Genomic DNA, 57,671 nt, shown 5'->3' with positions numbered 1-57,671 from the left:
AAAATGGATTGTAATGTTGTTTGCACTGTTACCTTCATTAGCCATAGCTGCTGGAGTTAATGTCGTGTTGGATAAAGCGAACAATGATTTACGCGATAAAGCTTCACTGCAAAATGGTGCCAAGTTGTTTATGAATTACTGCTTTGGTTGCCATGCAACACAATATCAGCGTTATGAACGCGTGGCGGACGATCTTGGTATCCCGCATGATCTAATGAAAGAAAACTTGATTTTTGATCCACAAACAAAAATTGGTCAGTTGATGATTAATGCGATCCCTGAAAAGTCGGCCGCACAATGGTTTGGATCACCACCACCAGATTTAACCTTGGTTGCTCGAGTTCGAGGGGTAGATTGGCTGTACACTTACCTACGTTCTTTTTATGTCGATCCAAGTCGACCTTTTGGCGTGAATAATATTGTCTTTCCTAGTGTTGGAATGCCTCATGTGCTTGAAGAGCTGCAAGGAACGCCAGAACCCATTTTTGCTACTCATAGCGTAGATGACGAAGTAGTGAAAACGGTCGTTGGGATTAAGTCGAAAGGTAATGGTGAGTTGAATGCGGAAGAGTATGATAATGCGGTTCGTGATTTGGTGAATTTTTTGGAGTACTCCGGTGAGCCGGTCAAATTAGAAAGACAAACATTAGGTTGGTGGGTAATGGGGTTTCTGGTGTTATTCGCGATAGTTGTGATTGCCTTGAAGAAAGAGTATTGGCGTGATGTGCACTAATTGTGCTATTATGCCATGCTAATTTTTGATTCATCGAATCATCAATGGAGGCTAAGCCTCCATTGTTTTTTATATTTGTAAGTGTGTGCTGGAGGGCTCCATGGCTGTAGCTGCCAATAAACGTTCTGTGATGACTCTATTTTCAAGTGCGTCTGATATGTATAGCCATCAGGTACGTATTGTGCTGGCCGAAAAAGGTGTCAGTGTTGAAGTTGAACTGGTTGATGAAGATAACCTACCAGGTGAACTGATTGAACTGAATCCATACAAGTCGGTCCCTACTCTAGTTGACCGTGAGCTTGCGCTTTATGACTCAAAAATCATTATGGAATATTTGGATGAGCGTTTTCCTCATCCACCCCTGATGCCAGTTTATCCAGTGGCTCGTGGTAATAGCCGTCTTATGATCTATCGTGTAGAAAGAAACTGGTATTCACTGGCGGAAAAAATTGTTAATGGTAATGCGAGTGAAGCGGAAGCAGCACGTAACAAATTACGCAATGATCTTCTTACTCTAGCTCCCGTATTCGCCGAGTATGAGTATTTTATGAGTGAAGAATTTAGCCTTATTGACTGTTATTTAGCGCCGCTGCTATGGCGTTTACCTGTCTTAGGGATTGAATTAATTGGTCCGGGCTCAAAAGAGCTGAAAGTTTATATGAATCGCGTATTCGAACGTGACTCATTCCTTGCTTCGCTAACCGAAGCAGAGCGTGAGATGCGCCTGTCTCGTTAATAGGTGTGTGATGAATATTGAACAAATGACACCTCGTCGACCATTTATACTTCGTGCCTTTTACGATTGGTTACTCGAAAATGAATTAACCCCGCATTTGGTTGTCGATGCGACCTTAAATGGTGTTCGAGTGCCGATGGAATACGTGCAAGATGGGCAAATCATTTTGAATGTGGCTCCTCGTGCTGTAGGCAATTTGGAGTTGGGTAATGATGAGGTCACCTTCAGTGCTCGATTTGGTGGTCGACCTCAGTTGGTGATTGTGCCCTTGTATGCGGTACAAGCGATCTATGCACGTGAAAACGGCGCTGGAACAATGTTTGATCCTGAACCTGCTTACCAACAGGTGCTTGATGAGATCAATCATGATAATTCCGCTGAAGACGTTGACCGTTCTGAACACTCATCGATTGATGAATCTCCTAAGCCTCAAGGTAGGCCGAGTCTTCGGGTGATTAAGTGATTGAAATAAAAAAGCAGCAATGACGCTGCTTTTTTATTTGGTTGAGCTAATTATAACCTGATCGAAACGAGCACCCATTTAATCAGCATATTCAAACGCTTTAATGACCTGTTTAACTCCAGATACGTGGCGCGCAACATCGGTAGCAATCTCTGCATGCTCTCGAGTGATATAACCAAATAAGAATACTTCGCGATCTTCCGTGATAACGGAAACTTTTACCCCATTGAGTTCGGATTTTGCTAATAAAGCGGATTTGACTTTGGTTGTTACCCAGCTGTCGTTACTGATTTTAGCAAAAGAAAGAGGCTCTGTTATTCTGACTTGATCGTGTAATTTATTCACCCCTTTTATTTGCTTGGCTTGCTGGATAAATTGATTGAGTAATTCAGTATTGAGCGATTGGCCGATTAGCACGACTGATCCTCGAAATGCATAAGCCGTAATACGCATTTCTCCTCGATATGGTGGTTTGTTACTTAGCCCGGTGATCTCGAGCGCGAGATCCTGATCTTGCCAGATTTCAGTTGTTGTACGAGGATCGGTTGCGATATTAACGGTGGTCGCTGCTCCTGCGACAAAGAGTCCGGCACAGCCAGACAGGATCGGAAGGATTAATAGTATTGGCAATAGATATAAGTGGAAAAACCGTAAATTTTTCATGATTTACTCTTCATGAGCTGGAAATAAAACTTGGTCAATGAGATCACATAAACAGTGTAATGTGACCATATGTACTTCATGGATACGCGCTGTTCGATGGGACGGAATCCGAATTTCGACGTCATTTTCGCCTAACAACCCTGCCATTTCGCCTCCATCTTTACCGGTTAACGCGATAATCGTCATGTCACGCGTAACGGCTGCTTCCATCGCTTTGATGATATTCTTGCTGTTACCGCTAGTCGATATCGCGAGTAGAATGTCACCAGTTTGTCCAAATGCTCTCACTTGTTTAGAAAATATTTCTTGATAGTGATAGTCATTGGCTACTGCAGTTAAGGTGGTGTTGTCTGCGGTGAGTGCCATTGCTGGAAGGCTAGGACGCTCTGTTTCAAAACGATTAAGCAGGCAAGAGGCAAATTGTTGGGCATTTGCTGCTGAGCCGCCATTGCCACAGCACAGAATTTTTTGGCCATTAAGCAAGCTAGCAACCATAATTTGGGCGGCATGCATAATGGCATCCGGGAGAGCTTCTGCTGCGGCGATTTGAATTTGAATACTTTCGGTAAAACTATCTTTTATGCTGTCGAGCATGGATTATCCTTGGGTAATTGCGTTTTTTATCCACTCAATGTGTTGGCCATGTTGATGGATGGCAACCACATCAAATCGAAAGTCAGTGTTTTCGATGTGGCAACCACGCTTGAGCATCCACCAATTTGCGGTTTTAATCAAGCGAGCTTGTTTGCGGGGAGTGACGGTTTCTGCAGCATGGCCATGATGTTGATTTTTACGATATTTGACTTCAATAAAGACCAAACAGGCTCCATCTTGCATGATCAAATCCAATTCACCGCCTCGTGCATGGAAATTTTGTTCTAAAACCTTTAGCCCTTGGCGGCTTAAATATTCTGCCGCCAATTGCTCGTAATGTTGTCCGGTTTCTCGGTGGCTAAAGAGCCCCATGTTCAGCCCAACTAATTTCTCGTTGTACAACACACTGCTCATCGATACCAAGTAGGCCGGTTTGGCCTTGAATCGTGTAACCTTCGACTACTTTCATCTGTGGGAGTTCCACCATTAATCGATAGGCATCCATACCCAGGGCTTGTAAGCGGCGATCCGCATTCGACGATTTGGGCCATAACTGTTCAACCTGCTTGGCGATGCTTTGTGTGGGCTGGATCAGTAATGGAATATCACTGTAAGTGATGCCAGAAAGGTCTTCAAACTGACGACCGCTAGCATGACTGGTTGAATTAGAAAATAGTTTCGGTGGCCGAGTATCTGGGTTTATAGCGACCTCAATAAAAGGTTTAATTAGAATAAGATCTGAACTACTGGCGGCAATATATACGGCATCAATGTCTCTACGACTACGCGGTTGGCTCTCAAAACTCATGCCTAATAATGCATTCATTTGTGCTATATTTTGCTGGCTGTCCTGTAGACCAAAAACACGGTTAATATTGCGTTGTAACTGCCGTTTGTCTCCGAATAGGTTACTGGTTACGGCATTTTTGCTGAACTTACGCCACTCTTGTGTAAATGCATCAACCACACGTTCGCCATAGCTGCCTTGTGGCGCGAGAACTAATGGATATTGGTAGCCTTGACTAAATAAGTATTTCGCAGCTTGCGCAACTTCTTGCTCGGGAGATAGCGTTAAATAACAAGTGTTGGCTTGTTCATCCATTTGTTCTGGAATATTTAAGGCTAAGGTTGGAATGCTTTGCCCGCGTTGTTTCTGGAATGATTGCAATTTTTCTATATTATCTTTGACCAATGGCCCGACAATAAAGTCTATTTTCTTTTGTGTCAGGATAGTATCAATCGATTCTAATGTTTCTGCATTGGTATCTAAAATGGTCAATGTGGCATCAGGCTGACGTTGTGAGTCATTCATCATTGCCATAATAAACCCGTCACGAATTAATTGAGCTTGCTTAGCAAAGCGGCCTGTTAACGGTAATAAAAGAGCGGTATGAGTTGGTTGAACCAGATCAAGCGCTAAAATATCTTGGATGGCCTGAGGCGTATATTGTGCTGCGGGATGCTGAGGGTTTTCGTTTAACCACTTTTCTAAGGTATTTTTTAGTTGAGGTAAATCGTTAGCCAATGTTTTGACATAAATAGTGAGTTGTAACCAGCCGTCTAAGATCTCTTCATCAGGTTGTGCTGAAAATTTAGTAATGGCGTAACTAGAATAATGATTGAGGTTTAGCCAAATTTGATCCGCAATCGCTTCTTGCTGCTCGACGGGAGTAAGATCATAAAGGGCCACCAGTTCTCGGCTAGAGTCAAACGCTCGATTAAGCGTAGTAAAAATATCGGCTCTTAATTGATGGTAAGTTTGCCACTGTTGAGGGGCCACTGACCAGTTTGCTTTGAAATTCAGCTGAGCTAAGGCTTGCTGATACTGCTCATGGTTAACCAATAACTGGGCTCTGGCCAATTGCCACTCGGCTTGCTGTGATGTGGTTAAGTGCTGTTTAGAGAGCCGACGAATCAGTAATTCTGCTTGTGTGCTTTCTCCTTCAGCAACCGCAGATTTTAATGCCATGATTAACCAGTCATTTTGCAATTGACCTTGGCTGCTATCCGCCCGCATGAGATACGTTTGTGTTGCCAGTTCAGGTTGGCTGGTAATATCGACCGATTCAGGAATCGAAGAGGTCGTTGAACAAGCTGCAAGCATGATCGCCAATGCAACAGGAGTAAGTAAGCGTGTTACACTGCGTCTCTGATGGTTCTTCATAGCCATGAGTTCTTTCATTATTCCGTGTAAGATGGTCTCTATATTAATCGTTGAAGTGATGGTAAACAAATGACAGATAACAAAACCTTGCTTGCTGAGGTCCCAACGCTCTATATCGTTCCCACGCCGATTGGCAATTTAGGCGATATAACTCAGCGAGCACTCGATGTACTTTCCCGTGTTGATGTTATCGCAGCGGAAGATACGCGTCATACTGGTAAATTATTGGCTCACTTCAATATTCAAACGAAGACGTTTGCCTTGCATGATCACAACGAACAGCAAAAAGCTCAAGTGTTAGTTGATAAATTATTGTCAGGTTTTTCTATTGCGCTCGTTTCCGATGCAGGGACGCCTCTGATTAGTGATCCAGGTTATCATTTAGTCACGCAATGTCGTCAAGCGGGTGTAAAAGTTGTCCCTCTTCCTGGCGCTTGTGCCGTGATTACCGCATTAAGTGCCTCTGGTTTACCTTCTGATAGGTTTAGCTTTGAAGGTTTTCTTCCGGCTAAAAGCAAAGGTCGTAAAGATAAATTGTTAGAGATCGCTAAAGCAGAGCGAACCTGTATTTTTTATGAGTCGCCACATCGTATTAGTGAATCTTTGCGAGATATGTTAGAAATCCTTGGGCCAGATCGTCAGGTGGTGCTCGCTCGTGAACTGACTAAAACCTTTGAAACGATTCAAGGCTTACCACTTGGTGAATTGATCACCTGGATAGAAGAAGATGAAAATCGTAAACGTGGCGAGATGGTATTGCTTATTCATGGTCATCGAGAAGAAAAAAATGACGCATTGCCGGATCAAGCCTTAAGAGCATTAGCCATCTTAACGAAAGAGTTACCACTGAAAAAAGCAGCAGCCTTAGCGGCAGAAATTTATAATTTGAAAAAAAACGCCTTATATAAATGGGGGCTGGATTATTTATCATCGTGATGTTTTTTTGAACGGTTAATCTGATTTCTGTCTGATGTTTGGATTGTTGCTAGACAGCCTCTGTGGTTATCTATAGAATCCGTGCTCGGAGTTGACTGGGTAGTCGCTGCCTTATTGACGTCCCTTAACCGTGTGTTAGGGAGACTGATAAGGGGGAGGAAAGTCCGGGCTCCATAGAGCAGGGTGCCAGGTAACGCCTGGGGGGCGCAAGCCTACGACAAGTGCAGCAGAGAGAAGACCGCCGATGGCCCTTCGGGGATCAGGTAAGGGTGAAAGGGTGCGGTAAGAGCGCACCGTGCGGCTGGCAACAGTTCGTAGCAAGGTAAACTCCACCCGGAGCAAGACCAAATAGGCTTCCACATAGCGTTGCTCGCGTTAGGAGGCGGGTAGGTTGCTTGAGCCAGTGAGTGATTGCTGGCCTAGAGGAATGGCTACTACCGCGCAAGCGGAACAGAACCCGGCTTATACGTCGACTCCACCTATTCAGACCCATTATAGCCCTCGGTTATAATGGGTTTTTTGCTTTTTATTGACTTAGTCGATGGTAAAACCATTAAACTTAGCGCAATGTCACGTCCTATCTATGTTTATGGGTAGCGATGAAGTGGAAAATCGGTACACTAACTTAATCACCAAGGCCGCTTAACTGAGCGAAACGAGAATCTTATGACTGAATCTTTCCAACATATTTCGGTGCTGCTTCATGAATCTATCGAAGGGCTTGCTATTAAACCGGATGGAATTTATATCGATGGAACTTTTGGCCGGGGAGGGCATAGCCGGACTATTTTATCTCAACTTGGTGAAAATGGGCGCTTATATAGTATTGACCGCGATCCACAGGCGATTGCAGAAGCAAAAAAAATAGACGATCCGCGTTTTACCATTATTCATGGTCCTTTTTCAGGCATTGCTCAATATGCGATCCAATATGGGTTACAAGGCAAAGTGGATGGTGTGCTGTTTGATTTGGGGGTTTCCTCACCACAGCTTGATGATGCTGAGCGTGGATTTAGCTTTATGAAGGATGGTCCACTGGATATGCGCATGGATCCCAGTTCAGGTATTCCTGTTTCGCAATGGTTATTGGAAGCTGATCTTGATGATATCACTTGGGTTATTCGGGAATTTGGTGAAGATAAACATGCTAGGCGCATTGCCAAAGCCATCATCGCCTATCAAGAAAATCCAGAGAATGCACCACTGACCCGAACCAGTCAGTTAGCGAAGTTGATTTCAGAAGCTGCGCCTAAGAGTTTTAAAGAGAAAAAACATCCCGCGACTCGCGCATTTCAAGCATTCCGAATTTATATCAATAGTGAATTGGAAGAGATTGATACCGCTTTACAAGGTGCAGCCAATATTCTGGCTCCCGAAGGGCGGCTTTCTGTTATTAGCTTTCACTCATTGGAAGATAGAATGGTCAAACGCTTTATCCGTAAAGAGAGTAAAGGCCCTGAAGTTCCACATGGTATTCCACTGACTGAAGCTCAAATTAGCGCACTTGGGCGAGCGAAATTGAAAACGATCGGCAAAGCGATTAAACCTTCTGAGCATGAAGTATCACTGAATCCACGTTCACGAAGTTCAGTGTTACGTGTGGCCGAAAAACTTTAACGTTGCTATGTCGTCATCTCAACCGAATCTCACTAAATTAATTGCCTTCGACCTATTGACGGTAGGTCGACTACCGCTTCTGCTCATGATGACTATCTTTATGAGCGCCATGGCCATTGTTTTTACCACACATCATACTCGTCAATCGGTCACCGAGAAAAACACTGCGTTGCAACAGCGAGATCATCTAGACAATGAATGGCGAAATTTAATTTTAGAAGAAACCGCTTTATCTGAGCACAGCCGAGTACAGGACTTAGCAAGCAAGGAACTAATGATGAAGCGACCGGATGCTGATAAAGAGGTTGTGATTGAGTTGAAATGAGTAAAACGCCATCAAAGAAAAAAGCCCAATCAAATTTGAAGGCGAAGACAACAGAAAAATCGTCTCCGGTATTTATCCGCTGGCGATTTTTTCTCATTATTTTTTTTGTGTTGTTGGCCTTTGGTGCTCTGGTAAGTCGACTTGCGTTTATTCAAATCATTGAGCCGGATAACTTGATTCGTGAAGGTGATCTACGTTCTGTTCGAGCGGAAACTTTACATTCAGCTCGCGGCATTATTTCTGATCGGAATGGTGAAGCCTTAGCCGTTAGTGTTCCTGTTGAAGCTGTGTGGGCTGATCCGGTAACAATCTTTAAACAAGGCGGTTTGGTTGAGAAAGATAGGTGGCATGCCTTAGCGGATGTACTTGGGCTGGATCGACAAGAAATGCTAAAAAAAATCGAAACCAACCAAACTCGTCGCTTTGTTTATTTACAGCGTCAAGTCAGTCCCGCGATGGCGAAATACATTCGTGAGCTTAAGCTCACGGGCGTTGGGCTAAAATCAGAATCTCGTCGCTATTATCCTGCTGGAGAAGTTAGTGCTCACTTGATCGGTGTGACTGGTATTGATGGTCATGGTTTAGAAGGGGTAGAGCGCAGTTATGACAAATGGCTTACTGGAGAAGCTGGCAAGAGCATTATTCGCAAAGATCGTTATGGTCGTGTGGTTGAAAATATTGCCTTAGAAGAACGAGAAGAAGGTAAACCATTACCATTAACCATTGATCAACGCTTACAAGCGATTGCTTTTCGTGCGGTAAAGCAAGCTATGGCCGATTATCGGGCGACCTCTGCCTCTGCGGTGATGCTTGATGTCAAAACGGGCGCGGTGTTAGCTATGGTCAATGCGCCTTCCTATAACCCGAATAATCGTAGTGATTGGCAAAGTTTTAAAATGCGTAACCGAGTGATTACCGATGCATTTGAACCTGGATCAACCGTCAAACCGTTTGTGGTTTTGACGGCATTAGCCAACGGTACGGCTGATGAGACCACGATTATTGATACTGGTGATGGGGTTATGCAGGTCGGTGGGAGTCGAGTCAGAGACACATCTAAGGTTGGCAAAGCAAACTTACAGCTGATCTTGAAAAAATCGAGCAATGTAGGCGTTGCGAAATTAGCGTTAGGTATGCCACTTGAGGACTTACTCGCAATGTACAGTGCGGTTGGGCTTGGTGAAGTGTCAGGGTTAAATCTCGTCGGTGAAAGCAGCGGTATTTTTCCTAATCGTCGGCGTTGGTCTCCCTTTGAAATTGCCACGTTAGCATTTGGTTATGGCATTTCCATTACCCCCATTCAACTTGCTCATGCTTATGCTACATTAGGTAATTTAGGTGTTTATCAGCCGGTGCATATTATTGATAGTAATCAACAAAATTTGGCGCAGCGAGTGGTTGAAGAGCAATATGCCAAGCAGGTGCTCACCATGTTAGAAACCGTCACTCAACCGGGAGGGACAGCCACTCAAGCTGCTGTTCCTGGTTATCGTATTGCCGCTAAGTCTGGCACATCACGGAAAGCCGTTGCTGGTGGTTATAGTGACGAATATTTTGCTTATACCGCAGGGGTTGCTCCGGTGAGTGACCCTCGCATTTCGTTAGTGGTGATGGTGAATGAACCGCAAGGGGATTCTTATTATGGTGGTGCAGTGGCTGGCCCTGTATTTTCTGAAATCATGCAAGGAGCGTTACAAATTTTAAATATCGCCCCTGATGAAAACCGCTTTCAATCATCAAATTAGCCAGTCAATTATGCGCACGATATGGAATAACGGATGAATACTTCCCTCTCTTTAGCTCAATTACTTGCTCCTTGGCTTTGCGTCAATGATTCACGTTTAGATGCTTTGCGTATCCAGCACTTAAAGTTGGACAGCCGTCATATCAGGTTAGGTGATACTTTTATTGCGATTCAAGGACACTCTGTTGATGGGCGGCAATTTATCGATAAAGCGATTGCGCAAGGCGCACAGTTAGTTTTAGCCCAAGCGAGTGAAGAGGCTGCGCATGGCTTATTACAATTGAGAGATTCGGTGCCCGTTCTTTTTCTTGAGGCATTACCTGATATGTTATCTGAACTGGCTGGGCGAGTGTATGGCGGCCATCACAATCAAGTCATTGCAGTGACAGGCACCAATGGTAAAACGACTATTAGCCAGTTAATCGCTCAATGGCTTGAGGCGATTGGACAAAAATCGGCCGTGATGGGTACGACTGGCAATGGTTTTTTATCATCATTACAAGCGAGCCAAAATACCACGGGCAATGCTATAGACGTACAAGCGACATTACGTGAATTCGCTGATGCCGGCGCAACTTATACTGCGATGGAGGTATCATCTCATGGTTTAATCCAGGGACGGGTAAGGGCTGTTCCTTTTGTGGCTGGTGTCTTTTCTAACCTAAGCCGTGATCACCTTGATTACCACGGTACAATGGAGGCTTATGCCGAAGCCAAGCGCTCGCTATTTACTGAACATCATTGCCAACAAGCGATTATTAATGTTGATGATCCGGTAGGAGCAAGTTGGGTAGAGATGCTACCTCATGCGATTGGTGTGTCACTACACACAGAACCAACTACGCAACAAGGGGTGTGGGCAACCGCGGTTCATTATACCTCAAATGGTATTTCGCTCGACTTTTCAGGCAGCTGGGGAGAAGGGCATTTGAAGGTACCGTTAATCGGCGAATTTAATGCAGAAAATGTGTTACTGGCATTTACCACCTTACTAAGCTTAGGGATCGAAAAACAGAAATTGATTGAGACCGCCGCTCAACTTCGCCCCGTTGTTGGACGAATGGAGTTGTTTCATGCTGCGGGGAAAGCTCAAGTTGTGGTTGATTATGCACATACGCCGGATGCACTAGAAAAAGCGTTACGGGCATTACGAATTCATTGCCAAGGAACACTGTGGGTGATTTTCGGCTGTGGTGGCGACCGAGATAAAGGCAAGCGTCCGATGATGGTAGCGATTGCTGAGCAGTTTGCAGATCGAATGATTTTGACTGATGACAACCCCCGTAGTGAGTCTCCCGATGCGATCATACAAGATATGCTGGTCGGGCTAAGCCATCAACAGGCTCATGTAGAGCACAACCGCTTTAACGCATTGGCTTTTGCTCTGCATCATGCCAAAGAGAATGACATTATTTTACTCGCGGGGAAAGGGCATGAAGAGTACCAAATCCTCGCCGACCAAACGGTTCACTACTCCGATCGAGAATCGGCGCAAATTTTATTAGGGCTCTTAGCATGATAACCACCAACCTTGAGACGCTTCGTGAGGTATTAAAAGCTCAACTCATTGGCGAAAACTGCGTCATCACTTCAGTTTCTACGGATACCCGTCAGATGGGTCAGCAAGCGTTATTCGTCGCATTAGTTGGCGAGCGATTTGATGCCCATCAGTTTGCTCAACAAGCGGTAGATGCGGGGGCTTGTGCGCTGCTTGTGGAGCGTCAGTTATCCGTCAATATTCCTCAACTCGTGGTGAATAATAGCAAACAAGCACTTGGGCAGCTGGCTGCTTGGGTACATCAACAGTGTCAGACAGCAACCATCGCCATTACCGGAAGTTGTGGTAAAACGACAGTCAAAGAGATGACCGCCAGTATTTTATCGATAAAAGGACAGGTTCTTTTTACCTCTGGTAACTTTAATAACGACGTCGGTGTGCCATTAACCTTACTGCGTTCTACACCGCAAGATGATTTTGCCGTGATAGAGTTGGGCGCGAATCATCGAGGCGAAATCGCCTATACAGTGGGATTGGTCAACCCCGATGTTGCCTTAGTGAATAATGTGGCAGCCGCACACTTAGAAGGTTTCGGTTCGCTTGATGGGGTTAAACAGGCGAAAGGCGAAATTTACCAAGGGTTAGCGTCAGGGAAAACGGCACTTGTTAATTTAGAGAGTCATGGCGGGGAACTCTGGACGCCAGTGTTAGCCGACAAAAGGGTTAAAACTTTTTCGGTTAACCAACCTTCCGCTGACTTTTCTGCTCGGGATATCGTATTAAATGACGAGGGAAAAGCGCATTTTATTTTAGTGACTCCGCAGGGGGAAACCAGCGTTTCTTTAACCATCGTTGGTCAGCATAACGTAGCTAATGCGTTAGCAGCAAGCGCCTTGGCGATGGAGCTGGGGGCAAATCTTGCTGACGTAAAATATGGGCTTGAACATCTTTTAGCCATTAAAGGTCGAGTTGATGTTACCCCATTGACTTCGAATATTCGCCTGATTGACGACAGTTACAATGCCAGTGTACCGGCGATGAAAGCCGCCATCGATTTATTAGGCTCTTTTTCTGGAGTGCGTTGGTTAATTTTAGGCAATATGGCTGAGTTAGGTGAGGAAAGTCTTGCACTTCATCAGCAAGTCGGTAAACATGCTGCCCCATTCCAATTTGATTATATTTTGACGTATGGAGAAGATGCGCGAGTGATCAGCGAATGTTGTCACGGCCAGCACTTCGAGACGCATCAAGATATGTTTGTGTTTATTGAGCAGCAACTCAAAAAGCAATCAGAATGTGCTCATGTTCTGCTCGTCAAAGGGGCGAACAGTTCAGGAATGAGCCAAATTGTTACTGCTCTCAAGGAGAAATACTCATGATTATTTGGCTTGCCGAGTTACTCCAGCCATATTTTTCGTTTTTTCGATTGTTCGAATATTTATCGTTTCGCGCGATAGTCAGCATCCTGACGGCATTAGGCTTGTCATTGTGGATGGGGCCTCGGTTGATTAAGCGCTTGCAATTGCTACAAATTGGTCAGGTTGTCCGTAACGATGGGCCTGAATCTCATTTCAGTAAACGAGGTACGCCAACGATGGGAGGGGTGATGATTTTAGCCTCGATCATCATTACGGTACTCTTGTGGACTGATCTCACTAACCCCTATGTTTGGGCGGTATTAGCAGTATTGACTGGTTATGGCGTGATCGGTTTTGTCGATGATTATCGTAAAGTGGTCCGTAAAAATACCGATGGGCTCATTGCGCGTTGGAAATATTTTTGGCAGTCCGCGATTGCGTTAGTCGTCGCATTTGTTTTGTATACACATGGGCAAGATACTGCCGCAACACAATTAGTTGTCCCCTTTTTTAAAGATGTGATGCCTCAACTGGGGGTACTGTATATTGTATTGACCTATTTTGTCATTGTTGGTACCAGCAACGCGGTGAACTTAACCGATGGGCTGGATGGGCTTGCTATTATGCCGACTGTCTTAGTCTCTGCTGCGTTTGGTGCGATTGCTTGGGCTACAGGGAATGTCCAATTTGCCAATTATTTGCATATTCCTTATATCCCTTATACCTCGGAGCTAGTCGTGGTTTGTACCGCGATGGTCGGGGCTGGCTTGGGCTTTTTGTGGTTTAATACCTATCCAGCGCAAGTATTTATGGGCGATGTTGGGTCTCTTGCCTTAGGTGGAGCATTAGGCACGATTGCCGTGCTGGTGCGGCAAGAGTTTGTGTTGGTGATCATGGGGGGCGTTTTCGTTATGGAAACCGTATCTGTGATTTTACAGGTAGGCTCTTATAAATTACGTGGTCAACGTATTTTCCGTATGGCCCCGATTCATCATCACTATGAATTGAAAGGATGGCCAGAACCACGAGTGATCGTGCGTTTTTGGATTATTTCGATTGTATTGGTTTTGATCGGTCTAGCAACGCTTAAAGTGCGTTAAGTCAATTGGGATACAAAATGAAAATGGATCGTTGGCAAGGTATTCAGCATGTTGTGGTTGTCGGTCTTGGTATTACCGGGCTCTCTGTCGTTAAGTATCTGCGTCATTATCACCCCTCGATCGTGGTGAAAGTCATTGATACTCGCGAGTTACCGCCGGGGCAAGATCAGCTCGAAGAGTCGATCCCTTTTCATTGTGGCAGTTGGCACTTACCATGGTTGCTTACAGCCGATCTGATTGTCACAAATCCTGGTATTGCATTGGCAACGCCAGAGATACAGCAAGCGATCCAACAAGGTATTCCTGTTGTTGGAGACATTGAGTTGTTTGCTTGGCATGTGGATAAACCAGTGATTGCGATTACCGGCTCAAACGGTAAAAGTACTGTGACTGATCTAACTGGTGAGTTGGCAAAAGCGGCTGGTATTGTGACGGCTGTCGGTGGCAATATTGGAGTACCTGCACTGGATTTACTTGCTCAGGAGGCCGACTTGTATGTGTTGGAATTGTCGAGTTTTCAATTAGAAACCACAGAGCATTTGGCGCTAGTGGCAGGGGCTTTTTTGAACTTGTCTGAAGATCATATGGACCGTTACTCAGACATGGCTGCCTATCGTCGAGCTAAGTTACGCATTTTTCAACACGCAGAAACGGCAATCGTCAATGCCGATGACCCGCAGACGGTTCCTGAATCCTTTCTAGGGACGCAAATGACCTTCGGGTTAGCCAGTCATTTGGCTGATTATCGAGTCGCCGTTTATCAAGGGCAAGAGTGGTTATTGGCGAAGGGCACACCCGTATTACCGGTGGCAGAGTTGAGTTTGGTTGGGCGACATAACGTTGCTAATGTACTAACAGTGTTGGCTTTATTGGAAGCCGCGCAAGTGGATTATTTGAGCGCATTGCCAACGTTGAAGTCTTATACAGGCTTGACACATCGCTGCCAACTGATTGCCGATAATGACGGCATTCGTTGGGTCAATGATTCGAAAGCAACCAATGTGGCTAGCACGCTTGCTGCATTGTCTGGCTTAGCAATTTCTGGCCGCCTATTTTTACTTGTTGGCGGTGTTGGAAAGGGGGCAGATTTTAGCGCCCTGAAACCTGCATTAGCCAAGTTGCCGGTAAAGTTATGTTGTTTTGGGCGAGATGGTGAGCAATTTATGTCGTTGCATCCTTCTGCCCAGCTTTTTACTACCATGGATCAAGCGATCGAACGCATCCATCTTGAGCTGAAACCTGGCGATATGGTGCTACTTTCTCCTGCGTGTGCAAGTTTCGACCAATTTAAACATTTTATGGCTCGAGGCGATGCGTTTGCTGCACTAGCTAAGCAGTATGCATTTGTGAAAAGGTAATGGTTTTGGCTTTCTCAACCTCATATCATGCGGTGGTGCGTTGGTTAAAAACACCTTCACCTCAAGCATTATTTGATCGCCAATTGGTCTGGTTAGCTTTGGGGTTGATGTTAATTGGTTTAGTGATGGTCACTTCGGCATCTTTTCCAATTAGCTCTAGGCTGACGGATCAACCATTTCACTTTATGTTTCGCCATGGCATTTTTTTACTGTTGGCTTTATTAACGGCTTCCATTGTTCTGCAAGTCCCAGTCGAACGTTGGATGCGCCATAGCTCGGTGTTGTTAGCCATATCCTTCTTATTACTAATTGTTGTATTGTTTGCTGGTAAATCAGTCAATGGTGCTTCTCGTTGGATCCCTTTAGGGCTTTTTAACTTGCAGCCAGCAGAGGTGGCCAAGCTCTCGCTGTTTATTTTTATGTCGAGCTATTTGGTTCGCAAACAAGATGAGGTAAGAGAAACCTTCTTTGGTGGGTTCATGAAGCCTATCATGGTGTTTGGTGCGTTGGCTGGCTTACTGTTAGGACAACCTGATTTAGGTACTGTGATTGTCATGTTAGTCACCTTATTTGGCATGTTGTTTATTGCTGGCGCTAAATTATCCCAGTTTTTAGCCTTGATGGTTGCGGGTATTTTAGCGGTGTTGGCTTTGATTGCAGCAGAACCATACCGGATTCGGCGTGTGACCTCTTTTCTTGATCCATGGGAAGATCCTTTTGGCAGCGGTTATCAATTAACGCAGTCTTTAATGGCCTTTGGGCGAGGTGAATGGTTTGGGCAAGGATTAGGGAACTCGATTCAAAAGCTTGAGTATTTACCTGAAGCACATACCGACTTTGTTTTTGCCGTGATGGCTGAAGAGTTAGGCTTTGTTGGTGTGGTACTGGTACTTATTTTGATTTTTAGTTTGGTGCTTAAAGCGCTATTTATTGGTAAAAAAGCATTTGAACATCATATGCAGTTTGGCGGCTATCTCGCGTTTGGAATCGGGATTTGGTTTGCGTTTCAAACGTTAGTTAATGTTGGTGCGGCAGCCGGAATCGTACCGACGAAAGGGTTAACCTTACCGTTGATCAGTTATGGTGGATCTAGTCTTATTGTCATGTCCGTTGCGGTTGCCATTTTGCTACGGATTGATTTCGAATGTCGTCTCATCCAGATAAGAAAAGAAAAAAAGAATGATGAAAAACAGTAAACGATTAATGGTGATGGCGGGCGGAACTGGTGGACATGTTTTTCCCGGACTTGCGGTAGCGAAACGCTTACAGCAGCAAGGCTGGGAAATCCGCTGGTTAGGGACCGCAGATCGTATGGAGGCCGATCTGGTACCCAAACATGGTATCGAGATTGATTTTATCCAAGTGAAAGGTTTACGCGGACAAGGTCTGTTACGTTTACTTAAAGCCCCTTGGCAAATAGTTAACGCGGTGTTGCAAGCGCGTCGCCATTTGAAAGCTTGGCAACCAGATGCAGTGCTTGGTATGGGCGGTTATGTCAGCGGCCCTGGTGGTATCGCTGCCTGGTTGCAAGGTATCCCCGTTATTTTACACGAACAAAATGCGGTGGCAGGATTGACCAACCGCTGGTTAGCTAAAATTGCGACCCAAGTCTTTCAAGCCTTTGATGGTGCTTTTACTGGTGTACCGGTTGTCGGTAATCCAGTACGTTCAGATGTTGCACAACTGGTCGAACCCGTGCAACGCTTATCCATGCGACAAGGCCCTATCCGTATTTTAGTGATGGGCGGTAGCCAAGGCGCGAGAATTTTAAACCAAACTATGCCCCAAGTGATGGCTCGTTTAGGTGAGGGCTATCAAATTCGTCATCAGGCCGGCAAGCATAATCTGCAAGATGTGGCATCTACTTATGCTCAGCATGGGCTGGCTCAAGCCGATATTGTTGAATTTATCGATGATGTCGCCGAAGCCTATGCATGGGCCGATTTAGTTGTTTGTCGATCCGGTGCTTTAACCGTTTCAGAAATATCGGCAGCTGGCGTTGCGGCGATTTTTGTCCCTTTTATGCATAAAGATCGCCAACAAGCACTTAATGCCGATCACTTGGTTGCTTGTCACGCCGCATTGATGATTGAACAGCCACAACTGACGGTTGAAAGCATGGTCAATATGATTAAGTCGATCGATCGCCCACAACTACAATTGATGGCACAAAGAGCAAGAGAGGCGGCCAAATTAAATGCCGATCAAGCTGTGGCCGACGCCATTATAAGCATAACCGCTAACAAACAATGAGAAACGATAAATGACAGTTAAACATACCCAAAACTTAGCCCAAATCCGCGCTTTGATTCCGGAAATGCGCCGAGTAAAAAGTATTCACTTTATCGGTATTGGTGGTGCTGGTATGAGTGGCATCGCAGAAGTGTTACTCAATGAGGGTTATCGTATTACTGGGTCTGATTTAACCGTCAATGCGGTGACTGAGCGGTTGACCCTTAAAGGGGCGCAGATCTACATTGGGCATCAGGCTGATAATGTTCAGCATGCCAGTGTGGTGGTGGTATCCACGGCCATCAATGAACACAACCCAGAAATTATCGCCGCCCGTGAAAAACGAATTCCTATCGTACGTCGAGCAGAAATGCTGGCAGAACTGATGCGTTTTCGTCATGGTATCGCGGTTGCTGGAACGCACGGTAAAACAACCACGACGGCATTAGTTACTCAAATTTATTCAGAAGCCGGGTTGGATCCTACTTTTGTAAATGGCGGTTTAGTAAAAAGTGCAGGAACCAATGCTCGCTTGGGTTCAAGCCGAATCTTAATCGCTGAAGCGGATGAAAGTGATGCCTCGTTTCTTTATTTACAACCGATGGTAACCATAGTGACCAATATTGAAGCGGATCATATGGATACTTATGGCGGTGATTTTGAAACGCTAAAGCAGACATTCATTGATTTTTTACATAACCTCCCTTTTTATGGTCAAGCAGTATTGTGTGTTGATGATCCTGTGGTTCATGAAATTATTCCTCGAATTAGTCGACAAGTCATCACCTATGGTTTTTCTGAACAAGCAGATGTCCGGGTTGAAAATTATCATCAACAAGGTCAGCAAGGTCGGTTTACTATCGTGCGTAAAGGGAAAGAAAAGTTAAACATTACCCTCAATATACCGGGCCGTCATAATGCACTCAATGCTGCGGCGGCGATTGCTGTTGCTACGGAAGATGACATTACCGATGAAGCCATTTTACGTGCCATGATTAACACCCAAGGAACCGGTCGCCGGTTTGACCACTTGGGAGAATTTGAATCTGGGAAAGGCAAGGTCATGCTGGTCGATGACTATGGTCATCATCCAACGGAAGTGGACGTCACTATCAAAGCTGCGCGCAGTGGCTGGTCTGAAAAACGATTGGTGATGATTTTCCAACCCCATCGCTATACTCGAACTCGGGATCTATATGATGATTTCGCTCATGTTTTGGAACAAGTGGATGTTTTAGTGATGTTGGAGGTTTATTCGGCAGGAGAGAAACCTATCGCTGGAGCCGATGGACGTTCTCTGTGCCGTGCCATTCGTAGCCGGGGTAAAATTGACCCCATTTTCGTTCCAGAAACGAAAGCTTTGCCATCCGTGTTAGCCAATATTCTGCAAGATGGTGACTTAGTGTTGACGCAAGGCGCTGGGGATATTGGTAAGGTTGCTCGTCAGTTAGCTGAATTAAAATTGGATATTGAACAGATGCAAGCGCATAAATAAGTTGCATAACTGAAGCAATATAGCAATTTAAGCACGATTTATGGTTAATTTCTGTATTTGACTATTTGATACTTTGCATCACCTCAGTATAATTCAGGGGTTAAAGCCTGTGCTTTTGCCTCTATTGTAAAAATAAATAGGGAATGATATTGCCAATCGACATCAGGATCATCGGACTTTGATTAACGATATGTTAACTGCAGGTCGTCGTTTATCCGTTTCATATAGAATAAAACAACATCTCGCTGGTGGTTGTTTTTTCTTAATGGTGCTGCTGTTGCTTGGCGCTTTGTTGTACTCCACGATCAGTTGGATGTGGGATGAACATCGTCTTCCGCTGTCTAAACTTGTGTTACAAGGCGATCGTCAATATGTATCAGCCCTTGATGTACAGCGAGCATTTGGGCAATTAGAGCATATTGGGACATTTATGTCTCAAGACATTGATGCTTTACAAAATCGAGTACAAGCGATTCCGTGGGTGGCTCATGCCTCTATCAGAAAGCAATGGCCCGATACAATAAAAGTCTTTTTAACCGAGCATCAAGTGGCGGCGATTTGGAATGGCAATACGCTATTGGATGATAAAGGCATTATTTTCAATGGAGATATTGGCCTAGTTAAGCAAGAGTATGTCAAGCTCTATGGGCCTGATGATAGCGAAAAAGAAGTGTTGGCGACATGGAGAAAATATAACCCTGAGTTCCAAAATGTAGGGCTAAATATCTCCTCATTAGTGCTTAATGAGCGACGGGCTTGGCAAATTATATTAGATAACGGTATCCGGCTAGAGATAGGAAAAGAATCCTTAAATGAGCGCATTGCGCGCTTTTTTCTGCTCTATAGGCAATTGGGGCATGATACTGAACGAGTGAGTTATATCGATCTTAGGTATGACACTGGTGCGGCGGTTGGTTGGTTCTCAGAGTAAGAATGGCAAAGAGAGTACACATGACGAAAATGACCAATGACAGTCTTGTTGTCGGGTTAGATATAGGAACCGCTACCGTATCTGCGTTAGTGGGAGAAATTCTTCCCGATGGTCAAATCAATATTATCGGTGCAGGCAGTAGCCCTTCTCGCGGCATGGATAAAGGTGGCGTCAATGATCTCGAGTCGGTCGTTAAATCGGTTCAACGCGCCATTGACCAAGCTGAGCTGATGGCCGAATGTCAAATTAATAATGTTTATTTATCTATTTCTGGCAGGCATATTGCAAGCCGAATTGAGAAGGGAATGGGAACCATATCCGATGAGGAAGTTTCTCAAGATGATATGGATCGTGCAATCCATACTGCCAAGTCGATTAAAATTGGTGACGAACAGCGGATTTTGCATGTTATCCCGCAAGAATTTACCATTGATTACCAAGAAGGTATCAAAAATCCATTAGGATTATCAGGGGTGCGAATGGAAGTCAGTGTGCACCTGATTACTTGCCATAATGATATGGCCCGGAACATTATTAAAGCGGTTGAACGTTGCGGACTTAAAGTTGAACAACTGGTGTATTCAGGTTTAGCGGCAAGCCATGCCGTCATTACTGAAGATGAGCGAGAGCTTGGCGTCTGCGTGATCGATATCGGTGCCGGAACTATGGATATAGCCATTTGGACTGGTGGCGCACTTCGACATACAGAAGTTCTCTCTTATGCGGGCAATGCGGTAACCAGTGATATAGCATTCGCATTTGGTACGCCGGTTAGCGATGCAGAAGAAATCAAAGTGAAATACGGTTGTGCGCTAAGTGAGTTAGTGAGCAAGGACGACACGGTTAATGTGCCGAGTGTAGGCGGACGGCCATCACGCAGTTTACAACGACAAACCTTGTCGGAAGTGATTGAGCCCCGCTACACTGAACTCATGGGGTTAGTTAACCAGACAATTGACACGGTTCAGGAAAAACTGCGCAAAGAAGGTATTAAACATCATCTCGCTGCAGGTATTGTTTTAACTGGTGGTGCTGCGCAGATTGAAGGCGTTGTTGATTGTGCGGAACGAGTGTTTCGCAACCAAGTTAGGGTTGGTAAGCCACTTGAAGTCAGTGGGCTTACTGATTATGTAAAAGAGCCGTATCATTCTACGGCAGTGGGTTTACTTCATTACGCAAGAGATAGTCAAATTAACGACGATACTGAATATCAAGAGCCTAAGCGCCAATCAATGTCGAGCTTATTGAGTCGTTTGCGTAACTGGATACAAAAAGAGTTTTAACCTGACAGCAGGAAAAACGGAGATAACACATGTTTGAACCGATGATGGAAATGTCTGACGATGCGGTAATTAAAGTCGTTGGGGTTGGTGGTGGCGGCGGAAACGCCGTAGAACACATGGTGCGTGAGTCCATCGAAGGCGTGGAATTCATCAGTATCAATACAGATGCACAAGCACTTCGTAAAGCAACCGTGAGTAGCGTTATTCAAATTGGTGGTGATATTACCAAAGGGTTAGGTGCCGGTGCTAATCCACAAGTTGGGCGTGACGCAGCTCTCGAAGATCGAGATAGAATTAAAGAAGTTTTGTCAGGTGCCGATATGGTATTTGTCGCTGCTGGAATGGGCGGTGGTACAGGAACAGGTGCCGCACCAGTAATTGCTGAAGTCGCTAAAGAGTTAGGGATTTTAACGGTTGCTGTTGTAACTAAACCATTTAGCTTTGAAGGTAAAAAGCGTTTGGCTTTTGCTGAACAAGGAATTGAAGAGCTATCTAAGCACGTTGATTCGTTGATCACCATTCCGAACGAAAAACTACTCAAAGTATTGGGACGAGGCATTACGTTACTTGAAGCCTTTGCTAGCGCGAACGACGTACTAAAGAATGCAGTGCAAGGTATTGCTGAGCTAATTACCCGCCCAGGTATGATTAACGTTGACTTCGCAGACGTAAGAACGGTGATGTCTGAAATGGGTCATGCCATGATGGGGAGTGGTGTAGCTAAAGGTGAAGACCGAGCGGAAGAAGCAGCAGAAATGGCTATTTCTAGTCCGTTATTAGAAGATATCGACCTCGCAGGAGCTCGCGGCGTACTCGTTAATATCACCGCAGGGTTAGATATGCGTCTGGATGAGTTTGAAACGGTAGGTAATACAGTAAAAGCGTTTGCTTCCGACAATGCGACAGTCGTTATCGGCACTTCTCTTGACCCTGATATGGCAGATGAAATTCGTGTCACTGTGGTTGCAACCGGGATCGGTAATGAGAAAAAGCCTGATATCACTTTGGTTGCTGGTGGAAAAAGCAAAACTGCAGCGGTAGCACAACCTCAAACAGTCGCTTCGGCAGCTAAAATGGATGAAAGAGTGGCACAACCTTTGCAAGAAAAAGAAGTGCAAGCTCAGCCATCATCGGCCGCTAACCGTACTTCTTCGGCAAGCCAAAGTACTGCGCCTAAGCCAGAAAAGGAAAGTGGGTATTTAGATATTCCAGCTTTTTTACGTCGTCAGGCTGATTAACATAGCGCCACAATTTGACACGGTTCAACATTCTGGTAGAATTCCGGTCGATTTTTATCGGTCGAGCTTTGTGGCATCGAAATAGAGGCAAGTAGATGATCAGACAACGTACTCTGAAAGAAATAGTGAAAACAACTGGGGTGGGGCTTCACTCTGGTCGTAAAGTCACGCTCACACTTCGCCCAGCTGCTGCAAATACAGGTATTATTTATCGTCGTACCGATGTGAATCCTCCGGTCGATTTTCCGGCAGATCCTCAATCAGTACGAGATACCATGCTTTGTACAGCATTGGTCAATGATGAAGGTATTCGTATCTCAACCGTCGAGCACTTAAATGCAGCGCTCGCTGGTATGGGAATTGACAATGTGATTGTTGAAGTGGATGCGCCTGAAATCCCGATTATGGATGGCAGCGCAAGCCCATTCGTTTATCTATTGCAACAAGCTGGTATTGAAAACCTAAACGCACCTAAGCGTTTCATTCGCATCAAAAAAACTGTGCGTTTTGAAGACGACGATAAGTGGGCTGAACTTCGTCCACATAACGGCTTTAAAATGGACTTTGAAATCGAATTTAACCACCCAGCCATTGATGGTGACGAACAGCATTTAGTGTTTGACTTTTCTTCTCAAGGGTTTGTGAAAGAAATCTCTCGTGCACGGACTTTTGGTTTTATGCGCGATATTGAGTTCTTACAATCACAAAACTTATGCTTAGGTGGTAGTTTTGATTGCGCAATAGTATTGGATGATTACCGCATTCTGAATGAGGAAGGTTTGCGCTTTGCTAATGAATTTGTAACACACAAAGTACTGGACGCGATCGGTGACTTGTACATGTCTGGTCACGCTATCGTTGGTGAGTTCAGAGCGTATAAATCAGGTCATGGCTTAAACAATCAATTGTTACGAGCCGTATTGGCTGATCAAGAAGCATGGGAATGGGCAACTTTTGAAGAAGAAGTCGGTTCTCCAGTGACTTTTGCTGAACCTAATGTCGTGATTGCTTAGCTGCTAACGGATTAAAAAAGCCAGACTATTTAGTCTGGCTTTTTTATGTTTAGTGTAAAGCTACCGTCTTAATTGGTGGTAATGTTCGGGACAAAGCGGTAATAATTTGCCGCCTTGACTGGCAAGCTGATGGTTTTGCACCCGATTAATCACACAAAATGTTAAGTTGAGTGCAAACGGGCCTGATTACCGTTGGTTCTTAACAATAAAATTTCTTACACTAAAGGCCACATAATTTATTTAGTGTCTTGAAAATAAAGAAAACCATCACAATATCCAAGATATATGATTTATCTCAGTACCCTTAGTTGCAGATAGGTAGAGAGTAGAGATATTAAAAATAGATCAAGCAGATCTAAGTTAAAGAGAGATCCACAACAGATGATAACTAAGTTACTGACAAAGGTGGTTGGGAGTCGTAATGACCGAACCCTGCGCCGTCTAAGAAAAATTGTAAAAGAGATCAATAACTTTGAGCCTGCATTTGCAGCACTTTCGGACGATGAACTTCAAGCAAAAACGATCGAGTTTCGTCAACGTATCGAGCAAGGTGAAACATTAGATCAATTACTTCCTGAAGCATTTGCTACTGTGCGTGAAGCCTCTAAACGCGTATTTGGCATGCGTCATTTCGATGTCCAGCTGATTGGTGGTATGGTACTTAATGCGGGACAAATTGCAGAAATGCGTACTGGGGAAGGGAAAACCTTAACAGCCACATTACCCGCTTACCTCAATGCATTGGCGGGTAAAGGGGTACACATTGTTACCGTCAACGATTATCTAGCTAAGCGTGATGCCGAAACAAACCGTCCTTTATTTGAATTTTTAGGCATGACGGTTGGTGTTAACGTACCTAATATGCCTCCTCACGAGAAAAAGCAAGCTTATCAAGCCGATGTTCTTTATGGTACAAACAATGAGTTTGGGTTTGATTATTTACGCGACAACATGGCTTTCCGAATGGAAGATCGTGTCCAGCGTGAACGTTTTTTTGCAGTTGTCGATGAGGTGGACTCGATCTTAATTGATGAAGCGCGTACGCCGTTGATTATTTCAGGCCCCGCGGAAGATAGCTCAGAGCTTTATACTCGTATCAACACCCTGATTCCCAATCTTAAGCGGCAAGATAAAGAAGATTCAGAGGAATACCGTGGTGATGGGCATTATACGGTTGATGAAAAATCAAAACAGGTTTATCTCACCGAAACGGGTCAAGAATATGTGGAAGAACTTCTTGTCAATAACGGCATGATGCAAGAAGGGGATACCCTTTACTCTCCAACGAATATCAGCTTACTGCATCATGTTAATGCAGCATTGCGTGCTCACGTCTTATTTGAGAAAAACGTAGATTATATTGTGACGGACGAAGGCGAAGTGGTTATCGTTGATGAACACACAGGACGAACCATGCCTGGCCGTCGTTGGTCTGATGGCTTACACCAAGCAGTAGAAGCTAAAGAAGGTGTGAAAATTCAGAATGAAAACCAAACATTGGCTTCGATCACCTTCCAAAATTATTTCCGCCTTTATGAAAAACTATCGGGTATGACCGGTACAGCTGATACGGAAGCATTTGAATTCCAATCTATTTATGGTTTAGAAACGGTAGTAATTCCAACGAATAAACCAATGGTTCGTGATGATATGCCCGACGTGGTATACCGTACTGAAGCTGAGAAATTTGCCGCGATTATTGAAGATATAAAAGAGCGTGTTGCGAAAGGTCAGCCAGTCCTAGTGGGGACAATCTCGATTGAAAAATCAGAGCTGTTAGCGGATGCCCTTAAGAAAGCAAAGATTAAGCATAACGTCCTTAATGCTAAGTTCCATGAAAAAGAGGCTGAAATTGTCGCTCAAGCCGGTACTCCTGGTGCGGTAACGATTGCGACAAACATGGCCGGACGTGGTACAGATATTGTTTTGGGCGGAAGTTGGCAAGCCAAAGTGGAAAGCTTAAGTAATCCGACTCCTGAACAGATTGAGCAAATCAAAACGGAATGGAAAAAAGTTCACGATCAGGTATTAGAAGCCGGAGGCTTACATATCATTGGTACTGAGCGCCATGAATCACGCCGGATTGATAACCAGCTACGTGGTCGTTCTGGTCGCCAAGGCGATGCCGGTTCTTCGCGCTTTTACTTGTCGATGGAAGATAGCCTCCTTCGGATCTTCACCTCAGATCGGATGGCGAGCCTAATTCAAAGTGGTATGGAAGAAGGCGAAGCAATTGAAAGTAAAATGCTTTCTCGCTCGATTGAAAAGGCCCAGCGGAAAGTCGAAGGGCGTAACTTTGATATCCGTAAACAATTGCTTGAGTATGACGATGTAGCAAACGATCAACGTAAAGTGGTCTATGAACTACGTGATGAGTTGATGCGCGTCGATGATATCAGTGACATGATTGAGCAAAATCGAGTGGATGTGCTAACGGCTGTGATTGATGAATATATTCCCCCCCAATCTTTGGAAGATATGTGGAATATTAGTGGGTTAGAAGAGCGTTTAAAAAATGATTTTGATCTTTCTCTTCCCATTCAAGCGTGGTTAGATGAAGACGATAAATTGTATGAAGAAGCGTTACGTGAACGCATTCTTGAGCAAGCGGTGAGCGTTTACCAACAAAAAGAGCAAGCCGTCGGTGCCTCTGTCATGCGCAACTTCGAAAAATCGGTTATGTTGCAAACCCTTGATACCTTATGGAAAGAACATTTGGCAGCAATGGATCATCTTCGTCAAGGTATCCATTTACGTGGCTATGCGCAAAAAAATCCGAAACAAGAGTATAAGCGAGAATCGTTTGAACTGTTCCAAGATCTGCTTGAGTCATTAAAATCAGATGTTATCGCTATCTTGTCTAAAGTTAGAGTACAACAGCAAGAAGAAGTTGAGCGAATGGAAGCACAGCGTCAAGCTCAAGCTGAACAAGTGGCTAAACGGGTACAAGCTCAGCATGCTCAACTGGATAATGAATCCGATGAAAAAGCTCATCAGCCTATCGTTCGAGATGAACGAAAGGTCGGCCGTAATGAACCTTGCCCATGCGGTAGTGGTAAAAAATATAAGCAATGTCACGGTAAAATAGCGTAGTGTGTCGCCCTGCTTAATTTTCACATAAAAGAGTCGCATTGGCGGCTCTTTTTTCTATGGGTTAATGCATCCTCTCTTTAATGGTCAGCGAGTGTGATGTATTGATCTCGTTATCTATTGTATAAAGGAACCAATAATGAAGCGTATTCATATTGTGGCTGGAATTATCCTTAACGCTGAACGCTCACAGGTATTTATTACTAAGCGGCCAGATGAGAAACACCAAGGTGGGTTGTGGGAATTTCCTGGTGGTAAAGTTGAAGCTGGAGAAACGATTGAGCAGGCCATGTCTCGGGAGCTGGAAGAGGAAGTGGGAATCGAAGTGATAGCGCAGTCTTTGTTTCAGCATCTTGAGTTCGATTATCCTGATAAATCGCTCAAGTTTGATTTCATGCTGATCGATGCTTTTAATCAACAGCCGTTTGGTAAAGAAGGTCAGCAAGGTCAATGGGTGTCAATCGGCGAGCTTGCTGACTATTCCTTTCCTGAAGCCAATATCCCGATTGTTGAAAGAGTGATCAAAGAGTTTTGTTAAGCTAGCCACCATCAACGATAGTTGGTAGTTTAGAGCTAACGTTTGGATAGAGCATGTGTATCGTACACATGACATAAAAATGGAGAGAATGCAATGGTAAGAATTGCGATTGCAGGTGCAGCAGGCCGAATGGGCCGTAATTTAGTTAAAGCCAGTCATTATCATCCAGAAACAACGGTAGGGGCCGGATCGGAGCGTCCTGAGTCTTCACTTATTGGTGTTGATATTGGTGAGCTATGTGGTGAGGGGCGCTTTGATGTCGCCTTGGTGGATAACCTAGAGCTTGCGATTGATGACTTTGATGTGATGATTGATTTTACCGCCCCAGCAAGTACCTTAGCCAATATCGAACTATGCCAGCAATATGGTAAAAAACTGGTCATCGGTACGACTGGATTTAACGAATCAGAGCGAGCAATAATTGATGAAGCAGCCACTATGATTCCAATCGTCATGGCCCCGAATTACAGTGTAGGTGTAAACTTAGTGTTTAAGTTGCTTGAAAAAGCAGCAAAAGTGATGGGAGACTATTGCGATATCGAGATTATCGAGGCTCACCACCGATATAAACTAGATGCACCATCCGGCACTGCGATTGGTATGGGAGAGGCAATTGCTGAAGCGATGGGTAATCAGTTGAGTGATGTGGCCGTTTATGCACGTGAAGGCATTACCGGTGAGCGACAACGGAATGAAATTGGCTTTGCCACCATTCGTGCAGGAGATATTGTTGGCGAACATACAGCGATGTTTGCTGATATTGGTGAGCGAGTTGAAATTACCCATAAAGCGACCGATCGAATGACATTTGCCAACGGTGCAGTGAAAGCAGCCGTTTGGCTAGCAGATAAACAGCCAGGTTTTTATTCAATGACCGATGTGCTTGCTTTAAATGAACTGTAATTACATAATTATGCGCCAACAAAGTTTGGCGCTTCTTTTTTTCTCTCTTTTTTTTCATTAATTTATCTTTTCTTTATTGGCCTTTTTTTGTCACGTTTTGTGTGATTTTTTTGGTTATTCTTATTGTTTTTACATCAGGGTTGTATTTTTCCATATCTCTCCATTGGTTTATCGTTTGCTTTTTGTGTTGTTGTTTTTTTTATTTTTTTTTGCTCTTTTATGCGATGTTTTTTATTCACTTTAAGAATTATGGATAAAAAACGAGCTTAAAACGTATTTTTTTGCTGGGTTTAATGTGTTTTTACTTTGTAGTGCGCTGAATTGAAATTTTATTTATCTGTGAATATTGACAGGAATCAGGGTGAACTTTAGAATACCGCCAATTTGTCTAAAACTCCCTCGAGCAAAGTATCTAAGCGAAAAGGATGGCAAGTTTGCAAATTAATTTATATTTTATGCATCTTTATTCTGGAGGTTATCTTGAGTAAATCCGCACTGTTAGTCCTGGAAGATGGGACAGTGTTCCACGGAGTGTCCATTGGCGCTGAGGGTATTTCCGTTGGTGAAGTTGTTTTTAATACCTCGATGACGGGGTACCAAGAAATCCTCACTGACCCTTCCTATTCTCAGCAAATTGTTACTCTCACTTATCCCCACATTGGCAATACCGGAACCAATTCCGAAGACGAAGAATCCTCTTCCATCCATGCTCAAGGTTTAGTTATCCGCGATCTCCCTCTGATTGCTTCCAATTTCCGCAGCGAACGTTCTCTCTCTGATTATCTCAAGTCACAAAATATTGTTGGTATTGCTGAGATCGATACACGTAAACTGACACGTCATTTACGTGAACATGGAACGCAAAACGGCTGTTTAATGGCCGGTGATCATCTTGACCAAGCGCTTGCGCTCGGCAAAGCTCAAGAGTTTCCTGGATTAAAAGGGATGGATCTGGCAAAGGTAGTTTCAACTAAAGAAGCCTACTCTTGGAAGCAAGGATCATGGACGCTAGAAGGCGGTCTACCTGAAGCCAAAGATGACAACGAATTGCCATACCATGTTGTGGCTTATGACTTTGGTGCCAAGCGCAATATCTTACGTATGCTGGTGGATCGTGGCTGCCGGTTAACGGTCGTTCCAGCTGAAACCTCTGCACAAGACGTGTTAGCACTTAACCCTGACGGTATTTTTCTTTCTAATGGCCCGGGTGATCCAGAACCCTGTACTTATGCCATTGAAGCGACCAAAACTTTTTTAGATAAGGGCTTACCTATATTTGGTATTTGTTTAGGTCACCAAATTCTAGCGCTTGCATCCGGTGCTAAAACGGTAAAAATGAAATTTGGTCACCATGGAGCTAACCATCCAGTCAAAGATTTAGCGACTAATGTCGTTATGATTACTTCACAAAACCACGGTTTTGCGGCCGATGAAGCTACCTTACCGGACAATGTTCGAGCAACTCATAAATCTTTATTTGATGGCACCTTGCAAGGGATTTGTCGTACGGATAAACCGGCCTTTAGCTTCCAAGGTCACCCTGAAGCAAGTCCAGGTCCGCATGATGCAGCTCCGCTTTTTGATCACTTCATCGAACTCATTAAACAATACCGCGCTTAATTTGGAGTAGTAAATAATGCCAAAACGTACAGACATTCAGAGCATTCTTATTTTAGGTGCAGGTCCGATTGTTATTGGTCAGGCTTGTGAGTTTGACTACTCAGGTGCACAAGCTTGTAAAGCGCTGCGCGAGGAAGGGTATCGAGTTATTTTAGTTAACTCTAACCCAGCAACCATCATGACAGACCCAGAAATGGCGGATGCAACCTATATTGAACCGATCCACTGGGAAGTGGTACGTAAGATCATCGAAAAGGAACGTCCAGATGCTATTTTGCCAACCATGGGCGGTCAGACAGCGCTGAACTGTGCGCTGGCACTAGAAAAGCACGGTGTATTGGCTGAGTTCGGAGTCGAAATGATCGGGGCAACCGCTGATGCGATTGATAAAGCAGAAGATCGCTCACGTTTTGATAAGGCCATGAAATCCATTGGGCTTGAATGCCCTCGTGCGGATACGGCAAAAACGATGGAAGAAGCTTACCAAGTTTTGGAGATGGTGGGTTTTCCTTGCATTATTCGTCCTTCCTTTACGATGGGCGGTACGGGCGGCGGTATTGCTTACAATAAAGAAGAGTTTGATGAAATTTGTCGCCGAGGGCTGGATCTTTCCCCGACCAACGAACTGTTGATTGATGAATCACTGATCGGCTGGAAAGAATATGAAATGGAAGTGGTGCGAGATAAAAACGACAACTGCATTATTGTCTGTGCGATTGAAAACTTCGATCCAATGGGAATTCACACGGGGGACTCAATCACAGTTGCACCAGCACAAACCCTCACTGATAAAGAATATCAGCTCATGCGTAACGCATCGCTAGCCGTGTTACGTGAAATTGGAGTTGAAACGGGTGGCTCGAACGTGCAGTTTGGTATTAATCCGAAAGATGGCCGTATGGTGATCATCGAGATGAACCCTCGGGTCTCTCGTTCTTCAGCTTTAGCCTCAAAAGCGACGGGCTTCCCTATTGCTAAAGTGGCAGCGAAGCTGGCGGTTGGCTTTACCTTAGATGAGTTGATGAATGACATTACGGGTGGTGCAACACCGGCGTCATTTGAGCCTACCATTGACTACGTTGTGACTAAAATTCCCCGTTTTAATTTCGAAAAATTTGCAGGGGCTAATAGCCGCTTAACCACTCAGATGAAATCGGTTGGAGAAGTGATGGCCATCGGCCGTAACCAACAAGAGTCACTGCAAAAAGCATTGCGTGGCCTTGAAGTGGGCGTTAATGGTTTTGATGAAATGGTGGATCTTGATGCCCCCGATGCATTGACGAAAATTCGTCAAGAGTTAAAAGAAGCGGGTGCGGAGCGAATTTGGTATATCGCAGATGCTTTCCGTGCTGGTCTTTCTGTTGATGGCATCTTTAACTTGACCAATATTGATCGTTGGTTCTTAGTGCAAATTGAAGAACTGGTCAAAATGGAGCAAGAGATCAAAGCGGGTGGTTTCGCTGGCTTAAATGCTGATGTCTTGCGCAAAATGAAACGTAAAGGTTTTTCTGATGCGCGTCTATCGACCTTGTTAGGTGTTGCTGAAACTGAAATCCGTCGTCTGCGTGATCAGTTTGGCATTCACCCGGTTTACAAACGTGTCGATACCTGTGCGGCAGAGTTTTCTTCAGATACGGCTTACATGTATTCAACGTATGATGAAGAGTGTGAAGCGAATCCAACCGATCGTGAAAAAATCATGGTTCTCGGTGGGGGGCCAAACCGTATAGGACAAGGGATTGAATTCGACTACTGCTGTGTTCATGCTTCACTTGCACTGCGTGAAGATGGTTATGAAACCATCATGGTCAACTGTAATCCAGAAACGGTTTCAACCGATTACGACACCTCAGATCGTTTATATTTCGAACCTGTGACTTTAGAAGATGTATTGGCGATTGCTCGCGTTGAAAAACCGAAAGGCGTGATTGTTCAGTATGGTGGACAAACACCATTGAAACTTGCGCGCGCTTTAGAAGCCGCTGGCGTACCGATTATTGGTACCAGCCCAGATGCGATTGACCGTGCGGAAGACCGTGAGCGTTTCCAGCAGGCAGTTGAGCGTTTAGGGCTTAAACAGCCAGAAAACGCCACTGTGACCGCACTTGATCAAGCGGTGGATAAAGCCAAAGAAATCGGTTTTCCTCTGGTGGTTCGCCCTTCTTATGTCTTAGGTGGCCGGGCTATGGAAATTGTTTATGACGAACAAGATCTGCGTCGCTACTTTAATGAAGCCGTCAGTGTTTCTAATGAGTCTCCGGTTCTGCTTGACCGTTTCCTCGACGATGCAACGGAAGTCGATATCGATGCGATTTGTGATGGTGAACGCGTCGTCATCGGTGGCATTATGGAGCATATTGAGCAAGCGGGTGTTCACTCGGGAGACTCAGCTTGTTCACTACCAGCTTACACATTAAGCCAAGCTATCCAAGATAAAATGCGTGAGCAAGTGGAAAAACTCGCATTTGAACTTGGTGTGCGTGGCTTAATGAATACTCAATTTGCGGTAAAAGATAACGAAGTCTATCTGATTGAAGTCAACCCACGAGCTGCGCGTACTGTGCCGTTTGTTTCCAAAGCGACCGGAGCACCATTGGCCAAGATTGCAGCTCGGGTTATGGCAGGGCAATCTCTAGAGCAACAAGGGTTTACCAAAGAAATTATTCCGCCATACTACTCGGTCAAAGAAGTGGTACTTCCCTTTAATAAATTCCCAGGCGTTGACCCATTGCTTGGCCCTGAAATGCGTTCAACTGGTGAAGTGATGGGGGTTGGTGCTACTTTTGCGGAAGCGTTTGCTAAAGCTGAGCTTGGTTGTGGCAATGTGTATCCTGAGAGTGGCCGAGCATTATTATCCGTTCGTGAAGAAGATAAAGAGCGAGTGGTCGATTTAGCCTCTAAGTTGATTAAGTTAGGTTATAAACTGGATGCGACACATGGTACTGCGGTCATTTTGGGTGAAGCTGGGATTAACCCTCGTTTGGTAAATAAAGTTCATGAAGGGCGTCCACATATTCTTGATCGGATCAAAAACAATGAGTACACCTACATTGTGAATACGGCAGCAGGTCGTCAAGCAATTGAAGACTCAAAAGTGTTACGTCGTGGTGCATTAGCCGAAAAAGTAAACTATACCACCACTTTGAATGCAGCGTTTGCAACCTGTATGTCTCATACTGCAGATGCCAAAGCATCGGTGACTTCCGTACAGGAGTTGCATGAAAAAGTAAAAGCCAGCTTAGCCTAACCCGTAGTTAAAATAACGTGTTCAGGCTTTATTGCTGACCTAATTGCCCGCTGAATTAAGCGGGCTTTTTGTTTGCCTAGGGTCTGTTTATCTTTCGCGCATATCGTGTACCTACATCTATTTAATCTCAGCCATTTGCTGTCTACCTATCATGCTCAGTGGTTTAGGTTTATTTTTCAATTGATGAAAAATAAGAATAGGTTCTCGTCTTGTGTTTCGCTGTTTTGAACCTTGCAGCAGTGCTATGGTTGGTCTTTATTATTTAATGCGTTGATAAGAAATGGAATTTTCACTAGAGATATTGGGCCTGCTGTTTTTAGTAGCAGGCATTGCGGGATTTATTGATGCAATGGCCGGTGGTGGTGGTTTATTGACATTGCCAGCTTTACTTGCTGCTGGGGTGCCACCAACCCAAGCCTTGGCCACCAATAAACTGCAAAGCTCATTTGGTAGCTTTTCGGCGACTTTCTATTTTGTGCGCCAAGGCCTCGTGAGTTTAAAAGCGATGCGTTTAGCCATTGCCTGTTCTTTTGTCGGCGCGGCGCTTGGTGCAGAAGCTGTGCAGTATATTGATGCATCGTTGTTGACCAGCCTTATTCCCTTATTGTTGATTGCTATTTCACTGTATTTTTTGTTGGCCCCACAAACACAACCTCATCGGCGTAAAGCTCTTTCTGAAGCCGTATTTGCCTTGATGATTGGTGGGGGTATCGGTTTTTATGATGGTTTCTTTGGGCCAGGTACCGGATCGATTTTTACGGTTTGTTTTGTCGTTTTGGGGCAATTAGGATTAGTTGAAGCGACTGCACGTACTAAGGTGCTCAATTTTACCTCGAATATTGCGGCGCTGATCTTTTTCTTAATCGCCGGTCTGCCGATTTGGCAGATTGGCTTAACCATGGCTGTTGGCGGATTTATCGGTGCTCGTATGGGAGCAAAAGTGGTGATCACCAAAGGCCAGCGTTGGATCCGGCCTTTGGTCATTACTATGTCGATGATGATGGCGCTAAAACTGCTTTGGGAACAGCATCATATAGCGCTTTTATCAATGTTTGGACTCTAGTGTTTCGATACCGGTTGGCACGTAAACAAATATGGATGGGGCGAGTTAGCTCGGTTAATTCTTGAAAATGAAAGCAGTATTGAGGGGCAATCTTCAGTATTCTTACCATGGAGTGTGGCACTAAGGCGGGTAACATACCACCGAGTGCCAGTTGTGCAGCGGCGGTGTAAGAGTCCATCTCCATCGCTGAGCGAATGCCTTGCTTATGTAAGATAGCGGCTTGGTAAGTGTTAGCCGGATTATTTAAATCATTGGTGATAAGTTTGCTAGGCAGTGAATGCAATGCTTCTTTGCTGACGATGGTAAAAGGTTCTTCGCCTAAATGAAAGGTTAGTAAACCGTGATGAGCAGGCAGATAACCTGCGCAGAAGCCTAAGGTCGCTTTACCCGATTGAACATGTTCGACAATCCTTGGAGTATGGTTAGTGGTAATGACAAGGTGTGGATCTTGTTTCTGATAGCGTCCCATTATTTCAGCGAGATAGCCCGCGACTAAGGTTTCTGAGCAATCCATGCGAAGCGGCGTGCTATCTTCTAGAGCTTGCTGATCGAAAATTAAGCCATGCAATGCATTAAAAGTTGGGCCGATATTGGCAATCAACTGCTCTGCATCAGCGGTAAGTTTGATATAGCGTCCGGCAGGCATAATCAGCTTTTTACCTAGCTTATTTTCTAGGTTAGCAATACGTTTACTGACCGCAGATTGGCTGATGTAGAGCTGGCTTCCTGTGCGGCTCATGGTTTTCTCTTTACTGAGAACCAGTAATGTTTCGATTCCTTCGAGTAGCATCATCTCATGAAAAGTAGGAATGGGTTGCCCATAATACTCGATTATATAATGAACGGAAACCCGCTTATCCGTCGTCGTTAATCACTTTTTCTATCCGAAATTATTTACCAATAGCAAAGGTTGGCAACGAAAGGTGCCAACGAATAGCCCCTAAGCGGATGGCTAGAGTTGAGGTTACTCCGCAGAGAAAGGCGGTGGAGCTGTCATAGTTTAAGTTTAAGGCACAAGTATGTACCAAACCGCCGATGATACAGGCGGTGGCGTAAACTTCACTTCTAAGAATCATGGGAATTTCACGAGCAAGTACATCACGGATAATGCCACCACCACAACCAGTAATTACGCCCATAATGATGGCGATCAATGCTGAATCTTGGTAGATCAATGCTTTTTCGACACCTATACCGACAAATACGGCTAATCCTATTGCATCACACACAGGAAGTATCCACCAAGATAATCGTTTAGGGCGACGAACGACCAACATAGTCAATAAACAGGTGATGAATACTACCCACAAGTACGTGGTATCGGTAATCCAAAAGACAGGGGTAGCCCCTAAAGCCATATCGCGTATGGTACCACCGCCAATTGCAGTTACACTGGCCAGAACCACCACACCAAATGGATCCATCTTGAGTCGTCCTGCCAGTAGTACGCCAGAAATGGCAAACACTGCGGTGCCAAACATATCAATAAGGTAGAGCAGTGAAGTATCCAATTTATAATCGCTCGCTTTACATTCCTGGTTTATTGTTCAGGAGAGATGAGTTGGTCGCCGAGTTTAGCAAATACTTTGGCGATATCAAGGGGCCTGTTTTTGTTCAAAGTATCCACAAACCTGTTCGATAGCCATGAGCGTCCTTGGGGTAGGACGGTTAAGCCAGTCGGGGTTGAGTGGCCAAATGTACGACGGTTTGCCCACCATCAGTTGTTCACGCCACTTGTTCCACATGGTGCCATCACGCATAGCATGTTGAGAGGTGAAAATAACCTCAGGTTGTGCAAGTAATACTTGCTCGATACTGACCTGTGGATAAGGCGAGGGACTGTTTTGAAAGACATTTTCTCCGCCACAAATACGAAAAATCTCGCTGGGCCAGTTGTTCTGTGCCAAGGTGATGATGGGTTTTTCGCTGAGTTGATAAAAATAGCGAGTTGGAGCGAGATGAGCATACCGTTGATGTAACTGGTCAAGCTGTTGGCGAAAGTCTTTCGCGGCTTGCAGACCCACGGCAGGATTTTTTGCATAATGACTTAACTGCTCGATTTCATCCGCAATATCAAGTAATTGCTTGGGGTGCGAGTAAAAGATCGGAATACCTAACCTTGTCAGTTTTTCTAGCTCGCGGAGGGCATTACCTTCAGGCCAAGCAATAACGAGATCCGGTTGTAAACGGACAATGCGTTCAATGTTGATTGCTTGAAAATTGGCAACGGTTGGAAGCATTTTGGCCTGCTCGGGATAGTCGCTGAATTCACTAACCGCAATCAGTTTGTCACCAAGACCTGCAGCAAATGCTAATTCGGTTGCATGAGGGGCTAAGCTGATAATGCGCTCAGCGGCGGATGCTATGCAAGGATAAGTCAGTAATAGTGAACAAAACAGTAAGAGGCGTTTCATTTAGAAGCCTTGATGAATGATCAATAAGAGGAGGCTTTGTAGTGCAATCCAGATCCAAACTCTGTGGCTAAGTAGACGGTAAACCTGTTGCAGATGAAGGCTGGCTGGAGCAATACGTCCGCCGATTTTAGCCCGAATGGCTTTTTGTTGACCATAAATGGCGGGGCCACCAAGCGATAATTGTAATTTATTTCCTACGGCGCACAGCAGCCAACCCGGGCCAGGTAATGGCCAAGAGCGGCTTTGCATTAACGTCACTTGAAGTATTGGTTTTGCCTGTTTACCCATGAGAATTAACAGCGCGAAGCCTCGTAGCGGAATAAAATCGAGGACAGCAACCATCCGAATAATAGGTAATCCAAAGGGATGAAATTGTGATCGTGAAGGGGACCAACAGCGAGCTAACTCTACCATTAATCGATAGATAAAGGCTCCCGTACCTCCCAAAATGGCATACCAAAAAAGCACGCCGATTAGATGACGCCCTAACCTCATGATCAAGGTTTCGACACTGGCTTTACCAAGACCCAATAACGATAGGGTGTCAGTTTCTCGATTAACAAAAGGAATGAGTAAACGGCGGGCGAGTTTTTTATCTTCATTTGATAGAGCCTCGCTCATCTGTTGGGTGAATTTTTCACAACTTCGCCAATCTAAGGCTAACAGTAGTAATGCGAGTTCAAATAAATGAGGGTGCCAAACCAATGGTTTTAAGGCGATACACAGTAGAATAGTTGGAATAACCATCAACAGCCAAGCTAAGGTGCCAGAAATTAAATTCTGTTGATAGCTGCTGGGCGTATTGACCTTTTGGGCAAGTAGCTCGGCAAATTTATGCCATAGCGTCACTGGATGAGCCGTATGAGGTATGGGTAATACCCAGTGAAATAACAATGCGCCCCACATGATCAGTAGCGCGCTATTGGCATTGAAAAAAGTGGAAAGTTCGTCCATGAGAGCTGGGTTACTTGTTCAGCATTTCAACCATTTTTACCACCATTTCAGATGAGCTTTGTGCAGCAAGGGGTAAAAATTCATCGAATGACAGGGGCGAGGCTTTATCCGCAACATCAGAAATAGCGCGCACCACAACAAAAGGAACCTGAAATTGATGGCAGGTTTGGGCAATTGCCGATGCTTCCATTTCCACCGCAACTACAGAAGGAAAGTGCTGACGAATATAGTTTTGACGCTCTTCAGTGCATACAAAAGCATCACCTGTACAGATCAATCCGCGAACCGCGTGTTTGCCCGGTATGAATGCTAATGCTTGTTCGGCCACGGTGATTAATTTTTCATCGGCTATGAATGCTGCGGGTTGGCCTGCCATTTGGCCCATTTCATAGCCAAAAGCGGTAACATCGGCATCATGGTGACGAACTTCGCTGGAAATCACGACATCACCCATCGTCAGGCTGGAGTCAAATCCACCGGCTGATCCTGTATTGATGATCACATCGGGCTGGTAGTCATTCAGCAACAGCGCCGTACCAATGGCAGCGGAAACTTTACCAATGCCTGATTGTAGAACAATGACATCGGCTCCATGTAGTTCGCCTACGTAATAGGTACAACCCGCTTTATTGACCTCTTGGCTATGTTCGAGAGTGTCTTTTAAAATCGCGACTTCTTGTTGCATCGCACCGATGATGCCAATTTTCATACAATATCTCTTAATCAGTAAATAAAACGGCCAAAGTTTACCATGTTGTCTGTGGTTTGAGCGAGAATGGTTAGATATATTACTCAATTAAAGGTTTACAGTAACATACCGGCAGCGTTTAGCTTTTCTCTCAATGCTTCCACTCTTCTACGATTCACGCCAAAATCACTGTATCCTACTCGAGATTCAGAACGGACGATCAGTTGATCGCCGTTTAATTTCAGTTCTAAATCATCCACAAAACGTAGAATACGAGTTGTGCACTCGATACGTAAATAATAGTCTGTTTTTACTGCGGTTTCTGAACCGGGGAGAGCTAAAGCAATACGTTCGATCTGATCAAGTGTCACACCCGGACGTAAAATAAAAGGAGCGATAGCAAATTTGCTTCGTTGTTCTTCAGTTGATACGCAATTGGGTTTATTGCCACAAGGGGTTGAGGTTCGGTCAATCATATTGGCTGAAATTCCTTGGCTACAGGCGGTCAGTAGTATCGGCAAACCGATCATGATCCATGGTTTCACGATCTTTTCCTATCCAGAACAAAGAGTAATCATAGCGGATATTTATCGTAGCGGGTAACCGGTGATGCATATCCTCAACTTAGCTCACACTTGTTAAACGTATGTCAACAGACCCTAGGTGATGAGACGTAAGCAAATAAAAAAGGCTAACGTTAACGTTAGCCAAGCTAGAAAGGATGAACAGGAAAGCGACGAACCCACTGCGATATTAAGTGCAGTGGGAAGGCTTGATTAAGCAGAGAGCATTAATGAATCGGCTTTTGCTTCAAGGTGAGTATTTCCCATCAGAAAGGCGTCCACTGCTCTAGCAGACTCTCGCCCCTCATTAATACAACGAACCACTAACGATTGCCCGGTACGCATATCTCCGGCGGCAAATACGCCTTTTTGGTTCGTTGCAAAATCTTGAGTGGCGACGTTTCCGCGCTCATCAAGCTTGATATCAAGTTGAGCAAGCACACCTTGCGGTTCTGGGTGAAGAAAGCCCATGGCAAGGAAAGCCATATCACAAGGAATGACCCGTTCACTTCCCGCCACCTCACTAAACTCTGGGCGTTGACCGGAAGCGGCGTCTTGCCAAACAATATCTGCAATGCGTAAGGCAGTCACTTCACCTTTATCGTTACCGATAAACTCTTTAGTGAGAATATTCCAATGACGCTCACACCCTTCTTCATGCGAAGTGGAGGTGCGAAGAATCATCGGATATTGCGGCCAAGGCATATTAGCAGGACGCTTTTCTGGTGGCATCGGCATGATTTCTACTTGGGTAATGCTTGCAGCCCCATGACGATTAGAGGTACCAACACAGTCAGAGCCAGTATCACCGCCACCAATCACCACCACATGTTTCCCTTTAGCATGAATCTCTTCACCTTTTAGATCCATGTTGTTTGCTCGACGGTTATTTTGCGCGAGAAATTGCATTGCAAAATAAACGCCCTTTAGTTCACGGCCAGGGATTGGAAGATCACGAGGAACGGTTGAACCTCCAGTCAGTAAGATAGCATCAAACTCTTGACGTAATTGCTGAGCATTGATGTCGATACCGACGTGAGTATTGACGACAAATTGAACGCCAGCCTCCGCCATGAGATCAATTTTTCGATCGATGACCGCCATACTTAGCTTAAAGTCAGGAATACCAAAACGCAGTAACCCACCGACTTTTTCATCTCGTTCATAAACCGTAACTTGGTGGCCCGCACTATTGAGTTGCTCTGCAGCAGCCAGTCCAGCAGGACCAGAACCAATAATGGCGACTTTTTTCCCCGTTCGTGAACGTGGTGTTTTCGGTTTGGCATAGCCTGCTTGATACGCTCGTTCAACGATGGTTTTTTCGATATTACAAATGGTGATCGGATCTTGGTTAATACCGAGTACGCACGAAGTTTCACAAGGAGCGGGGCAAACTCGCCCGGTAAATTCGGGAAAGTTATTGGTTGAACTTAAGATTTGCCAAGCCTCTTCCCAACTATCTCGATAAACCGCATCATTGAATTCAGGAATGATGTTACCAATCGGGCATCCGCTATGGCAAAATGGTACCCCACAATCCATGCAGCGTGCTGCTTGCTGATTAATTTTATTTCCAAATTCTTGATTCAGAACGAATTCATGGTTGTTTTTGATCCGCTCTGCCGGGTCGATTTTTTTTGGCAGTTCACGACCAAACTCTAAAAATCCAGTTGCTTTTCCCATTTACATAGCCTCCGCTTCTTCCGTTGTCGCTGCGGCTTCCTGACGTTTTTGAAGGACGGCCTTATAGTCTCTTGGCATTACTTTAGCGATTGAGGCTAAGTGGTGTTCAAAATCGTTTAGGAACGTTTTTGCCACTTCACTTCCTGTGAATTGGACATGTTTAGTGAGCATATCTTTTAATAACGCTTTGTCTTCTGGTTCAATCGGATCGAGATCCACCAACTCTGAGTTGAGTTTTTGATGGAAATCCCCCGTTTTATCCCAGACGTAGGCGATACCACCACTCATTCCCGCGGCAAAGTTCCGACCGGTTGAGCCTAAGATAATCGCAATCCCTCCCGTCATGTATTCACAACCGTGATCACCAACGCCTTCGACAACAACTCTTGCACCAGAATTTCGGACACAGAAGCGTTCACCGGCTAAGCCTCGGATGAATGATTCACCAGAGGTTGCTCCATAAAAGCAGACGTTGCCGACTACAATATTATCTTGAGCTGTGATGGTTGCTGCACGGTTTGGATAGAGAACTAAAGTACCGCCAGATAGCCCTTTACCCCAATAGTCGTTCGCATCACCTTCCACCTCAAAATGGACCCCTTTCGCTAGGAATGCACCAAAAGATTGTCCGGCACTGCCATTAAACTTCACGTGCATCGGTTGAGGTAGCCCTTGGTCTTGGTACACTTTTGAAATTTCATTTGACAGCATTGTGCCAGTACTGCGATCGGTATTAATGATCGGGAATTGCGCGTTGACTGGCAGACCTTGTTCAAGTGCGGGCTTGGCGATTTCGATTAATTGACGATCCAGAACATGCGCTAGCTGATGATTTTGTGCCGTTTGACAATAGATACCATCGGTTTCTCGTGGTGGTTCAAAGTGTAATAAGGTCGATAGATCGAGGTTTTTGTATTTCCAATGGCCAATATCATCACGGACTTTCAATTTTTGTACTTGACCGACCATTTCATCAATGGTGCGGAAGCCAAGTTCAGCCATAATTTCGCGTAAACCTTGCACCATATATTGGAAGAAGGTAACAACATCTTCAACACGACCATCAAAACGTTCACGGAGTGTTTTGTTTTGCGTAGCTATCCCAACAGGGCAGGTGTTTTTATGGCACTTACGCATCATGATACACCCTTCAACGACAAGCGCAGCGGTTGCAACACCCCATTCCTCTGCACCAAGTAGCGTGGCGATAGCGATATCGCGCGGCGTTTTCATCTGCCCATCGGCTTGTACCACGATACGGTTACGTAAGCCATTTTTCAGTAGTGTTTGGTGGGTTTCTGCTAAACCCAGTTCCCAAGGTAGCCCTGTATGGCGAATCGATGAAATCGGCGATGCGCCAGTTCCACCGTCATGACCGGCAATCAGCACCACATCCGCTTTGGCTTTAGCAACCCCAGAAGCAATAGTACCAACTCCCGCTTCTGATACCAATTTGACATTAACGCGGCCTTTACGGTTAGCGTTCTTTAAGTCAAAGATCAATTGAGCCAAATCTTCAATAGAATAAATGTCGTGGTGTGGTGGTGGTGATATAAGGCCGACTCCAGGCGTCGAGTGACGAGTCGCTCCGATCCAATCATCGACTTTATCACCTGGCAGCTGTCCCCCTTCACCGGGTTTCGCTCCTTGCGCCATTTTTATCTGAATTTCATCAGCGTTGGTTAGGTAGTAAGAGGTGACACCGAAACGACCAGAAGCGACCTGCTTGATGGCAGAGCGTTCCCAGTCACCATTTTCTTTACGAATAAAACGAGCGGGATCTTCTCCCCCTTCACCAGAGTTCGATTTTGCACCTAACCGGTTCATCGCAACAGCGAGGGTTGAGTGAGCTTCATGAGAGATAGAACCAAATGACATCGCGCCAGTTGCAAAGCGTTTTACAATGTTTTCAATCGGTTCGACTTCATCAATGGGAATAGAACCGGCCGGATTTTTAATATAATCCAGTTGGCTACGCAGCGTGACAGCTTTGTCGCCTTGGCTATCTACGGCTGCCGCATACTGTTTAAATTGCTGATAGTCTTTATTGCGGGTTGCCTGCTGAAGCAGATGAATGGTTTCAGGATTAAATAGGTGCTTTTCTCCTCGTTGTTTCCATTGGTAAATACCACCGACATCGAGCATTTGCAGCGGGATGTCACGAATTGGATAACCAATGCGATGACGAACAACAACTTCTTTGGCAATGTCATCTAGTGTTAGGCCTTGAATACGAGTAATGGTGCCGGTGAAGTATTTATCGACAACGGCTTTACTGATCCCTAAGGCTTCAAAAATTTGTGCGCCGTGGTAGGACTGTAGGGTTGAAATGCCCATTTTAGAGAAAATCTTCAGTAGGCCAGCGTTGATTCCCTTACGATAGTTTTCGAAGTATTTCTCGAGTGGGAGATCGGCATTGAGTTTATTACGACGCTGCAGATCAACGATGGTTTCTACTACTAAGTACGGGTTGACCGCATTTGCACCATAACCAACTAAGGTCGCAAAATGGTGCGTTTCGCGTGCGTCTCCAGTCTCTACCACGATGCCACATTTAGAGCGTAATCCCTTTCGAATCAAGTGATGATGAACAGCACCAACTGCTAGCATGGCCGGGATAGCCGCGTGGTTTGAGTTAACGGCACGATCCGTTAGCAAAATGATCGAGTAACCATCAATCACGGCATCTTCTGCATATTGACAGATACGTTTTAGTGCACGTTCTAGTTTGCCGGGTTCTTCGCTGGCTTGGAACACAATATCTAGCGTTTTGGCTTGTAGGTGTTCATTATCGATTGCTCGCAGTTTTTCTAATTCTGCATTGGAGATCACGGGGGATTCCAGTTCCACCTTACGACAGTGAACGGGTGATTCCGCTAATAAGTTTTGATCACGGCCGATGTAGGTGTTGAGTGACATCACCATTCGTTCACGAATTGGATCAATCGGTGGGTTAGTCACCTGAGCAAATAACTGCTTAAAGTAATTAGCAAGATGTTGTGATTGATGAGAAAGCACCGCAACGGGCCAGTCAGCACCCATAGAGCCTAAAGGCTCGTAACCTGTTTCAGCCAGTGTACAGATAATATCGTTTGCTTCTTCACTGCTAACCCCAAAGGCTTGTTGACGGTGCAGTAGGCGCTCTGGTGATGGTTGGCTATGGACGTTATCCGCATCGGGCAGTTTTTTTAGACTGAGTAAGTTTTCTTCGACCCATTGTTCATAAGGTTGCGCGTGGGCAATACCCTCTTTCACTTCCTCGTCAGAGATAATACGGCCTTGTTCAAGATCAGCGACAAAAATACGTCCCGGCTGTAAACGACCACGATATTCGACATTGGCCGGGTCAATTTCGACTACACCTGATTCTGAAGCCATGATCAAAAAATCGTCTTTAGTTACGGTATAACGAGAAGGACGTAGACCATTTCTATCGAGTGTTGCGCCGACTTGCACCCCATCGGTAAAGCAAACCGATGCTGGGCCATCCCAAGGTTCCATGATATTGGCGTGGTATTGATAAAACGCACGGCGTTTCGGGTCCATGGCTTTATTTTCCTGCCATGCTTCTGGGATCATCATCATCAGCGCATGAGGTAAACTGCGACCTGAAAGTACCAGTAGCTCTAAGACCATATCAAAGTTAGCCGAGTCGGATGCGCCTTCTTGACAAATTGGCAGCAACATATCGATCTCGTTTTGGGTAAAGAGGTTCGATTGAAGAATCGCTTCTCGTGCTTTCATCCAGTTTAAGTTTCCGCGTACGGTATTAATTTCACCGTTGTGTGCAATATAGCGGAAAGGTTGTGCGAGACGCCATCTAGGGAACGTGTTGGTAGAAAAGCGCGAGTGGACCAAAGCGAGCGCTGTCACCATGGTTGGATTTTGTAAATCGAGAAAGTATTGTGGAACTTGTTCGGTGGTGAGCTGGCCTTTGTAGACCAAGGTTTTATAAGAAAGTGAGTTGATGTAAAAATCATCACCAATATTTGAGACGCTTTCTAAACAAACCCGAACAGTATAATTACGCAGGACATAAAGTTTACGCTCTAGCTCTTCTGGTGTAGCGCCAGGGCCTGCTGAGATAAAGACATGTTCAAATTGTGGCTCGGTAGTTAATGGGTCAGCCCCTAGCATTGAATTGTCGGTGGGTAGAACGCGATAACCGAGTACATCGAGATCGAGGCGTTTAGCATTGCGTTCAAGAATATCTCGACATTGCGCACGTTTGTGCTCATCTTTAGGAAACAGAACCACACCGACGCCATACTTTTCAAACGAAGGTAGTTTGATGCCAAGTTTAACGGCTTCCTCTAATAAAAATTCATGGGGTTTTTGCAGCAAAATACCTGCACCATCACCACTACATGGGTCACAACCTTGACCGCCGCGATGTTCCATCCGCGCTAGCATATCCAGAGCTTGAGTGACAACGTGGTGTGATTTACGGTTCTTTAGGTGAGCAACAAAACCAATACCGCAAGCGTCATGCTCTAGTTCTGGCGTGTATAGACCTTGCGAACTTTGCTCTCTATCTACCATAGATACATCCTTCCAGTTGAAACGGACACAAACAAGCCAAGGCTAGCCCCAGCATTGTATCCAATCCTTATTATTATCCATTAAATTAACCCGTGCAGGTTAATTCGCTTCCTTTCCGTCTCTCACAGGAATTATTTTGTGAGAAAAACAATCCTTAGTGATATCCCTGTTATCTGGCCACATTTATAGTGGATTATATAGGTAGGGGTGGGGTATCACCGATGTTTGTTAATGTGGTTTGTAATAAAACAAACAAAAATCATTAAGAAACTGTAAGTATCCTACAATTTTGTTGCACGTAAATGCAATGAAAAATTCGGTCTTTTTCGCTCTTTTTATGCGGTCAATAATATTGAATTTAACATTTTAATTACACTTTCAGCTAACGCTTCGATTAATGAGGATTTATTGATTTTGATTAGCACACTATTTGTAACCTGCCTTTATTATGGTCATTTATTTGCGTAATTAAATTACGCTGAGTACCAAGCAAGTGTCTTATACCCTTCCAACTTGAAGCTGCAGGGGTATTGGCTACGTTCGTTCACCCCAATCACATAGCCTGTCTATGCTGATGGGGATGATGAGAGCCATCTGTGGTTCTCACCAAAGGCCAGCCTACGGCTATTCAAATTTGTTCCAGACAAATTTGTCACTCACTTGCCGCTTACCAGCAACTCGAAGTTGTTTGGGTATAGCGTATTTTAATCAGGTATTTATATGCAATTGCATGAATTGGTCAATACACTGGGGCAAGATCTCCAGCGGCGCTATGGAGAGAAAGTACATAAGCTGACTCTTCATGGGGGATTTAGTTGTCCCAATCGGGATGGCACGATTGGGCGAGGAGGCTGTACTTTTTGTAATGTGGCCTCGTTTGTAGATGAACAGGCTCAAATACAAAGCATTGAAGCACAGTTAAAAGATCGTGCGGTAGAGATTCGACGCGCGAAGAAATATTTGGCGTATTTTCAAGCCTATACCAGTACCTACGCTGAAGTTCAGGTTTTGAAAACGATGTATCAACAGGCACTTGAAGCTGCGGATATAGTTGGCTTATGTGTTGGAACTCGTCCTGATTGCGTACCTGATGCGGTACTTGATTTATTGCATGAATATGTACAGCAGGGGTTTGAAATTTGGTTAGAGTTAGGGTTACAGACGGCGCACGATCAAACTCTCAAACGGATTAACCGTGGGCATGATTTTGCCTGCTATGCAGAGATCACCCAGCGGGCAAGGGCTTTGGGAATTAAAGTCTGTACCCATTTAATTGTTGGCTTACCAAAAGAAGGACGAACGGATAATGTTGCAACGTTAAAGCAGGTCGTGGATGTAGGAACCGATGGGATAAAACTGCATAGTTTACACATTGTTGAAGGCAGTACCATGGCGAAAGCTTGGCGTGCTGGGAAACTGGAAGCGCCCTCCTTGGAAAGCTATGTCGCGATCGCCAGTGAACTGATCCGCTTAACACCGCCTGAAGTGGTGTACCACCGCGTTTCTTCTGCCGCACGTCGTCCGACGTTACTTTCGCCATTGTGGTGTGAAAACCGCTGGTTAGCGATGACAGAGATTGGCCGAGCATTGGATCGTGACGGTGCTCAAGGTTCATTGATTGGGCGGCCTTTCCACTTCCAACGGTAAGAATAGTTGCGGATTATCACGCAATAAACTGTTATCTTTTCACTGCTTCTTGCACGAATAGGCTGACGTTTTCATAGAATGAACGAAAGCCTCTTATCCTATCCTTTGTTTGCAAGATATCGCCTTAAGAAACCCGTTAGACTAACGCCAATCTTTGCCGTGGAACTTGTAATGAAACAGATTAAGAATTTAGCTCAATACTATGTCGATCTACTGGTTAAATTGGGAATTTTACGTTTCTCCATTCTATTAGCTTTAGCATTAGTCGCATTGGCTGTTGTGGTTCAAGTTGGGATCACTCTGGTGCTAAAAGGTTTTGTTGATGATATTGATATCATTCGCTCTATTTTCTTTGGGTTAGTGATCACCCCATGGGCCGTTTATTTTTTGTCAGTGGTGGTTGACCAATTAGAAGAGTCTCGTCAACGGCTCTCGAAGCTCGTGTCTAAATTGAAAGATATGCGTGCTCGCGATCAAGAACTTAATCAGCAACTTCAAAAAAATATTGTCAAACTTAATCAAGAAATCGAAGAGCGGATCAAAGCGGAAGAAGCTCGTGAAGAAGCCATGCTGGATTTGGAAAATGAAGTCTATCAAAGAGAGAAAACACAATTAGAATTGGCTGAACGAACGGCTTTACTGAGATCTTTCATTGATGCCTCTCCTGATTTGATCTACTACCGTAATGCTCAATGTCAGTTTTCTGGCTGTAACCGAGCGATGGAAGAGTTGACAGGTAAACGTGAACACGAGCTAGTAGGCTTAACGCCTTGGGATGTCTATCGTAAGGAGATCGCACAATCGATTGTAGAAACTGATCAACAAGTGTTTAACCATAATCGAGCCATCACTTATGAGCAATGGCTTGAGTATCCTGATGGACGTAAGAGTTATTTCGAATTACGTAAAGTGCCTTTTTATAGTAAAGATGGTCGTCATTTAGGGCTAGTAGGATTTGGCCGTGACATCACGGAACGCAAACGGCATGAAGAGTCATTAGAAAAAGCCAGTAGAGATAAAACGACTTTTATTTCGACCATCAGCCATGAGTTAAGAACGCCACTCAATGGTATTGTGGGTTTAAGTCGTATGTTGCTGGATACGCCACTGCGAGAAGAGCAGCGTAAACATATGCAGACTATTCATGTCAGCGCCATTACCTTGGGTAATATCTTCAATGATATTATTGATATGGATAAATTTGATCGCCGCAAACTAGAGCTGTTTCCTGAACCACTTAATTTTGAAGAATTTGTGGCTGAAATGGAAAGCCTATCGGCATTAATGGCAGAACAAAAAGGTTTGCGCTTTGATTTAGAACGTATGACGGAACTCCCTGCGTGGATTGAAGTTGATAGCACCCGTTTACGTCAGGTACTTTGGAACTTGATGAGTAATGCAGTGAAATTTACTAAGGAAGGGGGGGTAATCTTAAGTGTTAGTGCTGAGATTGAAGAACAGCACGCTAACATTACGATGGAAATTGAAGATACCGGTATTGGTATTCCAGATCCAGAATTAGATAAAATTTTTGCCATGTATTATCAAGTTAAATCGGGCAAGGACAATCTTCATGCGGTTGGTACCGGGATTGGTTTAGCCGTTTCTCGTCAGCTTATTAATCTGATGGGGGGAGATATTAGTGTGAGTAGCGAAGAGGGATTTGGCAGTACTTTTACCGCCACGATCCGAGTGCCGATCATTGCTCCGCCAGTGTGTCATCTTCTACAACCAGAGCAACAGCGTTCACTCAATATCTTTATGGTCGAAGATATAGAACTGAATGTGACAGTTGCGCGCTCCCTATTAGAAAGCCTTGGTCATCGTGTAACGGTTGCTATGACAGGTGCAGACGCGAAAGCCATGTTTAAGCCAGAGCGGTTTGATTTAGTTTTTCTGGACATTCAATTACCAGATATGACAGGGTTTGATATTGTTGAGTATTATCGGCAAACATATTCATCGCTTCCTCCAATTGTGGCACTCACAGCCAATGTACTAAAAGACAAACAAGAATATTTACGAAAAGGGATGGATGGGGCACTGAGTAAGCCACTTTCAGTTCAAGCGGTTCAAGAGATCATCGCTAAAGTTGTGATGCGGCAGCCGATTGCTGAAGATAAACAAGCAACGGTAGCGCTAGAGTTATCACAAGTGAATCAAGATCTGTATAGCCGTCTGTTGGATCTAAGTATGTTAGACTCTTACATCGGCATTGTTGGAACTGAGCCGATGTTAGAAAGTATTCAAATGTTAGAAGAGATGATGCCCAGTTATTTAGAGGTGTTAGATTCTAACATGGTGGCGAAAGATCAAGCAGGAATTGTCTCTGAAGCGCATAAAATTAAAGGTGCTGCAGGTTCAATAGGCCTAAAAAGAATTCAGAGTGTTGCGCAGAAAGCGCAGTCTCCAGAAGCGCCCGCTTGGTGGGAAAATATTACCGATTGGGTGGATGAAATAAAAAATGAGTATCTCAACGATATTAAACTTCTTAAACAGTGGTTAGCGCAAAGGAAATAATATGAAAAAAATAGCCTTACTTCTTTTTGCTTGTTTACTGTCAGCCTGCTCATCCTCGCCCGATGTGAATTGGCAGCACAGTAATGCTGGCATTTTTTCTCAAACAGCGATTCAACTCAAGAGTAACCTTTGGACTGATCAAATGCCTAAAGTGGCAGATGACCAAAATACGACCAACCAGAGTACAACGGATAGTTTAAACGGTACGCTCGTGTTGCAAACATCGGGTCAATTACCTGCAGATTTAACCATACTGATGCTGGTTATTAGACAAGATGAGCTGATGTGGTCAATCCCAGCTTCAGAGCTAGAATTGCGTACACCGAGTGACCATGTTTGGGAGATCGTTTTTCAAAGTTCACTTGGGTTAGATGCTGATCGTTCGGTGAGTGTGGCACTGGGAGTACGTGATAACAGCGGTGACACTTGGCTCGTTGAGCATCAAGTGGTTATCGATAAAGTCTACTAATAGGTCACGCTTTAATGCTGGGTAAAACTAAAAAGCCTCGATTGATGATCGAGGCTTTTGGTATCTAAGATAAGAGGCTTTTATTTATTCTGTAATATCACCACAGAAGCGGTAACCTTCACCATGAATCGTCGCAATAATTTCTGGTGTACCAGACACTGATTCAAAGTGTTTTCGGATACGGCGGATGGTGACATCGACTGTACGATCATGCGGTTTTAGTTCGCGGCCGGTCATTTTCTTCAATAGATCAGCGCGTGTTTGGATCTTGCCTGGATTTTCACAGAAATGGAGCAATGCTCTAAATTCTGAACGAGGGAGCTTGTAGCTATCACCAGTTGGGCTAACGAGAGAGCGGCTATTAATATCTAATACCCAACCATTGAATTGATAAGACTCAACAGACCGTTTCTCTTCGTGGGTTGAGTTTGTATTCATGGAACGACTGAGTAAATTTCGTGCCCGAATCGTCAGTTCACGTGGATTAAAAGGCTTAGTGATATAATCATCAGCGCCAATTTCTAGTCCTAAAATCTTGTCGACTTCGTTGTCTCGGCCAGTTAAGAACATCAGTGCTACATCTGCTTGCTCACGAAGTTCACGAGCGAGAAGTAAACCATTCTTACCTGGTAAATTGATATCCATAATCACCAAGTTAATTGGATTATCGGACAGTACATGGTGCATCTCTTCACCGTTACTGGCTTCAAAAACAGCGTATCCCTCTGCTTCAAAAATGCTCTTTAGAGTGTTACGAGTCACTTGCTCGTCTTCAACGATAAGAATCTGCGGGGTTTGCATTGGCGGTACCTAAACTTGTGAAAAAAATGTGCTAATAGAATGTATTCTAGGCAAAAACATCACATATGAGTAATTTTATGTTGATAATAAACCCAAGCTTGTAAAAAATAATCGCTTTGAGTGCCCGCCATCCTTGGATATCTCTGATCCGTTAGTTCCGTTACTTCAAGGGATTCTACTAGGCTTTGGGCGGATTCTATAATGTTAACAGCATGCTAACAACGGCCAAATGTTAATTCCAAGCACTTTGTTGATTTATATCAAGAGTTGCAATGTAACAGATATGAATATTAATAACGAGTTGTAAAGTTTGATGATTGATAACAAGCTATGGCAAGCCTATACACAAGTGGCATTCCGTTTTTCATCACGTCCTGTAAAACAAGAATTTGTCGTGATTACGGCATGGAACCCGCAGAGTTTGCGCTTGTCAGATAATGAGAATCGGAAAAATAATCAGCGTTTACAGCACGATCTGATCGGTTATGATTGGGTAGACGTGCTGGTTGGAGATAATGGATTTAGCTGGTATGAAGAGAGTTTTGCGGTATGTTTGCCATTAGCGGAAGCTAAAAAACTCGCCGTGAAATATGCTCAAAATGCCATTTACTATGTTGTTAACGATGAGCTAACCCTGCACTCTTGTGTGAGTCGTCAAATATTATGTCTAGGGTCATTATCAGAAAAGCGAACATAATAAATGGCATGGATACCTTGAGCCCGACAATTTGGTTGTAATAAGGGAGCTTGGACGAAGCCCGATGAGAATCATGGAGGAATAATGAAAGATATAACACCGGATCTATGTGATAAATATGCGTCACAAATGACTTTACTTGAACTACCATTACAGAATTTTGGTATGCGCAGTGCTTTTTGGGGGCAAATTGTTACCGTTCGTTGCTATCACGATAACTCTAAAATTAAAGAAGTATTAAGCCAACCAGGGCAAGGTAAAGTTTTAGTGGTTGACGGTCATGGCTCCTGTCAAAAAGCATTGATGGGAGATCAAGTCTCGATTATGGCGATAGACAACGGTTGGGAAGGCGTGGTGATTTATGGTGCAGTGCGAGATGTGGTTCAAATGTCTCAAATGGATTTAGGAGTAAAAGCGTTAGGCACATCACCTTTTCGACCAGAAAAAAAGGGGGTAGGGGAAGTCAATGTGACGTTAACCATTCAAAACCAAATGATTTTACCTGGTGATTACCTCTACGCAGACTGGAATGGCATTTTATGTTCTAAAGAGGCATTCGCGATTAATTAAAATCGAAAGCCGATGCCAACTTCAATACCTTGTTGCCATTCTTGATAATCAAGAGTGGCATGCAGATCCATGTTGTCAGATAAGCGTAAGCGGCTAGATAATTCTGCAGAAATGCTTTCATTGCGCCGATTTTCTTCATCTACGGTTGTGGATGAATAGAAGGTACTTTTGAATAAAACTCGCTCATTGACTTTGTAACTTACGCCACTAAGAAAGCCGTTCTTTCCTCCATTTATGGAAGAGTTAATTCTAGCACCGACATATAAGTCCACGTTACGAAAAATGTTATAAGCATAACCACTGTCGATAACCCAACTGTCAAATGCCTGGCTATTTGGCTCACTGCTGATAAATAAAGAGTGTGCAGAATCGATCTGTTCTGACGGCAAAGAAGGTAAAGAGGCTGCTGATACACTGGTGGTGAGGCATAAACAAAATAGCGCGAGCCGCTGATTCATTCTTCTCTCCTCCTTGGCCTATTTCCTAAATCCTAGTGGTTTGATGATTAGGGTCACAAAGTATAATTTAAGCACAAAATGAAACAGGTTACCGCTAAAAAATGTGAAATAGCCATAGAGTTATCATTTTGGCGATGAAAAAGGGGATTTTGATGGTTGACGATTTATCACCAAGAGAAATCCCTCTGTTTTTATCGGATGAAAATAAAAAAAAGTATTTTTTCGTTGACTCATTCATCCTAAATGGGGTAAACGTAGAGGCAGACAATAAACGAGTTTTTAATTATTTTATGAATAACCGCAGCTTAGTAGTAGTGACCACCACCATTATTACCGACATTACGCATGTTGGGGCAGGCTGCTGAGCGTAAAAATTCAAAAAAAAGGCCTGTATCCCAACCGATACAGGCCTTTTTTTATACCTATTTTTGATCAATTTGGAGGAAGGGATGCGAGTATTAAAGTTTGGTGGTTCATCGTTAGCGGATGCTGACCGCGTATTAAGAGTTGCCGACATTATTGTGAATAATGCCCAGCAAGAAGAGGTTTCCGTCGTGCTATCAGCGCCGGGTAAAACGACCAATAAATTGATTGCTGTGATCGATACTGCGCTACGTGATGGAGATGCGGAAAGACAACTTATTGAATTAGAAGAGTCTTTTAAAATATTGCTCAATGATATTCAAGTTCAATTAGTTAACATTGATGCTACTGACTACATTGAGCAAGTGGCTCGTTCAATGGCGCAATTACGTCAGTTTGTGCACGGTATTCGTTTATTAGGCATGTGCCCTGATCATGTCAATGCGCGTATTATTAGCAAAGGCGAACGTATTTCTATCCAATTAATGAAAGCCGTGATACAAGCCAAAGGATTATCGGTGAATTTAATTGATCCGGTACAGTATTTATTTGCTAAAGGCGATTACCTTGAAGCGATGGTAGATGTTGAAGTTTCCACGCAAAACTTCAAGCAAGCTCCGCTCCCGGAAAAGCATGTCCATATTATGCCTGGTTTTACCGCGGGTAATCGCAATGGTGAGCTGGTTTGTTTAGGCCGCAATGGTTCAGATTATTCTGCAGCTGTACTAGCGGCATGTTTGCGAGCTGATTGCTGTGAGATCTGGACAGACGTTGATGGGGTTTATAACTGTGACCCACGTTTGGTGAGTGATGCTCGTCTACTTAAATCTCTTAGCTACCAAGAAGCGATGGAACTTTCTTATTTTGGTGCTTCAGTTCTTCATCCCAAAACTATCGCTCCGATCGCTCAATTCCAAATCCCTTGCCTAATTAAAAACAGTTTTAACCCCCAGGGTGCAGGCACCTTGATTGGTCAAGATACAGGCGAAGATAAGCTTGCAATCAAAGGGATCACAACGCTAAATAACCTAACGATGGTTAACGTCTCAGGCCCGGGGATGAAAGGAATGGTTGGGATGGCAAGCCGTATCTTTGGTGCCATGTCGTCAGCCGGTGTTTCCATCGTCTTAATTACACAATCTTCGTCTGAATATAGCATCAGTTTTTGTATTGAAGCTGACGATAAAGCGCTCGCTAAGCAAGCGTTAAGCGAAGCTTTTGAGTTGGAACTTAAAGATGGATTATTAGAGCCTGTTGAATTTATGAACGATCTCTCCATTATCACTTTAGTGGGAGATGGTATGCGTACTTCACGTGGTGTCGCCTCGCAGTTTTTCTCTTCATTAACGGAAGCTCATGTCAATATTGTCGCGATTGCTCAAGGTTCTTCTGAACGTGCTATTTCGGCTGTGATTCCTGAAGATAAAGTGGCTCCTGCGATTAAAGCCTGTCATGAGAATTTATTTAATTCAAAGCATTTCTTGGATCTGTTTGTTGTTGGCTTAGGTGGCGTCGGCGGTGAGTTGGTCGATCAAATTCATCGTCAACAAATGAAGTTGGCTGAAAAAGGTATTGTGATTCGCGTGTGTGGCTTAGCCAATAGTCAAGGTTTATTACTTGATGGTAACGGCCTTCCTTTAGAGCATTGGCGCGATAGAATGAATGCGGCAACGGAAGGGTTCTCATTAGCGAGTTTAACGGCATTGGTGCAACGTAACCATATCATTAATCCGGTTTTGGTTGATTGTACGTCAAGTGAAGAGATTGCTAGCCAGTATGCTAATTTCCTCGCTGCAGGTTTTCATGTTGTGACGCCGAATAAAAAAGCCAACACCGCAAGCATGGCGTATTATCAACAATTACGAGATGTGGCCAGACACTCTCGTCGTAAATTAATGTATGAGACCACAGTCGGAGCAGGGTTACCTGTCATTGAAAACTTGCAAAACTTGATTGCCGCGGGTGATGAATTAGAGAAATTTAATGGTATTTTATCGGGGTCATTGTCTTTTATTTTTGGCCAATTAGATGAAGGGTTAACTTTAAGTCAAGCGACCGCGCTTGCTAAAGAAAAAGGCTTTACTGAGCCCGATCCTCGTGATGATCTTTCTGGAATGGATGTGGCGCGTAAGCTTCTTATTCTTGCTCGTGAAGCGGGTATGAAGCTTGAGTTATCGGATGTGAAAGTTGAGCAGGCATTACCACCGGGCTTTGATGCATCAGGGACTGTTGAAGAGTTTATGGCGCGCTTGCCTCAAGCGGATGAGTATTTTTCTACTTTGGTTGAACAAGCAGCGCAGCAAGGTAAAGTGTTACGCTATGTGGGAGAAATCGCTGACGGTGAATGCCGAGTTCGTATCGCTATGGTCGATGAAAATGATCCAATGTTTAAAGTCAAAGATGGGGAAAATGCATTGGCTTTTTATAGCCGTTATTATCAGCCTATTCCACTCGTATTGCGTGGCTATGGCGCGGGCACTGAAGTAACTGCAGCAGGCGTTTTTGCGGACGTAATGCGAACTTTAGGTTGGAAATTAGGGGTTTAATGCATGAATTCAAGTGATATGAGTGTGGTCGTTTATGCGCCAGCATCTATTGGTAACGTTAGTGTTGGATTTGATGTTTTAGGGGCAGCGGTCTCACCGATTGATGGAACCTTACTCGGGGATCGAGTGTTAGTGGAAAAAGGGAATTGCCCTTTTTCACTGGAAACCTCGGGGCGTTTTGTCAGTAAATTACCGTCCGATCCTAAAGAGAATATTGTATACGACTGTTGGTGTGTATTTGCACGTGAGCTAGATAAAAAGCAAGTGGTACTCAAGCCGCTTACGATGACGCTAGAGAAAAATATGCCGATAGGTTCAGGACTCGGCTCTAGTGCCTGTTCTATCGTGGCCGCCCTAGATGCATTAAATCGGTTTCATGGACAGCCATTAAATGAAACCGAATTACTGGCTTTAATGGGCGAAATGGAAGGTAAGATCTCAGGGGGAATTCACTACGACAATGTGGCTCCCTGTTATTTAGGTGGCTTGCAGTTAATGTTGGAAGAATTAGGCATTATTAGCCAACCAGTCCCCGGATTTGATCAGTGGTATTGGGTGATGGCTTATCCAGGGATAAAAGTCTCAACAGCCGAAGCACGAGCGATTTTACCTTCTCAATATCGTCGGCAAGATATGATCGCGCATGGCCGATATTTAGCTGGGTTTATCCATGCTTGCCATACTCAACAACCTGAATTAGCAGCAAAAATGATCAAAGACGTGATCGCTGAACCCTATCGTGAGAAACTATTGCCCGGTTTTGCTCAAGCTCGCCAATATGCTGCGTCTGCGGGTGCTCTTGCGACCGGGATTTCAGGAAGTGGGCCTACGTTGTTTAGTGTCTGCAAAGAAAAAGAAGTGGCAGAGCGCGTTGCTGGCTGGCTTGAACAAAATTACGTACAAAATGAAGATGGATTCGTGCACATTTGTCGTCTCGACAAGCAGGGGTCGAAAGTGACAGGAAGTGAATTATGAAGCTGTACAATATAAAAGAAAATGATCAACAAGTATCGTTTGGTCAAGCAGTACGCCAAGGATTAGGGCGAAATCAAGGTTTATTCTTTCCAGCAGAATTACCAAAATTTGAGGACATTGACGCTCTACTCGCTGAGGATTTTATTTCTCGTAGCAGTAAAATTTTGTCGGCTCTGATTGGTGATGAACTTACGGCAGAGCAAGTAAAGCAATTAGTTAGCAATGCATTTCAATTCCCCGCCCCCATTAAAGCTGTTAAAGATGGCGTTTACGCGTTGGAACTTTTTCATGGCCCGACACTCGCGTTTAAAGATTTTGGTGGTCGTTTTATGGCTCAGTCATTGGCAGCGGTATCTGACGGTGGAAAAATCACTATTTTAACTGCAACATCAGGCGATACTGGAGCTGCGGTTGCGCATGCTTTTTATGGTATGCCTGATATTGATGTGGTGATTTTATACCCAAAAGGGAAAATTAGCCCACTGCAAGAAAAGCTATTTTGTACCTTAGGTCAAAATATTCATACGGTTGCGGTTAATGGTGATTTTGATGCTTGCCAGGCACTTGTTAAACAAGCTTTTGATGATGCTGAACTGCGTGAGCAAATCGGGTTGAACTCGGCCAACTCGATCAATATCAGTCGTTTAATGGCGCAAATTTGTTACTACTTTGAAGCGGCAGCGCAAATGAGCCAACAAGAGCGCGAAAACTTGGTGGTGAGTGTACCGAGTGGTAACTTCGGTAACTTAACCGCAGGTTTGTTGGCTAAAGCACTTGGGTTACCAATTAAACGCTTTATTGCTGCCACGAATGCAAATGATACCGTGCCTCGTTATTTAGAGACAGGGTGTTGGGAGCCGAAACCGACCATTGCGACGACCTCAAATGCAATGGATGTTAGCCAACCCAATAACTGGCCACGTATTGAAGAACTTTGTCGTTTGAAAGGCTGGGGATTAGAAACCTTAGGTAAAGGCGCTGTATTGGATAAGCAGAGTGCCGAATCAGTGAAAGAACTGAATCAACTGGGCTATCTGTGTGAACCACATGGTGCGATAGCCTATCGCGTATTAAACGAACAGTTAAAAGCGGGAGAAACGGGGCTATTTTTGTGTACAGCTCATCCGGCTAAATTTAAAGAAGTGGTGGATGAGATCCTCAATACCGATATTGAACTTCCCGCCCCATTAGCAAAACACGCCGCCATGGAACTTCTCTCTGTTGAGTTAGATAATGATTTTGCTGCTTTGAGAGCTTTATTGGTAAAATTACCATAATTTAAAGTTATTATTGTGGTCGATATAAAAAGCGGTGCTGATCAGCACCGCTTTTTTTAGCTATTTGATCCAGCACCGAATTTACAATTGGTGTGGAATTTTCTGAAAATTAGAGTGATTCAGTAAAAGTACGTGCAATAACGTCGCGCTGTTGTTCTGGGGTTAGCGAGTTAAAACGTACGGCATACCCTGAAACACGAATGGTAAGTTGTGGGTATTTTTCTGGATGTGCAACCGCATCTTCTAGTGTTTCACGTTTTAGCACATTTACGTTGAGGTGTTGCCCGCCTTCAATACGAGGCGCAGCTTCAATGGCGACTTCACGGCTTTCATAATCACCAAACTCGCTGATAGCAACAACTTGATCGGCTTCGTAGCCAGTGAGTGCAGCGACACAACGCGCTTCATTTTTTTCACTGTCGATTAGCCAAATTGAGTTAAGTAAGTCATCATTAGCTGCTTTCGTGATTTGGATACCTTGGATCATTACTGTCTCCTTGCCCACTGAATGTGGTGTTATTGGTGTTAATTTTCAAAACTTGTTGAGTTAGGTATTATATAT

General features: G+C 44.4%; 48 protein-coding genes, 1 other RNA gene and 1 other annotated feature (1 of these 50 running past the window's edge). Of the genes, 34 read left to right on the top strand and 15 right to left on the bottom strand.

The genetic code is table 11. From position 1 onward, the window contains the following. The 3 genes from CAG57_RS09075 to sspB form a co-directional block, all read left to right on the top strand. Positions 1-733, top strand: the 3' portion of a protein-coding gene (locus tag CAG57_RS09075) for a cytochrome c1 (RefSeq protein WP_161427230.1). It extends 5 nt beyond the left edge of the window; the window shows 733 of its 738 coding nt (coding positions 6-738); its start codon lies beyond the left edge, outside the window; it ends in the stop codon at positions 731-733. A 100-nt stretch (positions 734-833) separates the two neighbouring features. After that, entirely contained in the window at positions 834-1,469 is a 636-nt protein-coding gene (sspA, locus tag CAG57_RS09070; RefSeq protein WP_099611809.1) for a stringent starvation protein SspA, read from the top strand. 10 nt (positions 1,470-1,479) lie between these two features. Beyond that, a complete protein-coding gene (gene sspB, locus CAG57_RS09065) occupies positions 1,480-1,932 on the top strand; it encodes a ClpXP protease specificity-enhancing factor (RefSeq protein ID WP_099611810.1) in 453 nt (150 codons plus the stop codon). A 78-nt stretch (positions 1,933-2,010) separates the two neighbouring features. Here sspB and CAG57_RS09060 read toward each other — a convergent pair whose 3' ends face one another. The 4 genes from CAG57_RS09060 to CAG57_RS09045 are packed head-to-tail and all read right to left on the bottom strand — an operon-like array spanning position 2,011 to position 5,353. After that, positions 2,011-2,595 carry a BON domain-containing protein gene (locus CAG57_RS09060; RefSeq protein WP_161427229.1) on the bottom strand — a complete coding sequence of 195 codons (585 nt, stop codon included), beginning with the start codon at positions 2,593-2,595 and terminating at the stop codon, positions 2,011-2,013. A gap of 3 nt (positions 2,596-2,598) precedes the next feature. After that, on the bottom strand, positions 2,599-3,189 hold the full coding sequence (locus tag CAG57_RS09055) for a phosphoheptose isomerase (protein WP_099611812.1): 591 nt from the start codon (positions 3,187-3,189) through the stop codon (positions 2,599-2,601). Positions 3,190-3,192: 3 nt separating this feature from the next. Further along, on the bottom strand, positions 3,193-3,561 hold the full coding sequence (locus tag CAG57_RS09050; protein WP_161427234.1) for a YraN family protein: 369 nt from the start codon (positions 3,559-3,561) through the stop codon (positions 3,193-3,195). Next, complete coding sequence (locus CAG57_RS09045; RefSeq protein WP_161427235.1) at positions 3,548-5,353, bottom strand: penicillin-binding protein activator; 1,806 nt, start codon at positions 5,351-5,353, stop codon at positions 3,548-3,550. The genes CAG57_RS09050 and CAG57_RS09045 overlap by 14 nt, the downstream gene beginning before the upstream one ends. 69 nt (positions 5,354-5,422) lie before the next feature. Between CAG57_RS09045 and rsmI the strand changes: the two genes are divergently transcribed. From rsmI to CAG57_RS08935, 22 genes are all read left to right on the top strand, one after another. Beyond that, the gene (gene rsmI, locus CAG57_RS09040; RefSeq protein ID WP_161427228.1) at positions 5,423-6,289 is read left to right on the top strand and encodes a 16S rRNA (cytidine(1402)-2'-O)-methyltransferase; all 867 of its coding nucleotides are present in this window, start codon (positions 5,423-5,425) and stop codon (positions 6,287-6,289) included. An 87-nt stretch (positions 6,290-6,376) separates the two neighbouring features. Further along, positions 6,377-6,770: RNase P RNA component class A (rnpB, locus tag CAG57_RS09035), an RNA gene on the top strand. 185 nt (positions 6,771-6,955) lie between these two features. Then, entirely contained in the window at positions 6,956-7,906 is a 951-nt protein-coding gene (gene rsmH, locus CAG57_RS09030) for a 16S rRNA (cytosine(1402)-N(4))-methyltransferase RsmH (RefSeq protein WP_161427227.1), read from the top strand. Between the two features lie 7 nt (positions 7,907-7,913). Then, the gene (ftsL, locus tag CAG57_RS09025) at positions 7,914-8,231 is read left to right on the top strand and encodes a cell division protein FtsL (RefSeq protein ID WP_161427226.1); all 318 of its coding nucleotides are present in this window, start codon (positions 7,914-7,916) and stop codon (positions 8,229-8,231) included. Beyond that, entirely contained in the window at positions 8,228-9,976 is a 1,749-nt protein-coding gene (locus tag CAG57_RS09020) for a penicillin-binding transpeptidase domain-containing protein (protein ID WP_161427225.1), read from the top strand. The genes ftsL and CAG57_RS09020 overlap by 4 nt, the downstream gene beginning before the upstream one ends. 33 nt (positions 9,977-10,009) lie before the next feature. Next, a complete protein-coding gene (murE, locus tag CAG57_RS09015) occupies positions 10,010-11,494 on the top strand; it encodes a UDP-N-acetylmuramoyl-L-alanyl-D-glutamate--2,6-diaminopimelate ligase (protein ID WP_161427224.1) in 1,485 nt (494 codons plus the stop codon). Continuing rightward, positions 11,491-12,852, top strand: coding sequence for a UDP-N-acetylmuramoyl-tripeptide--D-alanyl-D-alanine ligase (locus CAG57_RS09010; protein ID WP_099611818.1), 1,362 nt, complete (start codon positions 11,491-11,493; stop codon positions 12,850-12,852). The genes murE and CAG57_RS09010 overlap by 4 nt, the downstream gene beginning before the upstream one ends. Then, positions 12,849-13,931, top strand: coding sequence for a phospho-N-acetylmuramoyl-pentapeptide-transferase (gene mraY, locus CAG57_RS09005; RefSeq protein WP_099611819.1), 1,083 nt, complete (start codon positions 12,849-12,851; stop codon positions 13,929-13,931). The genes CAG57_RS09010 and mraY overlap by 4 nt, the downstream gene beginning before the upstream one ends. A 23-nt stretch (positions 13,932-13,954) precedes the next feature. Beyond that, positions 13,955-15,289, top strand: a complete 1,335-nt coding sequence (gene murD / locus CAG57_RS09000) for a UDP-N-acetylmuramoyl-L-alanine--D-glutamate ligase (protein WP_161427233.1) — start codon at positions 13,955-13,957, stop codon at positions 15,287-15,289. A 5-nt stretch (positions 15,290-15,294) separates the two neighbouring features. Further along, positions 15,295-16,485, top strand: coding sequence for a cell division protein FtsW (gene ftsW, locus CAG57_RS08995; RefSeq protein WP_237665814.1), 1,191 nt, complete (start codon positions 15,295-15,297; stop codon positions 16,483-16,485). Next, positions 16,472-17,542 carry an undecaprenyldiphospho-muramoylpentapeptide beta-N-acetylglucosaminyltransferase gene (murG, locus tag CAG57_RS08990; protein ID WP_161427232.1) on the top strand — a complete coding sequence of 357 codons (1,071 nt, stop codon included), beginning with the start codon at positions 16,472-16,474 and terminating at the stop codon, positions 17,540-17,542. The genes ftsW and murG overlap by 14 nt, the downstream gene beginning before the upstream one ends. Before the next feature lie 10 nt (positions 17,543-17,552). Further along, a complete protein-coding gene (murC, locus tag CAG57_RS08985; RefSeq protein ID WP_161427223.1) occupies positions 17,553-19,016 on the top strand; it encodes a UDP-N-acetylmuramate--L-alanine ligase in 1,464 nt (487 codons plus the stop codon). A 178-nt stretch (positions 19,017-19,194) separates the two neighbouring features. After that, on the top strand, positions 19,195-19,947 hold the full coding sequence (locus CAG57_RS08980) for a cell division protein FtsQ/DivIB (protein ID WP_170887159.1): 753 nt from the start codon (positions 19,195-19,197) through the stop codon (positions 19,945-19,947). 20 nt (positions 19,948-19,967) lie between these two features. Further along, positions 19,968-21,230, top strand: a complete 1,263-nt coding sequence (gene ftsA, locus CAG57_RS08975) for a cell division protein FtsA (protein ID WP_099611823.1) — start codon at positions 19,968-19,970, stop codon at positions 21,228-21,230. A gap of 29 nt (positions 21,231-21,259) precedes the next feature. Further along, positions 21,260-22,468: a cell division protein FtsZ gene (ftsZ, locus tag CAG57_RS08970; protein WP_161427222.1), complete on the top strand. Its 1,209-nt coding sequence runs from the start codon at positions 21,260-21,262 to the stop codon at positions 22,466-22,468. Between the two features lie 95 nt (positions 22,469-22,563). Then, the gene (gene lpxC, locus CAG57_RS08965) at positions 22,564-23,481 is read left to right on the top strand and encodes a UDP-3-O-acyl-N-acetylglucosamine deacetylase (RefSeq protein ID WP_161427221.1); all 918 of its coding nucleotides are present in this window, start codon (positions 22,564-22,566) and stop codon (positions 23,479-23,481) included. Positions 23,482-23,862: 381 nt separating this feature from the next. Further along, on the top strand, positions 23,863-26,574 hold the full coding sequence (gene secA, locus CAG57_RS08960) for a preprotein translocase subunit SecA (RefSeq protein ID WP_161428560.1): 2,712 nt from the start codon (positions 23,863-23,865) through the stop codon (positions 26,572-26,574). Between the two features lie 136 nt (positions 26,575-26,710). Then, positions 26,711-27,109 carry an 8-oxo-dGTP diphosphatase MutT gene (mutT, locus tag CAG57_RS08955; protein WP_099611826.1) on the top strand — a complete coding sequence of 133 codons (399 nt, stop codon included), beginning with the start codon at positions 26,711-26,713 and terminating at the stop codon, positions 27,107-27,109. Positions 27,110-27,202: 93 nt separating this feature from the next. Beyond that, on the top strand, positions 27,203-28,012 hold the full coding sequence (gene dapB / locus CAG57_RS08950; RefSeq protein WP_161428559.1) for a 4-hydroxy-tetrahydrodipicolinate reductase: 810 nt from the start codon (positions 27,203-27,205) through the stop codon (positions 28,010-28,012). 480 nt (positions 28,013-28,492) lie between these two features. Beyond that, entirely contained in the window at positions 28,493-29,632 is a 1,140-nt protein-coding gene (gene carA / locus CAG57_RS08945; RefSeq protein WP_099611828.1) for a glutamine-hydrolyzing carbamoyl-phosphate synthase small subunit, read from the top strand. A gap of 16 nt (positions 29,633-29,648) precedes the next feature. Then, on the top strand, positions 29,649-32,879 hold the full coding sequence (gene carB, locus CAG57_RS08940) for a carbamoyl-phosphate synthase large subunit (protein ID WP_161428558.1): 3,231 nt from the start codon (positions 29,649-29,651) through the stop codon (positions 32,877-32,879). 280 nt (positions 32,880-33,159) lie between these two features. Continuing rightward, entirely contained in the window at positions 33,160-33,942 is a 783-nt protein-coding gene (locus CAG57_RS08935) for a TSUP family transporter (protein ID WP_161428557.1), read from the top strand. On the opposite strand, the gene CAG57_RS08930 is transcribed toward CAG57_RS08935, so the two are convergent. The 8 genes from CAG57_RS08930 to gltB all read right to left on the bottom strand — a co-directional run bounded on the left by CAG57_RS08930 (position 33,866) and on the right by gltB (position 44,786). Then, positions 33,866-34,732, bottom strand: coding sequence for a LysR family transcriptional regulator (locus tag CAG57_RS08930; RefSeq protein WP_099612028.1), 867 nt, complete (start codon positions 34,730-34,732; stop codon positions 33,866-33,868). The genes CAG57_RS08935 and CAG57_RS08930 overlap by 77 nt on opposite strands. Positions 34,733-34,832: 100 nt before the next feature. Beyond that, a complete protein-coding gene (locus CAG57_RS08925; protein WP_099611830.1) occupies positions 34,833-35,453 on the bottom strand; it encodes a TRIC cation channel family protein in 621 nt (206 codons plus the stop codon). An 84-nt stretch (positions 35,454-35,537) separates the two neighbouring features. Then, complete coding sequence (gene btuF, locus CAG57_RS08920) at positions 35,538-36,356, bottom strand: vitamin B12 ABC transporter substrate-binding protein BtuF (RefSeq protein WP_099611831.1); 819 nt, start codon at positions 36,354-36,356, stop codon at positions 35,538-35,540. Next, a complete protein-coding gene (locus CAG57_RS08915) occupies positions 36,357-37,310 on the bottom strand; it encodes a cobalamin biosynthesis family protein (RefSeq protein ID WP_099611832.1) in 954 nt (317 codons plus the stop codon). A 10-nt stretch (positions 37,311-37,320) separates the two neighbouring features. Beyond that, positions 37,321-38,019: a 5'-methylthioadenosine/S-adenosylhomocysteine nucleosidase gene (gene mtnN, locus CAG57_RS08910; protein WP_161428555.1), complete on the bottom strand. Its 699-nt coding sequence runs from the start codon at positions 38,017-38,019 to the stop codon at positions 37,321-37,323. 95 nt (positions 38,020-38,114) lie between these two features. After that, positions 38,115-38,474, bottom strand: coding sequence for a DUF1499 domain-containing protein (locus CAG57_RS08905; RefSeq protein WP_099612029.1), 360 nt, complete (start codon positions 38,472-38,474; stop codon positions 38,115-38,117). A 300-nt stretch (positions 38,475-38,774) separates the two neighbouring features. Beyond that, a complete protein-coding gene (locus tag CAG57_RS08900; RefSeq protein ID WP_161428554.1) occupies positions 38,775-40,244 on the bottom strand; it encodes a glutamate synthase subunit beta in 1,470 nt (489 codons plus the stop codon). Next, the gene (gltB, locus tag CAG57_RS08895; RefSeq protein WP_161428553.1) at positions 40,245-44,786 is read right to left on the bottom strand and encodes a glutamate synthase large subunit; all 4,542 of its coding nucleotides are present in this window, start codon (positions 44,784-44,786) and stop codon (positions 40,245-40,247) included. Between the two features lie 720 nt (positions 44,787-45,506). On the opposite strand from gltB, the gene CAG57_RS08890 reads away from it, so the two are divergent. The 3 genes from CAG57_RS08890 to CAG57_RS08880 all read left to right on the top strand — a co-directional run bounded on the left by CAG57_RS08890 (position 45,507) and on the right by CAG57_RS08880 (position 49,422). Further along, complete coding sequence (locus CAG57_RS08890; RefSeq protein ID WP_161428183.1) at positions 45,507-46,433, top strand: TIGR01212 family radical SAM protein; 927 nt, start codon at positions 45,507-45,509, stop codon at positions 46,431-46,433. Positions 46,434-46,604: 171 nt separating this feature from the next. Next, entirely contained in the window at positions 46,605-48,953 is a 2,349-nt protein-coding gene (arcB, locus tag CAG57_RS08885; protein WP_161428184.1) for an aerobic respiration two-component sensor histidine kinase ArcB, read from the top strand. 1 nt (position 48,954) lies between these two features. After that, positions 48,955-49,422 (top strand): hypothetical protein, encoded by a 468-nt coding sequence (locus CAG57_RS08880; protein WP_161428185.1) that lies wholly within the window; start codon positions 48,955-48,957, stop codon positions 49,420-49,422. 84 nt (positions 49,423-49,506) lie between these two features. Here the strand turns inward: CAG57_RS08880 and arcA are convergent, their stop codons facing one another. Further along, positions 49,507-50,223: a two-component system response regulator ArcA gene (gene arcA / locus CAG57_RS08875; RefSeq protein ID WP_099611838.1), complete on the bottom strand. Its 717-nt coding sequence runs from the start codon at positions 50,221-50,223 to the stop codon at positions 49,507-49,509. 313 nt (positions 50,224-50,536) lie between these two features. On the opposite strand from arcA, the gene CAG57_RS08870 reads away from it, so the two are divergent. Next, entirely contained in the window at positions 50,537-50,920 is a 384-nt protein-coding gene (locus CAG57_RS08870; protein ID WP_161428186.1) for a DUF3293 domain-containing protein, read from the top strand. Between the two features lie 84 nt (positions 50,921-51,004). Continuing rightward, a complete protein-coding gene (locus CAG57_RS08865) occupies positions 51,005-51,490 on the top strand; it encodes a putative 4-hydroxy-4-methyl-2-oxoglutarate aldolase (protein WP_161428187.1) in 486 nt (161 codons plus the stop codon). Here CAG57_RS08865 and CAG57_RS08860 read toward each other — a convergent pair. Further along, on the bottom strand, positions 51,487-51,948 hold the full coding sequence (locus CAG57_RS08860) for a hypothetical protein (RefSeq protein WP_099611841.1): 462 nt from the start codon (positions 51,946-51,948) through the stop codon (positions 51,487-51,489). The two genes, CAG57_RS08865 and CAG57_RS08860, sit on opposite strands and share 4 nt — an antisense overlap. Positions 51,949-52,100: 152 nt before the next feature. Between CAG57_RS08860 and thrL the strand changes: the two genes are divergently transcribed. From thrL to thrC, 4 genes are all read left to right on the top strand, one after another. Then, positions 52,101-52,313, top strand: a complete 213-nt coding sequence (gene thrL, locus CAG57_RS08855) for a thr operon leader peptide (RefSeq protein WP_161433874.1) — start codon at positions 52,101-52,103, stop codon at positions 52,311-52,313. Then, positions 52,251-52,367, top strand: a sequence feature (Thr leader region). It overlaps the preceding gene by 63 nt. A gap of 30 nt (positions 52,368-52,397) precedes the next feature. Further along, positions 52,398-54,857, top strand: coding sequence for a bifunctional aspartate kinase/homoserine dehydrogenase I (gene thrA, locus CAG57_RS08850; RefSeq protein ID WP_161427201.1), 2,460 nt, complete (start codon positions 52,398-52,400; stop codon positions 54,855-54,857). Between the two features lie 18 nt (positions 54,858-54,875). Beyond that, the gene (thrB, locus tag CAG57_RS08845) at positions 54,876-55,832 is read left to right on the top strand and encodes a homoserine kinase (RefSeq protein WP_099612030.1); all 957 of its coding nucleotides are present in this window, start codon (positions 54,876-54,878) and stop codon (positions 55,830-55,832) included. Beyond that, positions 55,829-57,109, top strand: coding sequence for a threonine synthase (gene thrC / locus CAG57_RS08840; protein ID WP_161427200.1), 1,281 nt, complete (start codon positions 55,829-55,831; stop codon positions 57,107-57,109). The genes thrB and thrC overlap by 4 nt, the downstream gene beginning before the upstream one ends. 109 nt (positions 57,110-57,218) lie before the next feature. On the opposite strand, the gene grcA is transcribed toward thrC, so the two are convergent. After that, positions 57,219-57,596, bottom strand: a complete 378-nt coding sequence (gene grcA, locus CAG57_RS08835; protein WP_099611845.1) for an autonomous glycyl radical cofactor GrcA — start codon at positions 57,594-57,596, stop codon at positions 57,219-57,221. Positions 57,597-57,671: the final 75 nt, after the last annotated feature.

Origin of the sequence: Vibrio sp. V30_P3S12P165, assembly GCF_009904905.1 — a bacterium.
Classification (GTDB): Bacteria; Pseudomonadota; Gammaproteobacteria; order Enterobacterales; family Vibrionaceae; genus Vibrio; species Vibrio fujianensis.
The sequence above is the reverse complement of the archived record's forward strand: the minus strand, read 5'-3'. Positions and strand labels throughout refer to the sequence as shown.

Excerpts from the sequence above, each read along its gene's own strand:
- sspA (WP_099611809.1), top strand. The coding sequence starts at position 834 with ATGGCTGTAGCTGCCAATAAACGTTCTGTGATGACTCTATTTTCAAGT.
- sspB (WP_099611810.1), top strand. The coding sequence starts at position 1,480 with ATGAATATTGAACAAATGACACCTCGTCGACCATTTATACTTCGTGCC.
- CAG57_RS09060 (WP_161427229.1), bottom strand. The coding sequence starts at position 2,595 with ATGAAAAATTTACGGTTTTTCCACTTATATCTATTGCCAATACTATTA.
- CAG57_RS09055 (WP_099611812.1), bottom strand. The coding sequence starts at position 3,189 with ATGCTCGACAGCATAAAAGATAGTTTTACCGAAAGTATTCAAATTCAA.
- CAG57_RS09050 (WP_161427234.1), bottom strand. The coding sequence starts at position 3,561 with ATGGGGCTCTTTAGCCACCGAGAAACCGGACAACATTACGAGCAATTG.
- CAG57_RS09045 (WP_161427235.1), bottom strand. The coding sequence starts at position 5,353 with ATGAAGAACCATCAGAGACGCAGTGTAACACGCTTACTTACTCCTGTT.
- rsmI (WP_161427228.1), top strand. The coding sequence starts at position 5,423 with ATGACAGATAACAAAACCTTGCTTGCTGAGGTCCCAACGCTCTATATC.
- rsmH (WP_161427227.1), top strand. The coding sequence starts at position 6,956 with ATGACTGAATCTTTCCAACATATTTCGGTGCTGCTTCATGAATCTATC.
- ftsL (WP_161427226.1), top strand. The coding sequence starts at position 7,914 with ATGTCGTCATCTCAACCGAATCTCACTAAATTAATTGCCTTCGACCTA.
- CAG57_RS09020 (WP_161427225.1), top strand. The coding sequence starts at position 8,228 with ATGAGTAAAACGCCATCAAAGAAAAAAGCCCAATCAAATTTGAAGGCG.
- murE (WP_161427224.1), top strand. The coding sequence starts at position 10,010 with ATGAATACTTCCCTCTCTTTAGCTCAATTACTTGCTCCTTGGCTTTGC.
- CAG57_RS09010 (WP_099611818.1), top strand. The coding sequence starts at position 11,491 with ATGATAACCACCAACCTTGAGACGCTTCGTGAGGTATTAAAAGCTCAA.
- mraY (WP_099611819.1), top strand. The coding sequence starts at position 12,849 with ATGATTATTTGGCTTGCCGAGTTACTCCAGCCATATTTTTCGTTTTTT.
- murD (WP_161427233.1), top strand. The coding sequence starts at position 13,955 with ATGGATCGTTGGCAAGGTATTCAGCATGTTGTGGTTGTCGGTCTTGGT.
- murG (WP_161427232.1), top strand. The coding sequence starts at position 16,472 with ATGAAAAACAGTAAACGATTAATGGTGATGGCGGGCGGAACTGGTGGA.
- murC (WP_161427223.1), top strand. The coding sequence starts at position 17,553 with ATGACAGTTAAACATACCCAAAACTTAGCCCAAATCCGCGCTTTGATT.
- ftsA (WP_099611823.1), top strand. The coding sequence starts at position 19,968 with ATGACGAAAATGACCAATGACAGTCTTGTTGTCGGGTTAGATATAGGA.
- ftsZ (WP_161427222.1), top strand. The coding sequence starts at position 21,260 with ATGTTTGAACCGATGATGGAAATGTCTGACGATGCGGTAATTAAAGTC.
- lpxC (WP_161427221.1), top strand. The coding sequence starts at position 22,564 with ATGATCAGACAACGTACTCTGAAAGAAATAGTGAAAACAACTGGGGTG.
- secA (WP_161428560.1), top strand. The coding sequence starts at position 23,863 with ATGATAACTAAGTTACTGACAAAGGTGGTTGGGAGTCGTAATGACCGA.
- mutT (WP_099611826.1), top strand. The coding sequence starts at position 26,711 with ATGAAGCGTATTCATATTGTGGCTGGAATTATCCTTAACGCTGAACGC.
- dapB (WP_161428559.1), top strand. The coding sequence starts at position 27,203 with ATGGTAAGAATTGCGATTGCAGGTGCAGCAGGCCGAATGGGCCGTAAT.
- carB (WP_161428558.1), top strand. The coding sequence starts at position 29,649 with ATGCCAAAACGTACAGACATTCAGAGCATTCTTATTTTAGGTGCAGGT.
- CAG57_RS08935 (WP_161428557.1), top strand. The coding sequence starts at position 33,160 with ATGGAATTTTCACTAGAGATATTGGGCCTGCTGTTTTTAGTAGCAGGC.
- CAG57_RS08930 (WP_099612028.1), bottom strand. The coding sequence starts at position 34,732 with ATGCTACTCGAAGGAATCGAAACATTACTGGTTCTCAGTAAAGAGAAA.
- btuF (WP_099611831.1), bottom strand. The coding sequence starts at position 36,356 with ATGAAACGCCTCTTACTGTTTTGTTCACTATTACTGACTTATCCTTGC.
- CAG57_RS08915 (WP_099611832.1), bottom strand. The coding sequence starts at position 37,310 with ATGGACGAACTTTCCACTTTTTTCAATGCCAATAGCGCGCTACTGATC.
- mtnN (WP_161428555.1), bottom strand. The coding sequence starts at position 38,019 with ATGAAAATTGGCATCATCGGTGCGATGCAACAAGAAGTCGCGATTTTA.
- CAG57_RS08905 (WP_099612029.1), bottom strand. The coding sequence starts at position 38,474 with ATGATTGACCGAACCTCAACCCCTTGTGGCAATAAACCCAATTGCGTA.
- CAG57_RS08900 (WP_161428554.1), bottom strand. The coding sequence starts at position 40,244 with ATGGGAAAAGCAACTGGATTTTTAGAGTTTGGTCGTGAACTGCCAAAA.
- gltB (WP_161428553.1), bottom strand. The coding sequence starts at position 44,786 with ATGGTAGATAGAGAGCAAAGTTCGCAAGGTCTATACACGCCAGAACTA.
- CAG57_RS08890 (WP_161428183.1), top strand. The coding sequence starts at position 45,507 with ATGCAATTGCATGAATTGGTCAATACACTGGGGCAAGATCTCCAGCGG.
- arcB (WP_161428184.1), top strand. The coding sequence starts at position 46,605 with ATGAAACAGATTAAGAATTTAGCTCAATACTATGTCGATCTACTGGTT.
- CAG57_RS08880 (WP_161428185.1), top strand. The coding sequence starts at position 48,955 with ATGAAAAAAATAGCCTTACTTCTTTTTGCTTGTTTACTGTCAGCCTGC.
- arcA (WP_099611838.1), bottom strand. The coding sequence starts at position 50,223 with ATGCAAACCCCGCAGATTCTTATCGTTGAAGACGAGCAAGTGACTCGT.
- CAG57_RS08870 (WP_161428186.1), top strand. The coding sequence starts at position 50,537 with ATGATTGATAACAAGCTATGGCAAGCCTATACACAAGTGGCATTCCGT.
- CAG57_RS08865 (WP_161428187.1), top strand. The coding sequence starts at position 51,005 with ATGAAAGATATAACACCGGATCTATGTGATAAATATGCGTCACAAATG.
- CAG57_RS08860 (WP_099611841.1), bottom strand. The coding sequence starts at position 51,948 with ATGAATCAGCGGCTCGCGCTATTTTGTTTATGCCTCACCACCAGTGTA.
- thrL (WP_161433874.1), top strand. The coding sequence starts at position 52,101 with ATGGTTGACGATTTATCACCAAGAGAAATCCCTCTGTTTTTATCGGAT.
- thrA (WP_161427201.1), top strand. The coding sequence starts at position 52,398 with ATGCGAGTATTAAAGTTTGGTGGTTCATCGTTAGCGGATGCTGACCGC.
- thrB (WP_099612030.1), top strand. The coding sequence starts at position 54,876 with ATGAGTGTGGTCGTTTATGCGCCAGCATCTATTGGTAACGTTAGTGTT.
- thrC (WP_161427200.1), top strand. The coding sequence starts at position 55,829 with ATGAAGCTGTACAATATAAAAGAAAATGATCAACAAGTATCGTTTGGT.
- grcA (WP_099611845.1), bottom strand. The coding sequence starts at position 57,596 with ATGATCCAAGGTATCCAAATCACGAAAGCAGCTAATGATGACTTACTT.